The following is a 55493-nucleotide window of genomic DNA, read 5'->3' as shown; positions in this document are numbered from 1 at the left end:
GCGCGCATCATCGGCAGCGTGATGCGGGTGAAGACGCGCAGCCGCGAACAGCCCTCGACAAGTGCTGCTTCCTCGATCTCGCGCGGCATGTCGTCGAAGAAGGTCTTCATCAGCCAGAAGGCGAACGGCAGAGTGACGATGCCGTAGATCAGCGCCAGGCCCCACCAGCTGTCGGTGAAGTTCAGGAAGGCCCACATGATCATGACAGGGATCATCACCGCCATCGGCGGAAACAGCCGCAACTGGATCAGCGCCAGCGGCAGGTTCTGGCCGGAGCCGAAACGCGACAGCCCGTAGGCCGCCGCCGTGCCCGCCGACATGGCGATGGCGGTGCCGAATACCGCCGACAGCAGCGACGACAGGATCGGTTTCAGCGCCGTGCGGTCGAGCGCCACGATCAGGCTATTGGTGGATTCGCCGAACACGAAGCGGAAATTGCTGAGCGTCGGGTTCTTCGGCCACCATGTCAGCTCAGCACCCGTCGCCGACCATTCGGCGATCGGCTTGAGGGCCATCGACACCATCCACAGGATCGGCACCAGCGTCACCGCCATCGCCGCGAGGATCGCGGCATAGCGGAATATCTCGAAAGGAACGGAACGCTTCATCTGGCTGCTTTGCTGGTCGCGTTGCTGACGAAGGGGAAGAGCTTCGCCCCTCCCCTCCGGCTCTGATCCAGGGAGACGGATCAGCTGATCGGGTCGAGAACGGTCGGCCAGGCCTCCTTGTTGGTTCTGATGGCTTCGAGCAGTTTGTCCTCACCGATGCGCCGGGCGATCTTCTTCCACTCGGCCTCGGTGTCGGCCATCGCCTGTTCTGCGGTCTTGGCCTTGGTCAGCGAGGCCATGAGGTTTTCGTCGAGCGCATTGTGGAAGGCGGTGGCGCCGGGATAGTTGATGGTCGGCACCGTGCGGGCAACCGTCTCGCGCACCACATCCATGTGGTAGGCATGATAGGTCTGGCGCACCAGCGGATCGGAGAAATCCGAAAGCCGGAACGGATCGAGATAGCCGCCGGGATTGGCGCTCATCCAGGCATAGATGCGGGCCGAGCCCAGCCATTGCAGCAGGAGGTAGGCCACCTCCTGGTTTTTTGACTGCGACGAGACCATGCCGGTCAGCGAGAACCACAGCACCGAGCGGCTGATCAGCTTGCCGTCGATCTCGCGGCCAGGCGGCAGCATCGAGCCGATCTTGCCGGTGACCTGGGAATCCTTGTTGCCGGCATTGTCGAGGAATTTCGGCAGGTTGGAGAAGGCGCAGGTCATCGCCGCACCGCCCTTGGCGAAATTGCCGTACTGCTCCGGCCAACCCCACGAGATCGCGTCCGGCGAATGATGGACAAGTGAGCCGACATATTCGTTGGTGGCGGCGATGCCGTGTTCGGAATTGATCAGCGGCTTGCCGTCGTCGCCGAACAGGAACTGGTTGGGCGAGGCCATGGAGACATAGCGTTGGTACCAGTTGGTGTAGCCCCAACCCTGGTTGCGCAAATCGGTCGAGCCGAACAGGCCCTTGTCGGGACGCTGGAAGAAGGCGGCAATGTCGCCGTGCTGCTTCCAGGTCTTGGGCGGCGCCAGATCGTAGCCGTATTTGTCCTTGAAGGCCTTCTGCTCGGCTGCGTCACCGAACAAATCTGTGCGGTAGACCCAGGTCTGGAAGTCGCCGTCCAGCGACACGCCATAGTTCGAGCCGCGATATTTGTTGAGCAGCGACACGCCCTTGGCGCCGTCGACATAGCCGGTCTTGGGATCGTCCCATTCGGGCTTGTACTGGGCGACGAAGTCGTCGAGCTTGGCAATGCCGCCGGTTTCGGCGAGATCGCCAAGGCGGTTCCATTCGGTGGAATAGATGTCATAGGCCCCACCCTTGGTGGAGATGTCCTGCATCGTCTTGGTGAATTCCTGGCCGTTCGGCAGGCCGACGATCTCGATCGGAATGCCGGTCTCCTTTTCCCAGAGTTCCTTGATCGACGGCGCGCCGGCCGGGAAAGGCTGCGTTAGCTGGCCGATCGAACCGTCCGACAGGCCGAGCACGATCTTGGCCGGCGCCTTGCCGGCGCCCTTCAGCGCCTTGGCCGCCTCGATGGCGCGGCCTTCCGGCGTGTCGGCGCCATATTGATAACGCTCGGCGCCCTCGAAGCCGGTCGGGCCGCCGATCATGCCCGGTGCCAGCGCGTCGGCCGCAAAGGCGCGGCCGGGACGAATGAATTGCGGTGCGATACCGGCCGCGGCCACGAACGCCGCCGCCTTTCCTCCGGACGCCAGCAACCGGCGCCGCGATATGCGGATCAGATCAGACATTGGAATTCCTCCCTCAGGGCTCAATGTTTCCTCCACGAGCCCATGAGGGATATTGACGGCAGGATCGGAAGGCTGTCAACATCATAAATAATCAAAATACCTCACAACATCGCAATGGGGCGAGGAAATGCGTCATACCGGGGTCCATATACCGCGCCAGATGCCTCGATTTGATGGGAAATGTGTCTTCCCGTCCCGGAACAGCCGTGCCGGGCGACCTGATTTAGCCCGACGGCTTGCGCTTCGGCCAAGGCCGGATACATCATTTCCCATCAGAATCGCCGATGGCGAGGAGTCGCGGTCATCGGGCCGGCTGCCGGCATTGCGTGATCCTGATGCGTTGAGGAGATGAAAGACGGTGCGTTCCACCCTGACCGACATAGCCCGGGAAGCCGGCGTTTCCGCCGCCACCGTCGACCGCGTGCTGAACAACCGTCCTGGGGTCAGGGCGCGCACGCGCGAGATCGTGCTCGAAATGGCGCAGCGCCTCGGCTACATCGCCGAAGGCCCGAACGGAGCCCCGCCAAAACCATCGCCCGGCGAGGTCATCCGGCTCGACTTCGCGCTGCCGGCCGGCACCAATTCCTTCATCAAGATGCTGCACCGGCACATCGAGGCGCAGGCTTTGGCGCGACCGGATCTCGACGTCCACATCGCCACCATAGAAGGCTTCAATCCCGACCGGCTCGCCCGCCTGCTGCAGGATTTGCGCGGACAGACGCAAGGCGTCGGCGTCATCGCGCTCGACCATCCGACGGTGCGTGAGGCGCTCCGCTCGCTGTCGGCCAACGACGTCAAGGTGGTGACCATCGCCTCCGACATCCTGCATGTGCCGAGGGTGGCCTATATCGGCATCGACAACCGCGCCGCAGGCCGACTGGCCGGCTATCTGCTCAACCGCTTCATGGGGCCGGAACGCCCCGGCAAGGTGGCGCTGTTCGCCGGCTCGCTCTCCTATCGCGGCCATGAGGAGCGCGAGATGGGGTTCCGGCACATATTGACCGAGGAATCGCCCAATCTCGAGATCGTCGAAATGCGCGAAATGCTCGACGACCGCGAGAAGGCCTATTCGGAGGCATCAGCGCTTCTTGACCGGCACCCCGACCTCGCCGCGATCTACAATGTCGGCGCCGGCAACACCGGCATCGCCCGCGCCCTCAAGGAGCGCGGCCGCGCGCAATCCATGGTCTTCCTCGGCCATGAAGTGACGGACGGCACCAAGGATCTTCTGCTCGACGGCACGCTCGACGCGGTCATCGACCAGAACCCGCGCGTCGAGGCCCGTGAAGCGCTCAACACTCTGACCCATGCGGTCCGGGGGCTGCCCTATGAACTGCACCAGCCGAGGCTGCAGGTGATCTTCAAGGAGAACATCCCGGAGATCTGAGCGGCTAGCTTTCTGTTTTAGCTCTGACGATCGCCCGGCCGTCCGCGCCAGCGCCGATCGCTACCCTGTCGCCGGAAACAATCCCGGCAATATCGCAGACCACCAGCGGCATATGGATGTCGTAGAGAAACTCGGCCACGATGGCGCCCACCGCCAGGATCGGGTCAGGACGCTCCATCAAGATACCCGCCGGCGCTGTCCCCCTACGGATCGCTTCGGCCAGAACCGAGGACGAGGACGACGACCCTCGCCCACTCGGCATGACGAGAATCATGCCGGCGACATTCTGGCCAAGGCCCGGATGCGAATGGTCAATGATCTCGCCGGTCTCGGCATCGATGCCGCCCCAGAAGCTGAGCGGCTGCGAAAACACCAGCGCCTGGCCTTCGGCCTCGCCGACCAGTTGGAAGCTGCCGGATCGTTCTGCCGACCGCGTCATGAGGCACTCCGCACGACATGCCCGACCGCGGCGGAGCGGATGCAATCCTTCATGTCGGCGAAGGCGACGGTCACGCCGATATTGCCCGGCGCGTAATGTGCCCATTTGCCGGAATTGGTCATCACCACGCCGTCGAGCCGCTCGAGGATCGAGGTGACATAGGTGCAGGTGTCGGCGACCGGGATCAGGCCGAACGCCTCCATGCCGGCCAGCGCCCCTTCCTCCTGCAGCCGCGTCAGCGTCGCGCGTCCGGTGTTGACGTAGATTGGGATGCCCTTGCCAGGTGCTGCCTCGCGCAGCAGCGGCAACAGGCGCATCCATTCCTCGTGCGAGAAATGCGGCGTGCCCAGCGACACGGCCGCCAGCGGCGCCCCGTCAGCCACTCCGGACAATCTGGACAGCGCATGATCGATGTCTGCCTGGGTGATGCGGATCGTCTCTTCCGGTGCGTGGCCGTGGAACGCCTCGTCTGGCGTGCTGGCCTCCGGCGTGATGCCGACCGCATGGAACAGCGCCACGGCACCCGTCGTCGCCGCCGCCGCGCCCAGTGCCTTCAACTGATCCTCGTCACGCGGCTTCGGCAGGCCTGAGATCACCGGTATCCGGTCGCCACTGGCTTGCCCGATGATCAGCCCGACGCCGACGAACAGGCTGTCGCTCGGCTCCGCGTCAGGAATGGCCAGTTCGAACAGGATGCGGCCACGACGGTTTTCGCTGAGATGCAGACCCCAGGCCGGCGCGCGTCCGGTCATGGCGCAGCACAAATCGATGAAATCGCCATAGCGGTTGGTGCGCGCGCCGATCACCGAATTGGCGAAGACGATGGCGTTGGATTCGCCCCAGGCGATCTGCTGGCCGAATTCAGGCCGGAAGCGTGTCTGGTAGGGCGCGCAAGTAAAGGTCGCCTGGCAGCCCAGTTCCATATGCGCCTTCATCAGCCGCCGCGCCGGCACCTCTTCCGCTGCCGGCATCTTCACCATGCCGGGATGGATGAGGTCGAACGAGCCGACATTGAGCGTCGTCGGCACCCGCACGCGCCCACCGCCCTCGACCAGCCGCTCGACGAAATCGAGCCCGGCCTTGCCGTGATAGAGGCAGCCATCGATATGAGCGCCTGATATGTCGAGCAAGCCGCGCGCGCCGACCGCATTGGAAAAGGCGACGAGGATTTTCATGGCGGCGGCGGCCGACAGGCCTTGCTCGCCATCGAGCATGGATTGGTCGTGGGCACTTAGTTCCAAGGTCATCGCAGCTCCCAAGCCTATATCCGACAGGACTGCGGGACAGCACCCCCCTCTGCCCTGCCGGGCATCTCCCCCGCAAGGGGGGGAGATTGGCCGTGACCTCTGCCTTCGCAAATTTTCAACGTTGCAGGAAGAGCCGCGGCGCCGAAGCCGCGGATCTCCCCCCTTGCGGGGGAGATGGCCGGCAGGCCAGAGGGGGGTGTGACGGAGCGCCAGCCTCCCCAGCTAGGCCTTAACCCGCCGCAATCAACACCGTGCTCTCCGGCGACCAGCGCAGCACCACATCCTGCCCTTCGGCCAGCCTGTCGGCGCCGGTGTTCTGCACGATGACCTTCAGCGTCTGGCCGGCACGCTCGACGAAATAAGTGCTGTTGTTGCCCGCGAAGATGCGCTTGGAAACCTGCCCTTTAAGCGTGTTCACATCGCCATCCAAAGCACCGGCATCAGTGGCAATCCGAATGCGTTCCGGCCGCACGGCGCAACTTGCCTTGGCGCCGGCGGCAAGCGTCGCGCCCACGCCCGCGGCAATCGCCGTGCCATCCGGCAGCCTGATGCCATTACCCGTCGAATCCCCACGAAAAATGTTGGCGTCGCCGAGGAAGGTCGCGGCGAATTCGCTTTTCGGCCGGTCGTAGATTTCCTCCGGCGGCCCTTCCTGCACGAGCCTGCCGTCGCGCAGTATTCCGATGCGGTCGCTCATCGTCAGCGCTTCTTCCTGGTCGTGGGTGACAAAGATGGTGGTGATGCCGATCTCGCGCTGGATGCGTTTCAACTCGATCTGCATGTCGACGCGCAGCGCCTTGTCGAGCGCGCCGAGCGGCTCGTCGAGCAAAAGCACGCGCGGCTTGGTGACGATGGCGCGCGCCAATGCAACACGCTGGCGCTGGCCGCCGGAGAGTTGGTGCGGGCGGCGGCCGCCGAGCTTGCCGAGTTGGACGAGGTCGAGCGCGCGCTGCACTTCGGTGGCAATCACCGCCTTGGCCTCACCGCGCACCGACAGGCCGAAGGCAACATTGTCGGCGACGCTCATATTCGGAAACAACGCGTAGTTCTGGAACACCATGCCGATGCGCCGCTTTTCGACCGGCACGCGCTCGACGCTCTCGCCACCGATGGAAATGCTGCCGGTATCGGGAAAATCGAAACCTGCGATCTGGCGCAGCAGCGTGGTCTTGCCGCTGCCTGATGGTCCGAGCAGCGCGTAGAACCCACCATCGGCGAAATCGATGGAGACATCGTCCAGCGCCTTGTGCGCGCCAAAGCTGCGGGAGACGTTGGATACCTGCACGCCGGCCATTATTTCTCTCCGCCGAATTTGAAGAACCGCGCCGTCAGCAGCATCAGCGCCATCGACACGACAATGATGATGGTCGAGACCGCGTTGATCTCGGGCGTAAAACCCTTGCGGATCGCGGCGTAGATTTCGACCGGCAGCGTCGTCTGGCCGGGCGTCGACAGGAAGTAGGAGACGACGAACTGGTCGAACGACACGGCAAAGGCAAACAGCCCGCCGGCGATGACGCCCGGCATGATCCAGGGCAGCGTCACCCGCATTGTGACCTGCCACTGGTTGGCACCGAGCGAGCGCGCCGCCTCTTCCAGTTCCGGCGCGAAGGTCTGCAGGCGGGCCGAGACGACGACGATGACATAGGGTAGCGCCAGCGCGACATGGCCAAGCAGGATGGCGAACAGGCCGCGACCGATGCCGATTCCGAAGAAGAAGATCAGCATCGCCGTGCCGGTGATCAGCCACGGAATGGCGATTGGCGGGAACAGCAGCGCTTGCAGCACTTTCTTGCCGCGGAATTCATAGCGGTAAAGGGCCAGCGACGCCGCGGAGCCCAGCACCACGCTGATGATGGTGGTGATGACAGCGATCTCCAGGCTGTTCCAGGTCGCCGATATCAGCTGGTCGTTCTGCCACAGCGAGGCATACCACTCCGTCGTCCACTCGAACGGCAGTTGGTAGAAGGGCGAGACGTTGAACGACATCAGCGCCATGATGATGATCGGCAGATAGAGGAAGGCGAGCAGCAGGAAGATGTAGAGGCGGCCAAACCATTCGAGGATGCGGGTCGTCATCATCACCCGGCCCTCCGCAGCACTGGTGAGGCGACCGCCAGGATGACCAGCACGACGGCCAGCAGGATGAAGGACAGCGCGGCTCCCAGCGGCCAGTTGAAGACAGCGACGAACTGGTCCTCGATCACCGTGCCGTAGAAGGTGCCGGTGCGCCCGCCCAGAATGCGTGGCTCCATGAACGAACCGACGACCGGCACGAAGATCAGCGCTGCTCCCGCCACCAGTCCCGGCATCGACAGCGGGATGATCACCCGCTTCAACACCTGCAGCCGCGAGGCGCCGAGCGAGCGCCCGGCCTCGATCAGCGAGTCGTCGATCGCCTGCAAGGTGAGATAGCAGGTCAGCACCATATAGGGCACGTAGGAGTGCACCAGTCCGATGATGACGGCTGGGTAGGAATACATGAGATCGATGTTGATCTTGAACGGCAGCACGGCGTTGAGCGCCGTATCGAGGATACCGCCCTCGCGCAAAACCATCGCCCAGGAGAAGATGCGCACCAGTCCGTTCGACCAGAAGGGCAGGATGACGAGGAGAAAAATCGCCTCGCGACTGCGTCCCTTCAGCACCTTGGCGAGCACATAGGCGGCGGGATAGCCGATGACGACGCACCACAAAGTCACCTCTAGCCCAAGCCGCAGCGAGGCGAGCAGCAGCGTCAGATAAAGGCTCTGCGAGAAGAAGGCGGCGTAGTTGCCAAGCGTGAAAGCCCAGGGCTTTCCCGACAGCGGCAGATCGGTCATGAAGGAGAAGAAAACCATGGCCGAAAGCGGCAGGAAGATCGCCACTGTCAGCCAGAGATAGGCCGGCGCCAACAGCGGCAGAGCCGATCTCAGTCCGCTGCGCGATGCGGTCGCTCCCTCCACTGCCATGAGACCCTCCTCCCGAGGATTGAAGGACCAGCCGGCGCGAACCGCCGGCTGGTCCGGACGGGAACTTTACTTCACGTCGACCTTGAGCTGCTGCCACAGCGCCAGATAGGCTTCGCGCTGGGCATCGGTGATCGGCGCCTGGAACTGGATGCGCTTGGCGACCTCGGGATCGCCCATCACCTTGCGGTTGAAGGCATCCGCCGGCAGTGCATCCACCGCCTTGGTGTTGGCGGAAACCGGAGCGCCGACCTTGGTGACCCATTCGACGTAGAATTTCGGGTCGATCATCCAGTTGATGAAGGCCTGCGCGCCTTCGACGTTCTTGGAGCCGACCGGAATGGAGAAGGCATCCAGCCAGGCGACGGCGCCCTCCTGCGGGATGACAAGCGAAACCGGCAGCTTGAAATGCGTCTTGGCACGGTCGGCCGAACCGCTCCAGTAAGTGCCGATGTCGATCTGGTTGGAAGCGACCATCTGGTTCCAGTCGTTCTCCGAGCTCCAGAAGGTCTTGATCTGCGGCATCAGCGAGGTGAGCTTCGTCTTGACCGCATCCATATCCTTGATGTCGTTGATGTTCTGGCCGGTGGCGATGGCACCGAACTGCACCGCCTCGACGGCGTCGTCGCGGATGACGACACGCCCCTTATGCGCGGGATCCCACATTTCGGCGATCGATGTCGGCGGCTTGTCGAAGGACTTTTCGTTGATGGCGAGCGCCGTCAGGCCCCACACCCACGGCACGCCATAGACCTTGCCGTCATGGTCGAGCATCGGCGAGCCGGCCTTGTCCTTGCTGATGTCGGCATAGTTCGGCAGTTTCGACACATCAATCGGCTGGATCAGCTTTTCGGCCATCGCCTGGTCGTTGAAGGCGGCGTTGATCATGACCACGTCGTAGAGGCCGGGATTGGTCCGGATCTTGGTCAGCATTTCCTGTTCGGAATTGAAGAAGTCGTTGACGACCTTGTTGCCGGTCGCCTTTTCGAAAGCCGCTACGGCCCAGGGTTCGTCGGCGCCGTAGCCTTTCCAGTTGAGCACATGCACTTCGGCGGCACTGGCGGCCAGCGTGAGTGCGGTGGTGAAGACGGCGGTCGCCGTCAAGAGAGCAGTCAGTCTTGGCACGCGCATGTTGGTTCCTCTCTTTGTTTGCCCGCTTGGCGGGGCTTGTCAGGCTGTCTGATGGGCCTTCTGGTTCTGGCCCGGCGCGCCGGTCGCGGCGGCCTGGCTCAGGAAAGTCTGGATTTCGGCATGGCTGGGCGCCGATGAACCGCCATGGCGGGTGACCGAAATGGCGGCCGCCGCATTGGCGTAGCGCGCCGCTTCAAAAGGCTGCACGCTCCGCGCCAGCGCACTGACGAAAGCGCCGATATGGGTGTCGCCGGCGCCGTTGGTATCGATGGCATCGACCTTGAACCCGGCGACGGTCTGCGCCGTCCCGTCGGCCAGCCTGACATGGCATCCCTTGGCGGCGGAGCGGATGACGACACCGGCCGCTTGCGGACAATGCGCGGCAAGCAGCCGCGCCGCGAGGCTCTCGACATCGCCCTGACCGGCAATTTCGGCGGCTTCCGCCGCGTTGCAGCTCAGCCATGCGGTGCGGGCAAGCACCCGCGACAGGACGGGGCGCGGAATGTCTGAAATGACCGGCGTCGGGTCGAAGACGAAAGGAATGTTTGCTGGCAGCGCCTCGATCCAATCGGTGAGCGCGTCGCGGCTGCCCGCATAGCTCAGCGTATAGCCTGAGGTGAACACCCAATCACCCGGCGCTACCGCCACGGGTGCCATCATGTCGAGGGTGAGAATGCTCTCCGCGCCCGGCCACGACACGAAAGTGCGTTCGGCGTCGCTCGAGATCATGGCGACGCAATTGCCGCTGTCCATCGCAGGCGATGGCGGGGTCAGCGTCTCGATGCCCTCGGCAGCGAAGGCGGCGCGCAGGAAATCGCCATTCGGCCCGCTGCCGAGCTGACCGCCGAACACCACCTTCATGCCGGTGCGGCTGGCTGCCACCATCATGTTGAAGCCGCCGCCGGCGACCTGGGCAAAGCTCGATGCCGTCTTCTCGGTGCCCGGCGCCGGCAAGGCGTCGATGCGGTAGACATAGTCGACCACCGCGCTGCCGATATGGACGAGACGCCCGCTCATGCCGCCGCGTCCTTGCCCGGGCCAGTCTTGCCTAAGTCGGTCTTGTCAGGGCGGCCCTTGGAGATCCGTGTCGCCACAAGATCGGCGGCTAACGCCTGAACCTCCGCCATGTCGATGCCTTTGAGGCCGGCTACGCGATCCCCAGGCAACCGTGAAAAGCCCGTGCAGGCGCCGGCCATGCCGGCAGCGATGGCGCCGATCGTGTCGGTGTCGCCGCCGAGATTGGCGCTGATAACAGCCGCTTGCCAAGGGTCACCGCCGGCGACTTCCAGCACCGCGAAGGCCGCCGGAACCGATTCCTGGCTGGCGACGCCGGTGCCGACCAAATCGGTGATCAGCCGGATCGCATCTCTCGTCACCTTGCCGCGCACCAGGTCCTGCGCCCAGACGATCCGCGCGGCGATGTCGCCGCCGGTCACCCAATGGCCAAGCGTCGCCCCTTGCCGCGCCGCAGCAATGGCACTGCCGGAGGCGGCGCGCCAGTCACCCCCGGCAACGCCGCGGCTGACGGCGGCCGCAACCGCTGCGGCCGAGGCTATGGCGATCGAGGTGTTGTGCGTGGCCCGGCAGGTCTCCGCCACCTTGGCGACGAATGTATCGAGCGGCTCCAGCGGCATCATGATGCCGACCGGCGCGATGCGCATCGCCGCCCCATTGGTGTCGCCGCTGCGCCCCGCTTCCTCGGCCGGCACACCATTGTTGATGGCGTCGATGGCGCGCTTGGTCGAAGGTCCCAGAAGATCGTAGCTGCCGCGCGCCTTGACCTCGCGTTCCCAGTCGAGCAGCGCGTTGACCCAGCGCGCATGGTCGAAGCGCTCGCCTGAAACAACCAGAATGCGGCCAAGCAGCAGCGCCTGTTCGGTATCGTCGGTGATGGTGCCGGCCACAAGGCCCTTCGACACCGGATGGTCGGCGAAGGGCGCGATGAAATCCTCGACATGGCCGTAGAGTTCGGCAATTCGGGCCGGCGACAGAAGCTGCGTCGGCATGCCGAGCGCATCTCCCAGCGCTCCGCCGACAAGCGCACCCATTGCGCGGTCAAGAGTGAGATTGTCCGGCATCGCTCAGAACCTCATATGCAGCGCGAAATGCGCGGGATTGAGCAGGCTGGTGACATATTCGATCGGCCGGTCGTCGGCCGCACGCGTCAGCCGGCGGCCGCGCAGGAACGGCGTGCCTTGCGGGCAACCGAGGATCGCCGCATCCTCAGCGTTGAGCATCTCGATGCCGACCCATTCCTCGCCATGGTCGGGGATGAGGCCGGCGCCACGCAGCGTCTGGTGCAGCGAGCCTTCGCGCAGGCCGCGCAGCGGCACATCCTCCAGCTCCGGCGACAACGGCAGGCGGCTGCGCTCTATGGAGATCGCATGGCCGTCGCTGGCATTGGTGCGCACCCGGTCGACGGCGATGAAGAACGGGCTTTCGATCTCCAGCAAGGCAGCGAGATCGGCGTCTTCGATGACCTCCAGCCGCAACGTCCTGGTCTCGGCATTGGCGCCGGCATTGGCGAGCGCCCGTGACCAGCCGATCGAATCGTCAACCGGCTTGCCATCGAAGGTGACGAAGGAGCCGATGCCGACCTTGGTGGTGATCAGCCCGCGGCTGGACAGTTCCTCGAGGCCCTTGCGGACCGTGTTTCGGCTGACGGAGAAACGCTGGACGAGCTCGTTCTCGCTTTGCAGGCGGTCGCCGAAGCCGAGCACGCCGGAGCGGATTTCATGCTCCAGAACGGTCGCGATCTGCTCGGGCTTGCCCGTGCCGGGAGACAGTTGAACCGCGCGCCGCTTCATATTCATACCTGTTCAGTGAACCTGTATAGTCCTGTTCAATATATGGCCATAAACCTCATGTCAATGCGATACCAAGACAGGTTAGAAAGCCCGCAGTGGGTCCCGACAGTGTGATAGGCTCCCGTCGAAGGAGCACCATGTCCCATTCAACAGAGCATAAAAATCCGAAGCTGATCGTCGTGGTCGCGTTCGATCGCGGCGAGGACGGTGAATTGTTTCCGGCCTTCGGCCCAGCCGACCAGCAGAGCGAGGACCGCGCCATACGCACCGCAAGGGCTCTGGCGGCAAAACATGTCGGCGTCATCGCCTGGAGCCGGGATGCCGACCCGACACTTGGCGACTACGGACCGCCGACCACGCTTTTTGTCAGTGGTGACGTGCCGGACATGGAGTAGCCGGCCGCCTTGGCTGGGTCGAGAAAATAAAAAATGATTTTAATTTATATTCACATATAGGAACGGATTTCTCTCGAACCCGTTTATCTGCAGGTCGTTTATTCCAATGACCTCTACGAAAGGAATTCCCCATGAACTTCAAGATGCTCACGATGGGCGCGATGGCGCTTGCAATGATGACCGGTTCGGCGCTGGCCGCTGCCAGTGGCACCTCCGCGCTCGACAATCCTGAAAAGATGGCGCCCTTCTATACGGACTCCGGCATGAAGACCATGAAGTCCGAAAAGGAATTCAAGACCGCCTGGATGGCCATGAAGGAAGAAGACCGCGCAGGCATGACGAAGGAATGCGGCGACAAGGCCATCGCCAAGTCGCATGACGATTTCTGCAAGATGACCAAGCAGCTCGGCGGCGCGAACTGACGCACCGCGATTTGGGCTAAGGCCTGGATGAACAGCTGGACGAAGGCGGGCCGAGTGCCCGCCTTTTCAGTGACCATACGGGACATCACGTCATCGTGGCCGGCGATTCACTTCGCGACAACGGCGCGGCAAAGGTGTAACGTCAATCCTCAGAGCGGCAGAACGCCGCTCGTCTGGCTTTTGCCCATGTTTCAACCCATCGCGAATATCGAGGATGCGCAGACGCTGGCGCAGGCGATCGTCAACACGATCACCGAGCCGTTCCTGGTCCTCGATGAGAAATTTCGCGTGCTGGCCGCCAGCCGCTCCTTCTACAAGACATTCGAAGTCGACCCCGCGCAAACCCAGGGCTCGCTGCTCTACGCGCTGGGCGACGGCCAGTGGGATATTCCGGCCCTTCGCCTGCTGCTGGAGACCATTATTCCCGAGAAGACCGCCATGGACGGCTTCGAGGTCGAGCATGATTTCCCGCGGATCGGCCGCCGCACCATGCTGCTCAATGCCCGCAAGGTGCTTTACGACCACAGTTCAGCGATCACCATCCTTCTCGCCTTCAACGATATCACCGCCCGTCGGGTGATCGAGAGAGAGAAAGAGGAACTGCTCAAGCGCACGGAAGATTTGCTCCACCAAAAGGACGTGCTGCTGCGCGAGATGGAGCACCGGGTTGCCAACAGCCTGCAGATCATCGCCAGCATCCTGCTGCTGAAGGCGCGCTCGGTCACTTCTGAAGAGACGCGCCAGCATCTCAAGGACGCCCATCAACGCGTCCTGTCCGTGGCCGAAGTGCAGCGCCATCTCCACACCTCGGTCGGCATCGACGAGATCGATGTCGGCTCCTACCTTTCGAAACTGTGCGGCAGCCTCGCCACTTCGATGGTTGGCGAGGCCCAGCCGATCGAAGTCACCGTTACGACCGAAGGCGGCAGGATGGATTCGCAAAAGGCAGTCAGCCTCGGACTGATCGTCACCGAATTGGTGCTCAACGCCATCAAATATGCCTTCCCCAAGGAAAAGGACGGCGCTCGGATCCAGGTGAGCTACGAGACCGCGGGCAGCGACTGGAAACTGACGGTTTCGGACAATGGCGTCGGGCAAGATCGCCAACGACGTACCGGCCACCGGCCTTGGAACAGCCATCGTGGAGGCGCTGGTGAAACAGCTCGAAGCCAAGGTGGAAGTCATCAGCGACAACGACGGCACCAGCGTCTCGGTCACCCGGGCAACGTTCACCTCACGGGTGCCGCGCGCGGCGTAAGAGCCGCTACCAGGAGGCCTGCCTTCCCGCCAGCGCCTCGATCCTGATCCAATTCCGTTCAGGCGCGATCGATGCGGCGGATGGCCTTGATCGCCTCTGCTTCGGCGATGCCGATCAACGCATCTATGCCCTGGATGGTCTCGATATGGCCACGAGCCGCCACCATCCGCCGCAGAATGTAAAGATCATCGCGAATTTCGCAGGGTGTCGTTCTGAGTGTTGCGGGCATTGGGCAGCCTTCCGCAAACTCAACTGTCTCGACGCAAGCCGGCTCCCTCGGCTTCAACGCAAAAGCCCGCTCCGGATACCGGAGCGGGCCTTGGAGGAGGATGAAGGGGTGGGACCCTCTCCTCTTGTTTCCACGGGGGGTGTGGACCGAAATTAATATACGAGATTCGCGCCGGATTTCGGATCACAAGCCGGCTTGCTTCCATCACGATCCGGTGCGCTACCTTTGTTTGGCGGTCACGAGATCGCGATTATACGAAGCCTTGAGAGCCTCTAAATCCGCCCTAGCACCACAAGGATGATGAGGATCAGCAGCACAAGCCCGAGCCCGCCGCCGCCATAGTAGCCCGTTCCGTAGAACGGGCCGCCACCGAGCCCGCTGAAGCCGCCCAGCAGCGCAATGACAAGGATGATGATGAGTATTGTGCCTAAGCTCATGGTTGCCGCTCCCGTAGGCGCTGATGCGCCGGTTTGAGCACCGTCACATGCGGTGTTTCGAAGACGAGAACGTTCGAGCGGGCGTACCGTTCCGCCGCATCATAATGAGATGGGCGCACGGAGAATATTCGCCGGCAAAATGAAAAAAGGCCCGCCACCTCGCGGCAGCGGGCCTCATGACGTTTACCGCCTCAGCGGCGCGAGATCATCAGGCACAGTTGCCGCAGGTCGCGGTCGTAGCCGCCTGAGCTGGCCAGCACATCGACGCAGCGCTTCTTCATCCGCGCCACCTGGCTGTCTGACATATCGGCGACGACGCCTGACAGGCTGGGATTTGACAGACTGCTGGGCTTTGCCCCACCAATGCCCGCGACGCCGGTGCCAACACCGACACCCGCACCGACACCATTTTGACCGCCAACCGTAGCACCGAGTCCTGTGCCGCCGCCGCTGCCGCCAATGCTTGCTCCAACGCCCGCATCGGCACCAGTGCCGCCGCCGATCGATGCCCCGGCGCCACCATTGACGCCATTGCCCCCGCCGACTGAAGCACCGGCGCCGGCATTGACACCGCCACTGCCGCCGACCGAAGCGCCGGCGCCAACGCCGATTCCGGCAGCGAGGGCCGGCATGCATAGAGCGGCCACGACTGCGCCGCCCGCGAGGATTGTGGAAAGTCTTTTCGTGATGCCAAACATGGCTCTCTCCCTTGGGTTGTCTCGAACAAAACCGGACTTCAAAACCGGCTGTCTCACCAACCCGAGCCTCTATCATTGGTTGCTAAAATTCGGAGAGCAACCCGTGGTATAGTTACCCGCGTACCGGCCAATTCAAGACAACAGGACCCATTGGGGAGATGTTGCCTTGGCGGAGACGTTCTTCGCCTGGAAGCCTGAGAACCGCCCCCCTCAAAGTTATGAACACGCTCCACAGCAGAAAGCCCGCCGAAATGGCGGGCTTTCCGACCGGTCGGAGGCCAGGAGAGTGCTGTCAAAGCCTCACGGCTGGTTCTGCACTTCCATTCCTGGCACTCTGGCGTCAGCGACGGGCGATCAGCAGGCAGAGCTGACGCAGATCGCGATCATAGGTACCTTCGTTGCCGAGCACATCGGCACAGCGCTTCTTCATGCGCGCCACCTGGCTGTTCGACATGTCGGCAACGATGCCCTGCAGCTTGGGATTGTTCGGATTGCTGGGGTTTGAGAGATTGCTCGGATTGGCACTCACGCCCACGCCGCTCGTGTCGCCAACATTGGCGTTGAGCCCGGCGGCGACGCCGGTCGAATCGCCAATATTTGCGCCCACCCCGGCATTGATGCCGTTGCTGTCGCCAACGGATGCACCGAGCCCGGCGGTAACGCCGCCCGTACCGCCGACATTGGCGCCGGCGCCGGCGTTGATGCCGTCGCTGCCGCCAGCGGATGCGCCGAGTCCGGCGCTGACGCCGTTCGAGCCGCCGATATTGGCCCCGGCTCCGGCGTTGATCCCACCGCTGCCGCCAATGGAGGCACCGACGCCGGCATTGACACCGCCGCTACCGCCAACCGAGGCACCGACACCGAGCCCGGCTGAGCTTGCCGGCATGGAAAGAACGACGATCATTGCACTACCCGCCAACACACTGGCGACTGTTCTGATGGTAAAAGCCATAACACTCTCCTGTTGTCGTTGCGCTAAGGCAGTCGGCGTACAGCCGATTGCTGTCGCAACTACGCAACAGACGAGCTTCAGTTTCAGATCGACGGATGCCTGTGCAGCTAATGGTATCTATGTAAAAAATACAGAAACTATAAGCGTAATAAAATTATACTACATATGTAGAAAATATTTTTCCTGAAACATATACATCATCGACATACGTGCAAATGCATGAATAAAAACGATTTTTGAGGGCCGCCGACTCCCCGTTGCTGGCAGGCCTCACTGCTTGGTGCATAGCGCGAAGATCGGCCGTCAATCACCGATCAAAGGCATCGGATTCCAAAGGCCGTCAGACACTGATGGCCGTACCTGCCGGCAACCTGGGGGGTGACCAGCCCAGCGGCGACCTATGTCAAAGCAAACGATCCAGTTGGCGCTTTGGGAAGCGCTGTTAGCCAATCCCAAGCCAGATGCCCTCAGAATATCCGGTAGAACAGCCTGTAGCGCACACGTTCCATGTAAGCGCGATACTCCGGCGCGGCGGCCAGCAGGGCCTCCTCGCGCAGGATACGATACAGCTGCATATAGGTGATGACCGCATACACCGCGAGGTTGTGGAAGGAAAAGGCCGACAACAGATAGAGCACATGGCCGGCAAGGTAGCCGGCATAGATCGGATGCCGCACAATCCGGTAGGCGCCACCCGTCATCACGCCGCGATTGCCAGGCAGGATCGCAAAGGAACGGCCAAGCGATATCTTGCCCCAGATGACAAACAACAGCGCAACAAACTGCAGCGGCGCGGCGACATAGACCGGAACAAGCGCTATGCCAGGCTGAAGGCTGACCAACGCGACACCGAAACTAGCGGTCACGGAGACGATGACCGTAAGCAGGTTCCAGTCACGCGTCACCGGACGCCGCGACAGGAGCAGCCAGGTGAAAGTGAGTATCTCGGAAATCGCCACCAGCGCGGCGTTGAGCCGAGTCGGGTCGTCCACGAGCTGAGACACGCCGCGATAGACGAACAGCCCCGCGCAGGCCAGGGCACAAAGGCGAAAGAAGCCCTCGCGCAGGTCGACCAGTATGTCATGCCTTCGCGCGGCGGAGAAAAATCCGCCCTCATTACTATGCGAAAACGCTTCACTTTTTGACGTGAGCAACGCAAGCACCCCGATGATCCCTCGGAAGGACCATTGCACGCAACCATTGCCGGGGGGTTAACCGGCAAGATCGGATCGGCGCGAAATCGGGCCTACGTCAGGCACAGACTCAGGTTTGGACACTGTTCGAAGCGGGTCTGCAATTTATGCTTGCATTTTTGGAACAAATAGGGAACAATACAAGCATTACCGCTGAGGCGGACCAAGGTTTTTCGGGGGGAGGACCAGCAATATGGCGAGCTGGAATGGTGCGCGGCTGCCAGCCGCCGCGATCCGATTGCCTGTGCCGAGGAAGGTTTCGCCCAGTTGGCTGTTGGCTGGGCTCGCGGTCATTCTCGCCTTCAACGTATCGGCGCTCGCGGCAGAGAAGGATTATGCCACCTGCATCGGCAAGGACATCGAGCCGGACAAGCGCATCGCCGCCTGCACGCCGATTGCCGAGGACACCAGGGAGATGACGCGCATCCGCGTCATGGCCTACTTCTATCGAGGGGTCGCCTGGGACGACAGGCAGGATCAGGATCGGGCGATCGCGGACTACAGTGAGGCGATTGCGCTCGATCCAAAACAGGCCTCGCCATACTTCAACCGCGGAGCCGATTGGTACGACAAGGGAGACAACGACCGGGCTATCGCGGATTTCAACGTCGCCATCAGCCTGGAACCATCGTCCAGCGATGCTTATTCCAGCCGCGGCGCCGCCTTCCTGCGCAAAGGCAAGACCGATGCGGCCATTCTCGATTTTCAGCAGGCGATCGAGGCCGATCCAGGCAACGGCAAGGCGCATGCCGGCCTCGGGATCGCCTGGGACAGGAAGAACGACCTGGTGCGCGCCGTCGCCGAATATGACGAGGCGATCCGCATCGATCCGCAGGACGCGATCGCCCATATCAACCGCGGCATTGCCCGCGCCGCCACGGGCGAATTCGATCCCGCCATCGCCGATTATGACGTTGCGCTGGGCCTCGATCCCAATAACGCCGACGCCTATGCCAGCCGCGGTGCCGCCTGGCTTGGCAAGAACGATTGGATTCGCGCGATTTCCGACACCAGCAAGGCAATCGAACTGGATGCCGCTGGTATCGACGGTTACTATTACCGGGCCGTAGCGTGGGCAAGCAAAGGCAACGACGATCGCGCCATAGCCGATTTCGACAGAGCGATCGCTCTTGATGCGAACTATGCCAGGGCCTATTTCGGTCGCTCCCTGGTGCGCACCCGCAGCGGCGACGCCACCGGCGCGGCCGCCGATTGCCGAAAGGCCGTCGAGCTCGATCCGAAAAAGGCAGGTGGCTGCGACACAGGGCCGGTGGGCGCGAAGGCGCCGGCCGTGCCGCAGACGCCCAAGCCTGTCGCGTCCCCGGTGTACGAACCGCTGCAACTATACCCCAAAGAGGACCACTCCGAACTCGTTGCCTGGAATCTCAAACGGGGACTGGAACAGCAGGTGCAAGGCGACGTCGCAGGCGCGATAGATTCATTCAGCTTTGCGATCCAGCTGGATCCGTACAACGCCGAGGCCTTCTACGACCGGGCGCTTGCCGAGGCATCCCAGGGAAATTACGCCACTGCCGCCACCGACTGCCGGCGCGCCATCGAACTCGATCCGAAGCGTGCAGGCTCTTGCAGCGAACACGCTCCGGGCGAAACAGCTCCGCCGGTTGCCACAGGGAAGGACCCGGCAGCCGCAAAAATCCTGCTCGAGCGCGCCGAGGCGCGGCTCGCAAAATATGGCGTCGACGGCGCACTTCTCGATCTCGACAAGGCGATCAGCCTGGATCCCGAGAGCGCCGAAGCCTATTTCAGCCGGGCCGGCGCCAGGACGCTGAAGGGCGATACGGTCGGTGCAGCGGCGGATTGCCGCCGTGCCGCCGAACTCGATCCAAAATGGGCGGGAGGCTGTAGTGAACAGGTTGCGGGTAACCACGGCAAACCGCCATCATTGCCGGACACGCAACAGCCGGCGCCGCCAGCCATCGTTCCCGATCTGACGGCCACGCAGGACACGCTGGCCGCGCGAACCTTGGAGGCGACCGACCCGCAGGCCCTGGAAGCGATCCTCGGCGGCGATGCCTTCCTGGACATGGGCAAGTACGATCAGGCGATCGGCGCCTACAACCACGCGATCGCGCTCGATCCGAACAACCGGTTCGCCTATTTCGGCCGCGGCAAGGCCTGGGCCGCCAAACGTGCCTACCAGCAGGCGATCGCCGACTACGGCAAGGTCATCGAACGCGCCCCCAATTTTGCCCCGGCGCATTTTCGCCGGGGCCTCGCCAAGATCACCCTTGGCGACATCGATGGCGCTCTCGCCGACTGCGACCGAGCCGCCGCACTCGATCCAAAGGCGCGCGACGCATTTTACTGCAAAGGTATGGCTCAGCATGCCAAGGGCGACGCAGCAAGCGCAATCGCTGCCTATTCGGTGGCGATCGGGATCGATCCGAAGGATGATGCCAGCTATTACGGGCGCGGCATGGCGTGGGCCGACGGCAAGGACTATTCGAAGGCGATTGACGACTTCGATCGAGCCATAAAGCTCAGCCCCAGCAATCCAGACTATATGGTTGCACGCAAAGCGACGGTAGCTGCCCTGGCAGAAGGTGGTGCCGCGCAGGACGCCGTCGGCTCGGACCCGAAGAACCTCAAGGCTTTCGTCGACCGCGGCAACGCCTTCTACGACAAGGGCAATTTCGATCGCGCCATCGCCGAATACAGCAAGGCGATTGCGCTCGATCCAAGAAAAGCCTCGGCCTATGTCGGCCGCGGTTTGTCGCTTGTCGAGAAGGGTATGTACGACGCAGCCATCGCCGACTTCGGCGAGGTGATCAGACTCTATCCCGGCTATTCAGACGCCTACATCGGCCGCGCCGTCGCGTGGACAAACAAGAACGAACTGGATCGTGCCATCGCCGACTACAGCCGCGTGATCGAACTCAACCCGCAATATGCGCCGGCTTATTTTGCGCGTGGCACTGTCTGGTTCACCAAGGGCGACTACGATCCGGCGGTCGCCGACATGGACCAGGCGCTGAAGCTCAATCCAAAGATGGCCCTCGCCCGCAAGGGTCGCAAGTTGGCCATGATTGCAAGAGACGAAGCCAATGCATCGAAGATGTCAGGCCAAGCCGCTGGCCGGGCCAGCGAGCAAGCGACCCAGCCGAGTTGGACTTCGCTGGCTGCGCAAACCTTCAACAAGGGTCGAGCGCTGTATGGAAAGAACGACTATGACGGCGCCATAGCCCAGTTTGGCAAGGCGATTTCATTCTTTCCCGCATTCCACGACGCCTATCTCGCCCGTGCCACGGCCTGGGAGGCCAAGGGCGATTACGCTCATGCGGTCGCCGATTACAGCCAGGCGATCGCGCTCAATCCGGATCTTGCCGAGACCTACTACGACCGCGGCCAGAACCGCGGCTTCCAGGGGGACGACAATGGGGCTCTCGCGGACTACGAGAGGGCCATCAGTCTCAATCCCACCGATGCGAGGGTCTACGCCAATCGGGGTCTCATATGGATGGGCAGACATGAGGACGTCGCGGCGTTGCGCGATTTCGAAAAGGCACTCAGCCTCGATCGCAAGAATCCCTTTGCCTATTTGGGCCGAGGCATGATCAGGACCAGCAGGGCGGACTATGACGGCGCCATCGCCGATTTGAGCCAGGCGATAAAGCTCGAACCGGATTTCGCCACCGCCTACAACGCGCGAAGCAAGGCATGGGAAGCCACGGGCAACCACAAGCGCGCCGAGGCTGACCGCAAGAAAGCGCTGAGCCTTGGGGCGAAATAGAGACAGGATTCGGGAGCGCTGCCAGATGACGTGTTGGAGAGCCTTGGGCGATGGGAAGCCTTCACGCCAGGCGAGCCCCTTTGGCTGGCCGGCCATTCCCCCAAGGCTCGAAAGGCAGACCGGCGCGCCCTACCCCAACGTTGAATTGCTGAAATACCTCGCAAAATCAGGACGCTGCGTCAGAACCTTGCCATCAGCGTCGCGCAGAATGCCGGCGGTGAAGAGATAGTCGCCGATCGCGTCCATCTTGGCCGGATCCATCGTGCCGATGGCGCCGTTTGCCGCGCGCAGATAGTGGCCGTCGATCAGCGCCTTCAGCGAGGCCTCGATCAACGCCGGATTGGTCAAGGCATCCTTGTTGGCGGCGATCAGCAGCGCGGCGGCTTCCCCGGGATGATCGACGCAGAACTGATAGCCGCGCCGTGTTGCCTGGATAAAGGCTGAAGCCAATGCCGGGTTTGCCTGCAGATAGGCTTCGCTCGACGAGATCAGCGTCGTGTGCTCGTCGGGCACGCCGTAATCGGCATAAATAAAGCTGCGCTGCTTGACGCCTTTGAGTTCGGCTTCGACGCCCTCCCAGGTCGAGACCTCGAGCGTAAAGTCGACCGAACCATTGGCCAGCGCTTCATAGGCGGAGGTGCCGAGCGTCACCGTCTCGAATTTGCCCTTGCCGCCATCATGGCGGATGATGGTCGAGATCAGCGCGTTTTCCCAGGCGCTGCCGAAACCGCCATAGGTCAGGCCGTCAAGGTCCTTCGGGCTTTTGATCTCGCTGCGCGCCGCATTGAAAACCACGCGGCCGGTTTCGGACTGCACCACGGCATAGGCGGCCTTCAGATCGGCCCCGGCGGTCTTTTGGGTGAACAGGCTGATGGTGCCGTTGATGCCGAAATCGGCGACGCGGTTGGCGACCAGCGTGCCGGCGCCGGTGTCGCTGTAGGGCAGGATGTCGACCTCGAGGCCGGCCTCGCGGTAAAAACCCTTGTCGCGGGCGACGAACAGCCCGATGTGGTTGGTGTTGACCGTCCAGTCCAGCGCGACGGTGACTTTTTGTGTTGCCGCGAAGGAGCGGTTCGATCCGGCGATCAGTGGAAATCCGCTGGCGAGGGTGAGCAGCAAGGCCTGCCGGCGCGTCAAGTCAGTCATGGTCATGTCCTTTGGATGGTTGCGGGTTGAGCAAAATGTCGAGGATCTCGGCCTCAAGTGCGCTGGCCTGTTGCCCGGCGGCGCCGGTCGGATCGCGCGGGCGCGGCAACGGCACTCTGATTTCACGCAACACACGGGCCGGACGCGCCGACAGCACGTAGATACGGTCGGACAGGAACACGGCCTCGCGCACATCGTGGGTGATCAGCAGCGCCGTCCAGCGATGGTGCCGCCACATCTGCTCGAGCCAGCGCTGCATGGCCGCGCGGGTCAGCGCGTCGAGCGCGCCGAACGGCTCGTCGAGCAAAAGCATGTCGCGCTCCTGCACCACCGTGCGCAAAAGCGCCGCGCGCTGGCGCATGCCGCCCGAAAGCTGTGCCGGAAAATGCCGCTCGAAACCAGCAAGCCCGAACTCGGCAAACAGCGGGGCGACGCGCGCCCGCGCCGCCTTTCGCCTGATGCCTTGCACTTCGAGCCCAAGCGTCGCGTTGTCGAGGATGCGCCGCCACGGCATCAGCGCGTCGCGCTGCGGCATGAAGGCAAAATGCCTGCCATGATCGTCGAGCGACGCGCCGTCGAACAACATCTCGCCCTCGCCATGCTCGGCACCCGTCAGGAGCTGGAACAGCGTCGACTTGCCGGCGCCTGAAGGCCCAAGGATCGAGACGAATTCGCCGGCACCGACGCTGAGCGAAATGTCGGCGAGCACGTCGAGCCCGCCAAACGCTTTGCGTACACACCGCAATTCGAGCCGGCTCATCCCTGCGCCCCCTTCCCTGCCGGCTGCCGGCCGGCCCGTTCCCAGGGCATGGCGAGGCGCTGCAGCAACGCCGTCAGCCCGAACAGGATCAGCGTCAGCGCGGCACTGACGCCGACAGCGGCGAGCACCAGATCGGGGCGGAAATTGTTCTTGGCGTTGAGCATGTAGATGCCCAGCCCCTTCGCCGCGCCGGCATATTCGGCGAAGATGGCGCCGACCACGGCATAGGTGATGGAGATCCGCAGGCCGGCGAAGAAATAGGGCAGCGCCGAAGGCAGCCGCGCCAGCACGAAGACACGCCAGCGCCCTGCCCCCATGGCGCGCAGCATCTGGCCGATCTCGATCTCGGTCGCCTCATAGCCCTGCACCAGGGCCACCAGCATCGGGAAGAAGGTGACCAGCGCCACCAGCATGATCTTCGGCCCCAGCCCGAAGCCGAACCACAGCACCACCAGCGGCGCGATCGCCACCAGCGGCAAGGTCTGGCTGACGATGAAGACGGGAAACAGCGCACGCCGCAGCGGCTGGAAGAAGTCGACCAGCATCGACAGCGCGAAGGCGGCGCCGAGCGAGCAGGCAAAGCCGATCAGCGTGGCGCGGATGGTGGGAATGGCGTTGTCGATCAGCGCCTCGCGATTGAGCATCGCCTGCTCGAAGACACGTGAGGGCGCCGGCAAAATCGTCGGCTTGATACCGGAATAGGTGGCGTAGAGCTCCCACCCCACAAGCAGCAACCCGACCGAGATGACGGCTGGTACGGCCTTGGCAAGGGAACCCGCGAGCGGGCGCGACACGACTGATGATGAGACCACGGGCATAACCTTTGACGGCGCGCGGAAGCGCACCTGGTTTTAGACAGCCGACGGGCTGTTGGCCGAAACCGTGACGTCGAGGGTTACGTGGCCGGCGCCCGGCCCGAAGCGGCAGAAAGCCTCGTTCAGCGCAGAAAAGACCGCACCGGTATCGCCGCGCAACTTGGTGCAGAAGTTCTTGGAGCGATCGTAGACGCCGGACTGCTTCAGGAAATCGATGCAGCCATAGATCTCGTCCATATGGTCGCCGGTGCCCATCACATAGAGCGAGAATTGCGCCGCCGCCGGCTGGCCGGTGGCGGCAGCATTGCGCACCGCGCTGATGGCGGCTTCCTTGCGCGGGCCGAGCGGCCCGACAGGTCCGCCAAACGCATCGGAGCGGCAGATCGGATCGTCCGGCTCGCCCGGGCAGCCGCGCGAAATGGCGGCCGACAGCACGCAATGCTTGCCGCTCCGCGCCGCCGCCACGAACAGGTCGCGCAGCGCCGGGAACAACACTTCGGGCGGCCCCACCAGCAAGGTCGAGATGTCGTCGGTCTCTATCCTGAGCCTGTCCCGGTAGGGATCGAGCGCGCCGAGCGCGCCCAGGATGACGCCGACGAAATCGTCAGCCATGGGGTATAAGGAAATCTGTGCGCCTGAAAACATAGCCCGCCTCGCTCCGCTGGTATTACCCAGATCAGCTTCTAGGGTCTGTGGGCTTGCCGCCCCCGTCTCAGCCCCGACCGTACGGAGCACCCCTGTGGATGGGCGCGTTAAAGCACCATTCGAACCGAAGGGGAAGCCGTTTTTTTCAACGCACTGCGCCAACTCTCACGCGTGCCCGTCTTCCACCTTGCCGAAAAGCCGGATTTCAGGGGGCGACTTTCTGACTGGAGCGCGCGCGAACGTGGCGTGCAGTTTCACGAGCCGTTTGAGCAGGCGGCTATAGGTGAGATACCGGACCCTGCCGTCGGCAAGATCGAACTCCACGCTCCCCCATCGTCTGACTGGCACATGTCCGGTCGGCGGACCGAGCCGCCTGATCTGGAACCCCAGCCTGACCTTGTGCCCGGCGACATCCAGATAGATGCCTGGAACAGTGCCCAGCACATGCCACATCAGGGCAACATGCTCGATCGACATCTCAGGCGATATCATCGTGTGGGCCGCCTTCAGCCGCGCCCAGACGAAATCACCGGCCGGCTGCCGCATTCCCGAAAGGCTGCCTTTACAGTAGGCGGGAGCCACCTCACTCACCAGCGCGCGCATCGCCCTCGCCACGCTGTCGGTCAGGGTCTGCAGCGACACCCAGTCTGCTTCGGAAAACGACACCTGCCCGAGAATGTCGCCATCATCGAAATCGGCGGACATCTTGTGCAGCGTCACACCGCCATGAACGGCGTGCTGGCCGTCCACAGCCAGGCGGTGGAGAGGATGCGGACCCCGGTAGTTGGGCAACAGTGCCGGGTGAAGATTGAGGCCGCCCTTGGCAAAGGTGCCGAGCAAATCCTGTGGTATCAGTGCTGGAAACGCGAAGCAGATCAACACATCGGCCTTGGTCTCCGACAACTGGCTGGCGAGTGTGCCCCAATCATAGGGCCGGCCAAATTCGATCAGCCTTGCCGGCGTGTTGCCGATATAGCGTTTGAGCAGCAATCTTCGTCTCAGCCCTCGGCGAAAATTGCTGACGCTGAAATGTTTTTGGCGTTGGCGGATTCCCGGCACCACAATCGCGTCAATCAGATGGCCTGCTTCAAGCCATCCTGACAACAGCGGCCCGGTGTAAGGGGTTATGTCGAGCACGAACACCGCGGAAAGCCGGCCCGACCTGGTCTGCGGGCTCAAAAGCACCGGCCGTTCAAGGCGCAAACCATGCCGACCCCCGTCGAGGGACATTCGAACGGCAAGCCAGCCTCATCAGGCAGGCCTGGCCGGGTTTGCAAAATAAGTCCGTCGGTCAGGGAGCCTTGACAATCGAAGACGGCACCGTGGCGGTGACGTCGGAAAGCCGCCCGCCTCTCACCAGAAGTGGCTTCTCATAGATTTTCTTCATGCGTATCTCCTGAAGCAAATCAGCATACGCAGTTGGCCAGCAACGCCACCAACTGTCAATCGCCAAGCGGCGACTGACAGTTGGCATTCACGCGGTCACAGGAGTTATGCCGCCTTGCTTCTGGAAAGCGATCCGCAAACCTTACGAGACGGCCTTCTCGCGCACCGGCAGCTTCCAGCCCGGCCTGACGAAATGGCAGGTATAGCCGTTGGGATATTTCTCCAGATAATCCTGGTGCTCTGGTTCGGCCTCCCAGAAGGCACCCGCCGGCGCGACTTCCGTGACGACCTTGCCGGGCCACAGGCCGGAAGCATCGACATCGGCGATGGTGTCTTCGGCGACGCGCTTTTGCTCGTCGCTCGTATAGTAGATCGCCGACCGGTAGCTCATCCCAACGTCGTTGCCCTGACGGTTGCGCGTCGTCGGATCGTGGATTTGGAAAAAGCGCTCCAGCAGCGTGCGATAGCTGATCACGGCCGGATCGAAATTGATCTCGATGGCTTCGGCATGGGTGCCGTGGTTGCGATAGGTGGCGTTGGGTACATCGCCGCCGCTATAGCCGACACGGGTGGAGATGACACCGGGGTAGCGCCGTATCAGATCCTGCATGCCCCAGAAACAACCACCGGCAAGCACTGCGCGTTCGATTGAAGTCGCCATGTCACGTCTCCTCAAAAGGCAATTCCATTTGTGTAGCGGTTTCCCGTCCGGAATTGCGCAGACAAAATTGGATTTCCCAATAAATGGGCATTGTCGCCTGCTTCGTCCAGTCGCATGGAGACGAACGCCATGCGCGAACGATGTTTCGACGCGGCTAAGGGATCGAACCGCTTCAGCTGCGCGGATGCCGGGTCCGGCTGTCGGCGTCAAGCGGCAGATACCGCGTGCCGGGCGGAATGGCGGCAAAGCTGATTGGCACGGGCGGCGCCGTGCGCGACCAGTTGAAAAGAATGGTCTTGACCGGGAGGTTGCCCAGCCATGCCCGCAGTTGCGGCGGCACGCCACGACCCGGCCAAACCATCAGCATGCCGTGGTCGCGCAACCGCTGCCTGGTGATCCAGGGCGCGAACCGCATGTCAAGGTCGGTGAAGATCGACGGCTTGTCATAGGCATTGAGGCCCGCGAGCATGGCCAATTGGGTATCGCCGCCGACAATGTCGAGCCGGCCAGGCGCGGCCGCATGCCAGACCGCCTCGGCCTCGTCCGAGATCGGCTGCGCCGGCCAGCAGACGGCGTCCAGGCGTCCCCGCACATTGCAGCCCGTCCAGCGGAGGGTCGCATAGGCGCCCGACATGGTAACGATGCAAAGGAAGGCACAGATCGCCAGCCTTCGCATCTCGATGGCGCCGAGCCGGTGGCCGAGAAAGGCAAGCACCGTGACACTAACAAGATTGTACATCGGCGCCCCCCAGGACTCGCCGGTGCCGGTGAACAACGAGGCCACCATGATCAGGGTCGCCGGCCCAAGCCCCATCCACACGAGATAGACCAGAATGCCGCGTTCGACGGGAGCTTCGGGAGCGGGCGAGCGCCGCAGCAGCCTCGATATCGCCAGCACCAGGAGAAAGCCGGAGAGCCCGGCCAGCTGGACGCCGATATAGTAGAGGCGCGCCCGGTGTTCGGTTACCCACGCGTCACGGTCGGCAAAATAGGTCAATGGCAAGAAGTCGATGCGGTAGAGCGCGATGGCCAACGGCGCAGCCACCGCTAGAAAAACGGCAAAGCCGAGCCACGGCCAAGGCGTCGCCAGCCGGCTGCGCGCGCGCGCGTTGCACAGCAGCCAGAGCGCGCCGAAGGCGAGCAGCAGGCCGGTGGAGAACTTGGCATAGAGCCCGACGCCCGACACCAGTCCGAGCGCCAGCCACCAGCCAGGCCCGCCACCACGGCCGGCGCGCCAAAGCAGCCAGCATATGGCCGCCCAGAACGGCATCTGCGCATAGTCGTGATTGAATTGCGGGGTCGGCCAGCCGAAGAAATAGACCGACGGCATCAAAAGCACGGCAGCCAGCGCGCGGCGTTGCCCGAGCATGTCTCTGGCCAGCAGATAGACCAGGACGAAGGTCGACGAAATCGTCAGCTGAGCGAGCAAATATTGCGGCCAGTGGAATGATCCGGTCAGAAGATGACTGGTTTCGAGCAGCCAGCCGGGAAGCTGCGGGTGCTTGTAGGTCAACAGCACCCATTCGCGGCCCCACATGAAACCTTCCACCACATCGCCGGGCGGCGCGGGGTCGATCAATGCCGGCACCACCGTCCAGCACACGATCTGCACCAGGCACAGAAGCGCGAGCAAATACCAGGGATGGCGAAGCAGGCCGGGCCAGACCGATGACGAGTCGAGACCGGTGGCAGTCAGCCCCGCCGGCGCCCAACCATCCATGGAGTCGTCTATTCCCACCATGCGGCGCTTAAACCACATCGTCCGGTTTGCCGAACAGCCCCAACCTCAAAGCTTACGAAAAAGTATACTTGCAGGCCATTGCAAGACCAAGATTGAGCGGGAGTTTCGGCGCTCCGTTGCCCCTCCCCGGCAGAACAGCCGGCCCATCTGATCCTATCTGAACATCCCGGATATTCGATGCGTCACCAGCATGCCGTCATCCACCACCGCGCGCTCGACTTCTGGTTGGCGCGTGCCGCCGTCCTCGTCATCATCTGTTTGCAGCTCCTGGTGATCAACGATCTCTCGTTTGGGCCCCGCTGGCTGGCGCCGGCGCTGGAGGCCGCCCTGCTCGTGCCTCTGTCGGTCGCCACCGCCTGGACACAGGTCGCCACCCAGAAGGCGGTCGAGGAAGAGCACTGGTATCTGGTCGGCCGGTTTCGCGTCATGATCCGCAGGACGGCGCTGGTGATGACCGGCGTCGTCAGCATCATGAATTGCGGTTCGCTGGTGTTCCTGGTGCGCGCCTTGCTGGCGGGCCATGCCGGCTCCAGCGGCCAGACGCTGCTGATCGACGCGCTCAACATCTGGGTCACCAATGTCATCGTCTTTGCCTTGTGGTTCTGGAGCACCGACCGCGGCGGGCCGCCGACCTGCGGCCTCGTCAAACGCGCCCAATCCGATTTCCTGTTCCCGCAAATGACCTTGAACGATCGTGAGATCCGCGACTGGCTGCCAGGCTTCGTCGACTACTTCTTCCTCGCTTTCACCAATGCGACGGCGTTTTCGCCGACCGACACCTTGCCGCTTTCCCAGCGCGCCAAGCTTTTGATGATGGCTGAGGCGATGATCTCGCTGCTGACGATCGCACTGGTCGCGGCCCGCGCCGTCAACATCCTCGCCTAAGGTGTGTTGAGATTCAGGTCAGGCCGAGCCGAAAACGATGGCTTTCGAGAACCGGAGCGGAGCGTACTTGAAGTACGTGAGCACCGGAAGCGCAGAAAGCCGTCGTTTGCAGGCCGGCATCACCTGAACATCAACACACCTTAATGCATGTCGCCCAAAGGTGGCCCCGACTTTGGGAGAACGACATGCATGAAAACAAAAACCCAAAGCGCGTCGTCCGAATCCGTTCAAAACGCGATGCGCTTCAGGCCCAGAAACGCAAAATAGCCCGCCCGGCGAACCGGAGCGGGCTGTTGGATGGTCTGTGACGGTCTCAAAGCTGGAGCGGGCGGACGATCCCCTCAATCCGCGCCGAGGTCGCGTTCGAACACCACCTGGTCGCGCAGCGGAATGCCGTTCACAGCCAAGCCTTCAGGATAACCGGTCGATGGTCCGAACGCATCCTGCACGATGCGATACATCCGAAAGCCCTGTCTCTGGTAAAATCGCAAATTGCCGATATCGGCCGCCGCGGTCGAAACGATCAGGCGCCGGCCGTTGCGCTCGCGGCAGCGGGTGATTGCCGCCGCGACGAGGGCACGCCCCAACCCCTCGCTCTGCCTTGCCGGGCGGACTGCCAGGCTCTTGAGTTCGAAGACACCGCCCTCGCCTGTCTCGATGAGCTGCACATGGCCGACGATCCTGTTGCCATCCCGCGCAACCAGCACCTCGCCCCTGTCGATATAGCTGGAAACCTGCGTGGGAGAATCGTCGGCAAGGGTAAACAGCGGCAGCAATATTTCGCGGTCCCCGTCATATCGTTCAATCTGCATCCGTAAGCCCAGGCTGGATCAATGCCGCCGCGAGTTCGGCAGCCTTGCTCCGGGATATAGCAGCGGCCGGTCAGGAGCCACAAACGCAAAAAAAGCCCGCCCCGGCGTCAGCCGAGGCGGGCTTTGGGTCGATCGAGCTATCCGGTACGGATTTCGACGCCGGGCAAAGCCTGGAGCTATTGCTCCGGGGGCTGGCCTGAACTTCCGCACGATCACCTCGAACAAAATATCCGAAATCCACATGGCAGACACGCCGATCAGGAAGGCGGCGGCGAGCGTCCGAAGGGCAAGTGCCTTCACCTCGATCGAAAGTCGGTTGCTCCTCGCCTGGATGCCCTCGCAGTCAGGAATGCATGTGAAGGGCCGTCGATCGCGCCCCGCCGCGTGCGGTCTGTCATCCAAACCAGTCAAACGTAACGCTAACCACCAAGACCGCGATCAGGATTGAGAGCGGCACCGCCATGAACAGCCCAGCTTCTAAAAATCGGGTTTCCTTGTCACTGAACATTAGGCCTGCCTCATTAAGCTTCGCTCAGACAGAAGCTGCGAAGCCCGTTTCAGTTCCGAATGCCGGCGACGCGCGATCCACGAGCGATTGGCTTAACGTGGTTGCCTGGCGACCGAAATCAGTTCGGTTTCCCCAATGATGCCGGCCATCTATTTTGCAATGATACGGGAGGCCAGCGCATCATTCGATTGGCGCTCCATTCCGCCCCAACAAAGGCGTGGGGGGCTTCCGAAGCAAATTAGCCCGCCCCAATGCTGGTGTTCCCGGAGACGCGACAAGGCAGACTGCGGGCGAAAGTGCCCCAATACGAAAAGCCCGCTGGCCGGAGCCAGCGCGCCTTGCCCTCTTCCTTCGTTCGCATGTTTCGCTGATATGAGCAGGGGTGCATACATCTTCGCCAGTCGGCGCTGCCATTCTCAAGGCCCTGCCGGTCAGGCCCAGTGGCCTTCCGCTGCCAGTCCCCTCTAGCAACCAAGCCGCTGGGCCGCAGGTGACGTGATTTGCGCCACATATGCGGCATGAAGGCGCTGAACAGAAGGTGTTGCTCGATGCTCCGGACAGACAATGGCGCGGCGCTGAGGCTTTCAGATTTTGCCGATCCTAACGATGCAGTGATTGCCGCAATCGAACTTTATGGGCCGGAAGCGCAGACCGCGGCGGCCTACTGTGCCATGGAAGCACACTTCGCCGGGCGACTGGCCGATTTCCGCCTCTGGTGCGAAGTCTTTCGTGTCTTCAAAACCAGATTCCATTGAGAGGCACATATATCGGGACCAAAGGCCGCCACGGCCATCAGCGCGTTCGCGCCGCGTAGCATGCCGGGAAGATAACGAAGCAACCATCAGCAATACGGAAGCCCGCTTCTGCGGCCTTTCAGTCTTCCGTCGCCGGCCTGAATTTCCGCACGATCACCTCGAACAGAATATCCGAAATCCACATCGCGCAGACGCCGATGAGAAACGCCGCCGCCAGCGTCGTCGTGTCGTCACTAGCCAGCGGCAGGCCCGTGGCGCGGGCATACTGGACCACGGGCAGCGTCAGATAGGCGGCGGCAAGCGCGCCGCAGATCGGTGACGCCACCATTTCGCGCAGCTTGTAGCGGTGCCGCGACAAAGCGCGCAGGACACCGCCGGCCAGACCGGCGACGACAACGGGTCCCTTGATGCCGAGCAGGTCGAAGACATCGTGCATCATTTCATTGCCCTCACCATGAGGAAGCCGAAGGCCGAGCCGGTGCCGAAAATGACCAGCCCGCCAAGCGGCATGGCCGTGTCCAGAGGTAATGCGACGACGGTCATGGCTTCCACCCGCACAGTTTCTCGCCCTTGCGGTTGTGCGCCAGCAGCGCCTTGACCTCGGCGTCCGACAGCGCATCGACCGCGGCCGCCGACAGACCCAGCGGGCTGGATACCGCGCAGAACCCGCCCTTGACGGTCGTGCAGCCGACCATCGCGGCCATGACGGACACAAACATCAATCCCTTGCCCATGATTTGAGCTCCTTTCGCGCCGTGGCGGCCGGCAGCGCGCCGATATCGTTCTGGACCTGGTCGGCGATGTCGTGCGCCGCGGCCTCGGCGGCGGCCTGCCGGGCACGTTCGCTGCGTTCGCCGGCAAGCCGCTGGCGAACACCCCAGCCGAATGCCGCCAGGGCGGCCGCGCCGATGCCGAGAAGGGTCGGATTGCCAAGCAGGAAGGACAGCAGCGCGCTCATCGGTTTGGCTCATCCTTGACCAGATAGCCGATGGCGAAGACGGCGATCGGCAGAAGCGTCGCCCATGTCTCGGCGTCGTACCAGGACGGCCAGAGATTGCGCACGAAGACGCCGGAGACCGAAACGGCCGCGGCGGCGATGGTCGCGGCCGTCAGCTTGTTGGTCGGGCGGATGGTCGGCTGGGTGATGTTGGCCATGATCAGAAGATCCCTTGCAGAACGACGGCAATGTGGTGCCAGGCGGCGTAGACGAGGAGCAGGCAGGCGGCGATGACACCCCCTGCCCTGGCGGCAACCGGAATTGCGGAGCCGCTCGGTGCCGGCGACGCCGGCTCGGCCGCCGACGCGTTGCCGCCGGGCGTCTCAACCTCGGGCGGTCGCGGAGCCGGTTCGGGCATCGCAGGCTTTACAGGCGCTGAAACTGTCGCCGGGTCCGACATCAGCAAGGCCTCAGCCCGCACCGACCTGACCCGGTCGGACCAGCCGCGCCCGAATGTTGCCCATGTCGGCAACCGCTTGAGAAACGCCAGCCGTGCATCGCAAAGCTGGTCGATGACGACGCCGGCCGGTTTTGCCCTGGCCGCCGCGAGCGTCGCCGGACCGATGCGGCCGTCCTGGGAGACTCCGACGCTTGCCTGCAGGTATTTTGCCGCCCTGCCCGGTCCGCTGTTCACCGCGAAATCGAACACGGCAAAGTCGACGCCATCCGGCAGTTCGGCCCCGAGCACAGCGTCCCAATAGAAGCGCCGGTAGACGGTCGCGACCTGGTCATCCCCAATCTTGCGCAGATCGGCTTTGCTGGCATCGGCCTTCACATAGCGGCGAAAGTTCGCCAGCGTCACACCCTTCATCGTGGCGCCGCCCGGATCGGCCGGATTGTCCGACCAGCCGCCCTCGGATTTCAAGACGAGCGAAAGCGCCCGCGCAAAGTTGCGGTCCATGGGAGTTCCTTCTGTTGTCAAGGAATGGGGAATTTCGCAGTCGAATTGATGCGCGACGGCAAAGCCGTCGGCGCGCCGAGGTTCAGACCGCCTATGCCGCTGAAGCAGCTGCTTCGTGGGGCCCGCACTTTGCCAGTGGCAGGACGAGTTGGCTTCGAATAGCGGCGTGATCTATTTACTCGGCCTGGTTGCCGGTACTGTCATTCTGCTCTAAACGCTGGTCAGCACCCCGGAAGGACTGACCATGCTCCGAGAAATCGCACGCAACGCTTTGCCTCTTCGGCTGCGCGTTGCTATGCGCAACGTCTTCCCAGTCGATCCGAATCGGTTGGCCTTGGCTGAAGTGGCCGCGCGGATTGCTTCGGCGGACCAAACTCAAGCTCCGCCTCCGCCCAGAGAGGAACCCCCGAAGATGGCTGACTCCGCCGCCGATCTATTCCGCCTCGCCTATGGACGCGATCCCGACTCCAGCGCCGGGGAGAAGCTTGATTTCGTGAAGCCAGCGGCAACCGCATCTGGCCTCCGTTCGCTAATCTCCGTCTTCGATCGGCAGACCTATCCCAGCCCTGTTTCAGTGCGCTTCGACAAGAGCGAACTCGCCTGCGCCGAACTCGAAGGTGTCAAGCTTTGGCTCGACCGATCAGACTATGCCGTCTCGGCCAGCGTCATCAACCACGGGGCTTATGAGCAGCACATGGTAGCGTTCCTGAAGGAGCATGTTCGCAGAGGCATGACAGTTGTCGACATCGGCGCCAATGTCGGCATCTTTTCCATGCTTGCCGCTTCACAGGGCGCCAAGGTTTTCGCCTTCGAACCCAACACCGAAAACTGCCGCCTTATCCTGATGAGCGCGGCCGAAAACGGGTTCGATGTGAAGCTTTTCCCGCTCGCTTTGTCGGATGAACCGGGCGCACTGTTCTTCACGCCGCACATCGGCAGCAATGGTGGCCTGCTGCCGAGCCGGGTCGAGACGCTTTCCAATCCGAACTGCATCGTGGTGCCGGCTATGCCGCTCGACGATCTCGTCTTCGAGAAGGTCGACTTCATCAAGGCCGATGTTGAAGGTGCCGAATATCTGGCCCTCAAGGGTGGCGAAAAGACCATTCGCGAGTACAAGCCGATCATCACGATTGAGCTTTCAATGGAGATGATCAAGCGCGTTTCCGGCATAGACGGCATCGACTTCATCCGCTGGATACAGGCGTTCGGCTATCGTGGTCTCCTCATTGGCCGCAATGGGCAGAAAACCGAGATCGACGATCTCGATATGTTCGCGCGCGAGTGGGGCGAACCGACCCGCATCGAAGATATCGCCTTTTTGCCTATCTGACCCGCCGTGCCCGGATCGTCCCAAATGCGCTTGCGCCCGCCACAGTGAAGGTGGCGAGCGCCACTAGGTAGTAGGTCGTTGCCGCGTTGATGCTGATGCGCTGGGTAGGCACCGGCAAATGAACTGCCTTCGCGCCGTTATAAACGAAACCGCCGCTCGGGAACGGGGGCTCGACGTAGCGACCGGCCGTTACATCGACATTGTTGGTGCTGCCGGAGATCGAGCCGGCGAGTTGCGTGACGTTCGTCGTGTTGGCCGGAAAGATGGCCACGGTACCGTCGACGTCCCAGTCGCCCGGCTGAAGCGTGAGGCTGGTGATGGTCTTACCGGCCGCAGTCGTGAGTGCCACGGCTGAGCCGGACGTTACGATGCTCTCGACATACTCCCCGATGTTGCCGACGATTGCGTTGTCGTTCGTGGCGGTGCCGACATCCTGACCGTTGTCGTTCGCGCTGCTCGGAAGGTTGAGCTTGAGCTTCTTATTGACGCCCGGCGAGTGTCCGGTGATGGCGCCAGCCGTGTTGGTGCGCAGGTCGACGCCGAGGATTTGATAGAAGTCCTGGCCGCCGGCCGACAGGTCGATGCCGTAACCGGTATTGCCAGAAGCGAATCCGCCAGTCTTGCCGATCTTGCCGCCTTCGATGCTGAACGTCGTAACGTTCGCGCCTACCTTGACGCCAGCACCGCCATTCTGGCCCACTTCCGGGTTGGTGATGCGCCAGTTGGTCACGCCGCTATCCATGATGTAGATGCCGTGGGCAGCACTCAGGAGCGCGTGAGGGCTGTCGATCTGCAGACCGTCTATGGTGCCACTAGCCGCCGTCTCGGCGCGGAAACCTTCCGTGATCGCCGACGAGAACCAGCAATCGGTGAAGCGGCTGCGCTGGATCTTGCCTCCGTTGGCGTGCAGGTAGGCGCCCCGGCCGCAGTTGTCGAATAGCGAGTTCTGCACCCATAGGCTGTCGACTTCCTGGCCGGCTCCGACCTCACAGTAGATGCCCTGACCGGCGTGGATCATCTGACAGTCGACCACACGCAAGTCGCCGACATTGGTGATGTAGATGCCGGCGAAAATCTGCGCGCTGGCATCCATCATGATGTCTTCGATCATCATGTCGAGGCCAGCATCGAAGCGTATGCCGACGCCGGTATTGGCGAGAAAATTCAACATGCGCCCATGTCGGATACGAACCGAAACGGTGTTGCCGACATAGATGCCGTTGATGAAGCCTTCGACGTGGAAGCCTTCTAGTTGGGCGCGGCCACCGCCAGGCAGATAGCGCACGGCGTAGCTGTTACCGGAACGGGTGACAGAAGAACCGAAATAGACATCGCGAATGGTCGACCACGCTGCCGCGACGTCGATGATGTTCGAGGTGGCGTTGTTGACGATCAGGCGCGAGCCGTCGCCCTGACCTTCCAACATCGCGCCAGCCGCCATGTTGATGGTGGTGCCATCAACCGGCAGGTCGCCCTTTGCCGGCAGCATCACAAGGCCGCCGTTAGCGCTGACACCGCTGATAGCACGCTGAATGCCCAGACGATTGTTGGCGGCGGTGTTGCCCGGATCGACGCTGAAGTCCGTGACGCGGATGCGCTCCTTCAGGATATCAAACATCTTCACGTCTAAGGAGCCGGTGACGCCGCGGTTGAAGAACGCGCCATTCTGGATCGCCTGTTTGGTCTGTAGGGGCGACATGATTTTGTTGGAGATGGCGCCAGCTTCCGCCTCCGCCTGGCTGGCGTATGTGATCGTAGCCGCCGACGCGGCCGCGACCGAAGCCGAGCCGGCGGCGGCGGTCGCTGAATTCCCCGCATTGGTTGCCGATGTCGCCGCGCTCGATGCCGAGCCGGCCGCGGCCGTGGCCGCATTGCCGGCGTTGGTCGCGCTGGTGGCGGCTGCGGAGGCCGAGCCCGACGCGGCGGTGGCCGAGTTGCCGGCATTCGTTGCGGAGGTCGCGGCATTGGTCGCGCTGGTCGATGCGGCAGTGGCCGATCCGGCGGCGGCGGAAGCGCTGCCGGCCGCAGCCGTCGCCGCCACCTGCGCATCGCCCAACGCGTTGTCGGACAGATAAAACCCCAATGCGATGGCATCGATGCCGATCACCGGCTCATCGGTCTGGAATGAAAAGACCTTGGCGGCATTGGTCGATCCGGCCTGAGTGTGGACCGTGGTGCCCTTCTGCATCGTGCGCGAGGTCCGCGCGTCAGCGGCGCGGAACCACTGGCCCTCGCTTGCCGTGTAGATGCCGTTCTGGGTGGCGTTCGTCTGGTTCTTGACCAGCACGCGGTCACCGGCTTCCGTCAGCACGCCGTCAATCGTCTGGAGGCCAGATAAAGAAATATTGGCCGTGGTCGCCAAGCGCACGGGTTCGCGCTCACCGGTCAACAGGCGAACGGCGGCAGTTGCAGGTCGGGCCATAAGGCTTGCTCCATGAAAAAAGCCCCGCGAAAGCGAGGCTTGAGGATTTCGGGTTGGTTGATGGCTGGCGATGGGTGGATGGAACGGGCGAGCCAGCCAACTTAGCCGGCGGCTATCGTTTATTTTCGCTTTTCTCGTCGCGCGAGCGTTCGCGCCTTGAATGGCGCGATACCAGAACCAATAGTTGATATTGGCGTCTTAGCCGCTGTGCGGCTGGCAGCGATTATTCGTCTTCTCGGTAATTGCGCACCCAGGCTCTTGCTTCGGGGCTGCCGAAGTCGTCGCACGAATCGTGTGTATTATCTTGTGAGTTCCGGCAAGATCTTCTCGTCGAGAAATTTGAGGCGACCGGCCAGCATTTCGGCGTTGGCGGGAGTCGCGTCGACATTGACTGGTATCAATTTCGCCACGGACTTCCCGTGGCGTGCAGCTTCGACCCAATCTTCAAGGGCGCCGATATAGCCATCCAGCGCCTCAAACGTGGTCCTGGTATCGTCGGCCGGGATATATGTCGGCGGCACATCGCCCACGATCACCCAAATCCATTCCGGCACGTCTGGCCTTCCCGGCTCAATCTCAAACAGAAAAATATAGATAATGCCTTCCGCGCCGTAGCCAAAATATTCGCCTTTGATGGCCGATACCCAAGTGTAGAATTCGAGATATTGGCGCGCCTCGATCCGAGCAGAATCAAGCTCGTCGTCGCCGGTGCTGATATTGGCCGAAGGCAGACGTGTGACGGTGCTTAAGTCGGGTTTTGCATTGTTCTCCATGACTAACTGCCCGCTATCGTCAATACGTTGATCGATGGTTCGTCGACAATCGAGCCATAGCAATCTCGGTTCCGATCGTGGCTCGTTGCGGCGGCTTCAGTCCTCCGTCTTGGTTCCCCGAATGGACGATTTGGTGGATTGCACAGATGGTCATGCACCTGGTCATCCAAGATCAAGGTGAGATTCGCACTGGTGTCCCCGGCGGCAATCCTCGCACCTTCGCGATAATTTGACCCATGATGTGCCAATAGACATCCAAATCCGATAATTCGAGATTCTCAATTGCGTCCTCGCCACCGAGAAACAGCGGTTTCTTACTACCTATGCATTGCGCATAGGTAGGCTCGGCGCCGCCGGCTTGCCGCCACATTGCGTACCCATCGGACGCCAGCGCAGCGTCCTCGTCTTCGATAAGTTCAATATCGTGGAAGGTTCGGACGTTGCACGGTATCTGCAGAGCCTCGCCCGTGTCGGGTTCAAACATCAACACCCCGGGCTCGCCTTCCTCCAACCGTCCGGTATCGACAGCAAACACCGTCCCTTGCCAATCGTAGCCAAAGCAAGTGATCCGCCCAGCGAACTCAGGAAAGCCCAGGCTGACTCTGGCGTTCCAACGCGCCACATCCTGTGCGCGGGCGATCCGGTACAGACCGTGCTTGAACGATCCGCCTCCGAGGTTCATGAACAGCTCTTTCAACCCGGGCACCTTGGTATCCAGCGAAGAATCGCCCGCATCCGTTGGCACCCTGCTATCCACCGGAAAGTTTCTTTGGAATGTCTCGAACACCGCGATCTCCAATCGTTACCTTGTTGATTTTAGTTCCATGAGGCAGAAGCTTGATTTTGTTTTTTATCTGCGAGCCAAGACTGGTGTTAACACTGGCATCCAATGGGCCCATGTTCTCCAGTATGTCCCCCCCTCCTAGCTGCAGATCAACTCTGTGATCAACGTGGCTGCCGGCGGGCACGTGGTTGCCAGCGGCTATGTATCTTTTGCGAGCTTTCTTAAATAAACGCTCAGCACGGCTAACCACGGTGTCGGCCTCGGTCAATATCTTAACTTTGAGATCGGCCGCAGCGCGTTGTGCAGCGTCCCACTCAGGCATGTAGTATAGGTGTAGATCGTGGCCAACAGTGGCTTCGCTGGTGCCGGCGCTGTTAGCTCCGCCCTCTATTGTAGGAGGGTCTGGGACCCCGTTGGAGACCGGAGGGGCGGAAGCTTCTGGGTTCGCTGCAGACTGGGCGTTGACAGAACGCCCAGCGAGCCTCGCCACCACCAGGCGGCCAACTGCACTGAGACCCTCGGCTAGGACATTGCCGGCCGCGCCGCCAAGCGCGCCACTGACTCCTCCCCAGGGAACGCTCCTGCCTGTATTGTAGGCGTATGCCCCACCATAAGCGCCACCCGCCACGCCCCCTACGCCGGTTCGGGCGGCAAGGCCGGTGCCGCCGCTCTCTGCCACACCGATGCCTGCCCGGCCCAGCAAGCCGAACAAGCCCTTCGTCAGGCCATACCCTGACAAACCGGCCCCGAGGCCCTCCGCCACCCAACCGGCGAGCCCGGCCCGGTCCTCGGCATCCTCTGTCTCGGCCTGCTCACGGCCAAGACGTTCGTCATAGCTCTCCCCGGACTCCGATGGCGCCATCCCGGCGACGAGCGCGTCCGCCCCGCCAGCGGTCGCGCCCTTGGCCATGGTCCGACCGATATCCCCGAATGCCATGCCGAACTGCTGCAACGACGACATGGTGCTGTACTGAGCCTGAGCCGGGTGTTCTCCAATCCAAGCCAGCCCTTCCCTGAGCGCCGTAAGCTGAGCTTCCAACAACTCTGGCGTCATGTTTGGATCTTGGGCGGCCCTGGCTCGCCATTGGGCTTCCGCCGCCAGAGAAAACTGTTCGGCCGTCGCTTTGCGCACACCCGGGTCGCGGATCGCCAGGACAATCGAACTCGCCCTCGCAAAACGCTTACTGAACGGTGCGCTTGGGTCGATGTATTGCTTGGCTTCTTGGTCTGCGACAGCCCATGGCAATGGCAGTTTTCTGTCGAAACCCATCTGCTGTTGGGCAGCCCTGGTCCAGGTGACAGCGGCCTGGAAATCCTGGGGCGTTGAAACCTTGCTCCAGTCCGGAGCCTGCCCCGGGAACAATTGGCCGACAGAGCTAGCGGGATCGGCGTCGCGGGCGCCCAGGATCAACTGGGCAGCGCCGGCTCTTACTTCGTACCGTTCACGCTCTTCCGGCGAGCCATCGGGGCCTGGCTCGAAATCCCGAAGCTCGGCATGTATTGCCTGGTTCGGCGCCCGATACATGTCGAAGAAAGACTTGGCGACGCCGGCCGTTGTCCTGAACAGGTCGAAATGCTGCGGGCCATCCTCGGCTCCGTAGATATTGACGAAATCCTGAGCGGTCGGCTCCTCCTCGGGATATTTGCCAGTGGCAGCGATGACGGCCGGTGCGTTCTGCTCCGCAAGCAGGACCCTTGCACGCGCACCGATCAGTTGGGCTGCGGTGGCGCTGTTGGCCTGGTCCTTCAGCGCCGCAACATCGTCTGGCTTCAGATAGGTGATGGCGTCGAGTGGGATGGCTGTCTTGTTTTCCGGCGTCGTCGAGTCGCTTCCGTCGAACGCCTGCGCCACGGCTTCATCTGGCGTGTGCGTTCCAACGCGATCGCCTTTCGCGGCCGCCGCGTTTGCACTGTCCGAGGCACTGGAGCCACCAACGACGGCATCGTCCTTCGTCCGGCCCTGCGCCGCGCCCAGCATCTCGGCGGCCCGCTTCGGGTCCTGGGCGATCATCGCCTGGACCAGCGCCTTGGCCGTGTTGGTGCGCCAGGCGGCTTCCGCCGCTTGCCGGGCAAGCGGGTTGCCGATCTTGGCGATCAGGTCGGACCCGCTCTGCCGGATCGCCTCGAAGTTCGCGGTGTCGTTCGGGTCGCTTTGGGCGATGGCGCTCGTCGACATGGTGTCGACCTTGGTCCACTCGGCCAACTCATAGTCGTCGCGCCGCTGAAGCTGCCGTGCCGCCATGCGCAGCGCGCCGGTTTGACGCAGCGCTTCCTTCTGCCCGGCGAAAGCGGCGCGCTGGCTCTCGGGCATACCGGGCAAGGCAGCGGCAAACAGCTTGTCGAACAGACCGGTCTTGACGACCCGGCCGTTGTACGGATCGACCTGGCCGTACATGGCGTCATGCAAGCCGGCACCGTCGGCCGGCGCATTCGCCGTCACCTCGTCTTCGGCCTGCGCGATCTGGGCGTCGAACCGGCGGCGCGCCAACTCGGCGTCGAACGCCTCCTGCTGGTCCTTCATCTGCTGATAGCGCTCGGCGACAGCGGAAAGGTGATCGCCAAAACCCTGCATGGCGCCGCCGATCGGCGAGCCCTGGGGGTATTGCGGCGCGTTGCCGGTATCGAGCCGGCGCTGGGCGATGGAAAGGGGGATGACGTGGACCATTTAGTAGAGTCCCGAATAGCCGCCGGCTATGGCGGCGCTTGCCCGAGGCGAAAATGCCGAACCGCCGAGGGTCACAGCCTTCGTCGGGTCGTAGATTTTGGAGAGGCCGCCAACGAGTGCGCTGCCGGCGTTGAAGATCGACGCCGTCACCGCCTGCTTGCCCGAGAAGCGCGAAATGGCGGCCTGGCTGTTGAGGTTGTTCTGCCGCAGCTTCGAGCCGTACTGGATCGCGTCGAGGTCCATCTGGCCCTGCCTGGCATTGGCCGCCAGCACCTCGGTCGGCGAGCCTGATATGCCGACACCGGAGGCGCCGACCTGGGCACGCGCCTGGGCCTGCAGCAGATCCTGCTTGTGGCGCTCCTGGCTCTGCTCGAAGGCGGCACTTTGCGCCTCGGCCTGCGCCTGCTGCTCGTAGGCCTTGGCCTGATAGTCGGCCATCTGCTTCGATTGCTGGCCTTCGACCAGCGCGCCGCCGACCGACAGGGCGGTCCCGATAAGGGCGAGTGTGCACATCGTCAGCCTCGTTCGCTAAAGCTTGCGGGAATGAATTTGCTTTTGACGCCGTCCACCGGCGCGCCGAGCGGCGGGCGTGGGTCGAGCGCGCCGCCGGGGGTCAGGAAGGACAAAAGCAGCCTGTCGGCCTGCAGCGCCGGCCGGCTGAGCCGGGCGGGCGGGGTGGCCCGAGCGCCGGCCATGGCGGCGCGGCGGATGGTGGTCAGGTTCACCTTCAGCTCGCGGACGCCGGCGGCATCGAACAGGCCATTGGCGGTGGCGATGCCGCGGGCGAGCGCATCGGCCTCGAACAGTTCCTGGCGCAGCTGCTCGACCAGCCGATGCACGCCGCGCCAGCGCTCGCCAAGCAGGGCTGCCCTGGCCTTGATCTCCTCGCCAAGTGCTGCGATGTCGGCGCGGGCTTCGCTTAGCGCCGCCTCTGCGCGGCGCTTGCCGGCGGCGTCGATGGCTTTTTCGAGAAGCGCAATCTGGTCTTTGCAGTCGTGGAGCGCCACACGCGCGGCGGCCAAGTCGCCATCGCCGAAGACCGCGCGGTCCTCGGCCTCAGCCAGTGCGCTTTTGCGGGCGAGCGCGTCGCTGAGATCGGTGTCGAGCAGAGCGATGACGGCCGCGAATTCGGCAGCCGTCCGCACCCTGCCGAGGGTTTCGGCATGGGGGAATGTCATTGGATGTCCTTTTTGGAGAGTGGCCCGGCGAAGTGGATCTCCCCCCTTGAGGGGGAGATCATCAGCGTCAGCGCCGCGCCCTACGGCTCGGCATCAAACACCGGCGTGAACGCCCGGATCGTGCAGGGCGTCGGGTTGACGTGGCGGATACGCACCCGGCCCTGCCCTTCCCAGCTGTCGTCGATCGGCACCTCGACATTGCCAGTGAACAGCGTCGCCCCGCCGTCGGGTGCGACGATCGAGGGCATGCGCACCGGCTCCCAGCGGCCGCGCATGAAGGACTGCACCTCGAGCCCCGTAGTGTCGGTCTCGAGCAGCGACAGGATTGCTTTCGCTACCTTCTTGCGGCGGCCGATGATGGAGCCGTCCTTGCCGCCGACATCGAGCTCCAGCGTGTCGGCGCCCGCCGCATAGGGCAGGCCAAGCTGCCATTTGGCGGCAGTCGAGCCGCCCGGCAGCGTCACCGTGCCACCGCCGCTCACGGTGAGGCCATGGTAGACCTTGCCGTCGGCCAGCAGGTCGACGGACTGGCCGGCAAGATGCGCCGCCCCGCCCACCGTGGCCACCGCGGCGCCCGTATAGGTCAGGCCGCAATCGACCTCGAAGGCATCGGCGACGGCACCATATTCGAACGGCGCGGTCTTGACCTCGATATAGCGCCTGGTCACGCCACCGATGGTGCGCTTGACGACCAGCCAGAGGTCGTCATTGCCGTCCTGACCGGGAGTCACAGCGGCACTTTCGACAATTGCCCAGTTTACCCCGGTGAAGCTGCCGCCCAGGCGATGCCGGTGCATGCCTCTGACTTCCTGGGATGGCTGGTGGGTGTAACCGCCCAACTCGCCATTATCGAGCGGGAACCACAGCAAAGGATCGGGGTCGGTCTGGAAGGCGAGCTCGACCACGCCTTGCTTGGGGATGTGCTCGGAAATCTGTCCGACATCGTCCGAGGTGAAACGGCTCTGCGCCGTCTGCGTCAGCTCGGCGATCGATTTGCGCGAGCGCGTGACATAGAGAAACGACTGGCCGGCATCGACCGGGCGGATGCGGGCACAGCCGAAGGTGCGCGAGCGCCGGTTCTTGAACGAAGACGGCGTCAGCGCCTCGTCGATGCCCGAGCCCGAAAGCGCGCGCACACCGCCTGAGGTGCCGATCATCAAGGCGCCGTCCGATTCCGCGATCCACTGGATGTCGTTGGCCTGGCCGCCGCCGGCCTGGACGAATTCCAGCGCATCATCGTCCTTCTCGCCCAGCGCGAAATTGTCGAAGTCGCCGGTGGCCGAGGCATAGACCGAGAATTTCCGGCTGAAGGCCAGCCTCTCTTCGTAAAGCGATCCGCTCTCGACATACTTGCCAGGCACGAATGTACCCAGCCGCCAGCGTGTGATTGGCGAGAGGTCGGGCAAGGCGTGGCCATAGAGCCTGACCTTGACCACTGTCGTGCTGGTACGGCTTGTGATCTTGGCCCAGCGCCAAACATTGTCGCCACCGAGCAATCGGATTGATCGGCCGACATCGGTTGTCTGAAAGCCGGCACCATCATTGATGCCGGCGGTGCTGGACGCGGTAAGGTCGAAGGGCGTCATCAGGTCGCCGTTCTCGGCCAGCGCAACTTCTGAGATCGAGGTATTGGCGGCGTCGTCGCCTCCGCCACCGGAGAAATCGAATTTGTAGTATTCGTAGGTCGTCTGGTTCTGGAAATCATAAAAGCGCACTTCCGAGCCGGACCAGCCCCGTTCCGACGCCCTGCTGTCCAGCGTGACGTAATCCACGCCATTGTTTGAACCTGACAGTTTCCATTGTGTCGGCGTGTCGCCCCACTTGGCGGCATCTTCCGGCGCGCCGATCCAGTAAGCGTTCACTGCCTTTCCTTGGCCTGCAGGGAATTGGTACTGAAGAAACCCGCTGCTGCCCGACGACACAGCGACAGTGCTGGTGATTGCCCGATCAAACGCCCTCCAGCTCGTTGTACCCGTGCCATTGTCGGTGACAGTCCCACTCGGGGCGGTGGCGGAGGTCATCTTCGGCGTGGCGTGACCAGTGTTCGCCGGCGTCAGCGTCGTCGGCGTGGTGTTGATTTCGTCATAGGGGCCATCAAGAAAGTTGAAGTCCGCCAGCGACCAGGTGGTGTGCGCGGTGCGCGTCAGCACCTTCGGCGGATAGTTCTTGTGGCAGATCCACATCTGGTCAGCGGACTGCACATATTGGAGGTCGAACAGGTCCGCTTCCAGATAGGGCGAGGCGACCTCCACCGTGCCGACGCGCGCACCATAGGCGTAGACACGGATATAGAGGTCGCCGAATTCGAGCGCGTAGGCCTGGTCGGCCGAGAAGATGAACGGGATCAGTCGTGTCTTCTTGGCCGAAATCTTCACCTCGCCGACGAAGTAGGTTCCACCGCGCTTGCGGATGCCGCCATGCGGCAGCGTAAGGAAGTTCTCGCATCGGGCGAGTGCCGCCCGATAGAAATCGAGCGACGCGCGGGCATGCAAGCGCGGACTGATTTCGCCACGCGTGAAAACGTCCTGGACGGGATAGAGCGTCGTCATCAGCGGACCATCCTGCTGTCGCCGCGCTGGCTGGACCAGGAGGCGGAGTAGAAGCGGCCGCCGCGCTGGATGGCGTTGGCGTTGAGCGCCGCATCCAGCGCGCGGTCATAGGCCGAGCGGGCAATGTCGATCATGCCCGATTTGTGGGTCAGCGGATGCGCGACCTTGATGGCGAGTGCCGCCACCAGCACTTCGGTGAACAGCGCGTCCCAGTCGTTGGGATCGGTGAGGTTGGCGACATAGCGGATGGTCAATGGACCCGGCTGGTCCGAATAGATCAGACCCGCCTCCTGGCGCCACGAGATCGGCACGCCATCCGGTTCGCCATTGTGGGTCAAGGGCAGCGGCCGCAGGCAGTCGGCGGGAAGCTCATAGGCCCAGTTCAACGTACAATCGCCGGAACCGGTATCGCTACCGATCACCGACGCGCGCAGGATGGCGAACACCCAGGCATATTTGGTCAGTTCGGCTTCGCATGTCAGGTCGAAATGCAGATTCAAGAGGCGCGCTGCCTTGACGTCCTGATCGAGACTGTCGATCGGCGCCTCGTCGAGCACGGCCAGCGCCATGTTGGCGATATCGAGCGGGGTGATGGCCATGGCTCAGCGCCTCGTCCATACGGGTCGAGCAAGGGTCATGATTATCTCCAGGCATGAAAAAAGCCGCTTGCGAAGCGGCTTGGGGAATTTTCGAGTGAATGATTTGGTCCGCCAATGGAGCGGCCAACCCCCCCGATCCCGGGGGAAGATCGGCAGTTTCAACGCCTCTGCGTTCCTTCATTGCGAAGTGAGATTAGAGCCACCGACAATGCCCTTCACCAGATCCAACCACGTCTTTCTGGCGATCTCGTATTCATCCTCGCTGCTATTGCAGGTTAGCGTGACCACCCCGAACGATGCCTCTTCGACCATCATCCACTGCCGCGCGTGCGAGCCCAAAAGCTTGAGACGGACAGAAGAGATAGAGACTTCCTTTCCGGCTACCGTGACGTTGGCCGGTTTGTCGACGACAACGGGATCCAGACCGGACTGGGACGCCTTGACGATAGTATTCTTGTTTATCTCGTTTCGGAATCGATCGAAGAATTCGTGCGAGGTCAGACCTGTGGGGGTCATTGTCAGGACCACATCGCAATCGTCGCCACAAGTCTCACCCATGCAGGACAGGACGATGTCCTTGTCGTCGAGCGTCGCCGACCACAAACTGCTGTTGTAGGACAGCGTTACACCCTTGCCAGGTTCGGAAATCTTGCCGGCAATGGCAGGCGCCACGATGGAAAGCAGGAACAGAATTGTGGCCAACAGGCGCATGGGACAGATCGCTGCTTTTGATATCGGAACGGCTGAGTGGCTCTCCGGTCAGTCTGCCCCAAACCAGCCAATCACGCCAAGCAGAATCAACATTCGGAGAGACAAAGCTCTAGCCTGCGAGCGAGTTCGACCTATCCGACCAGCCACTTCCGCCAGATCGGGCTGGAGAACATCGCCAAAACGACGAGGGCACACCATACCAGCTGCAAGCCGAACGAAAGCAAGCACCACCATGCGAAACAATCGCCGCGGTCAGCCTGACGTTTGAGGGCGCCATACTTTGCCCAGGTCGAAATTGAATAGAGCATCGAATACACCGAATTGCCCTTTGGAGGGTCAGCCTCGATTTCCTCTCCGAGAAGATGGCCTCCGTACAATTGGAACGGCGCCGAGAGGACAAGGCCTATCGTGATGGCAAGGAGGAACCAGTTCATTACAAGATCCGCGCCGCAGTAGATCGGCAATCTAGCCGCCCGCGAGAAGCAAACAGTTAAGCCTAGGACGACAAATCGATATAGTTACGAGGGGAGAGGCTTCGCTTTGCCCCTCTCTTGATCAGGCCCCGGCGGTCTCTAGCACGATGAACGTCATGGTCTTGACACTCGACGAGCGTGCGATCCCGGTTGCCGCCAGCGCAAATGCTGCATCTGGGGCGAATTCGCCTGAGGAGGCGGTGTCGGGGAAGCCGATGCCGGCCATGGGGCGTTGCCCGCCCGGCGAATATCCATATTGGAACGCGCCGAAGAAGACCTGACGCGCCGAAAACTGCCGAGCTTGGTGGAAGCCTAGAACTTCAGGGCGACACCGACCCTGAAATCATGCGTCTGCACCGTATGGTCCAGCTGGCACCCAGGGCCGCAATATTCCAGGTTCTTCTTGCCGAAGAACGAGAAATCATACTCGCCGCGCAGGAAGACGTTGTGGGTCAGCGCAACATCGACACCGGCGCCGACGATGCCGCCGACAAGAGTTGCATCTGCTTCGGCCGAGAAAGGGGGATAGAACGTCTTCAACTGCGCCGCAGTCACGCCAGCGGTGACGAATGGCAGATAGGTCCCCATATCCATGCCAACTCGCCCCTTCAACGACCCAAACAGGCCGGTCGATACATCCAGTATCCCTGCGCCGGGAACGTCGTGGAAGGTCGACTTCTTGAAGCGGTAGCCAAGTTCGCCTTCAACACCATAGACGATGTTGCTGGACTGGAAATTATAGCCGGTAAAGCCGCCGATGGTTGCCGAGCCGACACTGTGAGTAGAAGTGCCGGCGAAGCCTGGCTCCGTGATTTTGTAATGATCGAGCGTTCCAGCGCCAAAGACACCGGCATAGGCGCCCTGCCAGGTCCAATCCGGCGTTACCACCGGCGCAGCCAGATCGGCTGCGAGCGCAGGGGCGCACAGCCCGAAGCCAAAGACGGAAGCCAGCAAGAGCGATTTCATGGAATTTTCCCACGAGCCAAATCTGCCACAACCTATCCGGGATTTCATCGCCCCGCTGTAGCAAGGAGATCACAGTGCGCCGGATTCTGTTGGTCGTTTCTGGTAAGTATCAATCTCGCGGCTTCTCGGAGCGAGTATTGGATCGGTTCGTTTCCTCGCCGGGCAGACGGCTTTCTTGCCTCAAGAGCCGGCGGGAGCTCATCGCCCCCGCCCTCTCGCCCCTCGGCCTGGTCAGGCCTCGGTGGTCTTCAGCGCGATGAACGTCATGTTCTTGACGCTCGACGCGGTGCGGTCCCAGTTCGCCGCCAGCGCGAGCTCGGCGTCGGTGGCGAATTCGCCGGCCGAGGAGGCGTCAAGGAAGCGGGTGCCGGGAACGTGCGGCACGAAATGCCGGCGGCCGACCATTTCGGTAACGCCGCCGCCATGGCCCTGGCGCGGCTTGCGGTCGAACTCAAGGGGCCCGCCTTCGGTGTTGACCGGCAGCTCGTTCCACAGGATCGCCTTGTCCTTGAACATGAAGGCGGTATAGACGCCCGCCGTCACCGGAATGTCGTCGTCGACGACGGCGCGCAGCCCCATGTAATAGGGGATCAGCGGCCCGCCCTGTTCGGAAGACGGCACATAGTCGATGAGGTCGGCGAGCTTCAGCGCCTTCATCTGCTTGGAGTGCATCCAGATCGTCTTGAACTTGTCGGCGCGGTCGCCCATCAGATAGGCGGCCTCGATGATGTCGGTGTCGACGATGGAGGCGCCCGTGGTGCGCACCAGATCGCCGCCGTCATTGGCGATGTTGTCGGCGACGACGCCTTTCAGGATGCCGAGCAGGGTGAGCTTGTTGGCGCGCTGCCAGTACTCGGTCTGTCGCTTGACGATCAGCTTCTGCGGATCGTCGCCCGCCAGGATCGAGGTCAGGTCCGGAACGCCCCACGCCTGGGCGCGGACGTTGCGGGCGGCAACCTCGCGGCGCGAGCCGACCTTCTTCATCTCGATGGAATCGGCCGGATCGTCGTTGACCGGCTCGGACGGGTCGTTGCCGAGGTCCTTCCAGCCGGGCATGTCGACGGAGCGGCCGCCCATCGACAGTTTCGACGAGATCGCCGGGTCGGAAAACAGGATTCCGGCCTGGTAGATTTCGAGCGACTGCACATGTTCTTCGAAAGCATATTGCGCATAGACGGACGGAACGATCGCGTCCGCGATGCGGGTGTAGGCATCTGCCATTTTTGTCTTCCTTCAGGTTTGGGTTTGGTGGTGAAGGTGTGTTGAGATTCAGGTCAGGCCGAGCCGAAAATGATGGCTTTCGAGAACCGGAGCGGAGCGGACATTTGGGTCCGTGAGCACCGGAAGCACAGAAAGCCATCGTTTGCAGGCCGGGATCACCTGAATATCGACACAGCTCAGAGCGGATTGTTGGGCATCCAGCGGTCCGGGTTCTCCCCGGCCTCCCGAGCCAGCCGCCTTGCGCGGGCGGGGTCGCTTTTGACGAGGGCTGAAATGGCCGTCAGGTTGCGTTCGCCGGCGGCGTTGCGCTTGAACGGATTGCCTCCGCTGCGCCCGGCGCCGCCGTCGATCGTGTCTTCCCGGAACATCGCCTCGCCAATGGCGTGGAAGGCCTTGGCGATCTGCGGATCGGTCAGCGCCCCGTCAGGCAGAAGGATGCCCTTCGCCTTGTAGGCGTCGACGAGGCCGAGCTTCTTCATCGCCCGGTTGGCGACCTCGAGCTTCTGGCGAAAGCCGTCGCTGTCGGTCGGCCCCCAGTCCCGGACAAGGTCGTCATGGGTAGCTTCCACCGAGCGGGCGAGCGCGATCTCTTGGCGCGCGGCCTGCTCGGCCATGTAGCCGACGAACTTGTCGTGGTAGGCCTGTGCGATCTTCGGGCTTGCACCCGCTTCGACCGCCCAACCCTTGGACGCATTGGCGAGCTCGTCCGAATAGGCGAAGTTTTCAGGCAGCCCTTCCGGCCGGCGGTATTCGACCTTCTCGGACGAGGTGACCGGACGCATGGTCTCGGGCAGCCGGGCGTGAAAACGCTCCCAGTCTTCCCGCGATGCATCCGGCCCGGGAACGCGCAGGCTCTCACCCTGCTGACGCTCCAGCTCCGCATAGGATGTGAAAACCCTGTCGAGGCTTTCAGGCTTGGTCCAGCCCTTGGTTTCAGCGAGCTTGCGGTTGCCTTCGGAAAGACCGTCAAACCAACTTTTGCCGGCCGCCGGGGCGGACCCGTTGTCCCCGTTGGCCGGTGGCCGTACTGGGTTGCCCGCCGGCTGCGCACGCGCCGCCACGGACCCGGCGTCTGCCAGATCTGTCATGTGATGTGTTCCTTCTTTTCTCCTTCTCCCCTTGTGGGAGAAGGTGGATCGGCGCGCAGCGCCGAGACGGATGAGGGGTGCTGGAAGAAATGAGACGTCAGCGATCGTGTCGCCGATTTGGATGAGGCTGCGCCAAGCTGGAACACCGCTCATCCGACCGAGCTTCGCTCGGCCACCTTCTCCCACAAGGGGAGAAGGGAAAACCTCAGACGTTATCCCCCCAGTTCTCCCAGAGCAGCGTGATCGTGCCGGTCACGGCGATCGTCCCGTCGGCGTCGATATCCGTGCCGGCGGCAAAGGCCAGGTTGAGATAGAGATCGACCGGCGTCGCCGTGCCATCCAGCGTCGCCGCGGCGGCGATGTCGGCGGTCGAGGCCGTCGAGAGCGCCGCGCCGGCGCCGTCCAGCGTGCGCGCCGTCGAGGCCAGCACGTTGACCATGGTTCCGGCCAGCGTCGCACTCGACGCCGCCGCCGAGCCCAGCGACCATGTCAGCGCCGCATTGTCGTTGATGGTCGAGGCGCGGGTGGTCGGCACGGCGAACTGCAGCCGCGCCGTCCCGCCCTTGATGCGCACCTTGCCGTCGGCGAAATCGAAGATTTTCTGGGCGGCATAGGCCAGCGCGTCGGTCACCGGCACCTGCATGCCGGCAAAGGTGAAGACGGTACGGAAAGCACCGCCCTGCCCCGTGGTCACGGCCTTCAGGCCGAGCTTGGGCGGGGCAAGGCCGGCCTCGCGGGCGGCGGCGCGGACAAGCGTCCGGGGAAGACCTCGGGTCATTACATTTCTCCATTTTTCGATGAGACGAGAAGGGGTGCGCACGGCGCGCGGGGGCGGCCAGGCTCGGCTTCGGCCGAGCCGCCACAGGCTGAATCATTTTGATAGGGACGAGAGCTAGCCCCTTGTTCGAAAGAGATGTTTTGGCCTCCCGGTCCATCAACCCCCGAGAAACCATGTCTTATATCGTGAGCGCTCGTGCCCCCGTTCCGCCGCAATGCGACCGCACGGGACGATCGATAGGGATTTCAGACCTTTAAGGGAGACCTCGCATGACCTTTCACAAAGCCATGGCCGCCGTGCTGATGACCGCGGCACTTGCCGGCTGCCAGTCGCAGACCGAGGGCCAGCAGCGGGCCACCACCGGCGCGCTCATCGGCGGCGCCGGCGGCGCCCTCGTCGGCCAGGCGATCGGCGGCAACACCAAGAGCACGGTCATCGGCGCGGCGAGCGGCGCCCTGCTCGGCGCCGTCGTCGGCTCGGCCACCACCCCGCAGCGCCGCGGCGACGAGATGTGCCGCTACCAGGACCGCTACGGCCGCATCTACACCGCGCCCTGCGACGACCGCTACTACAACGGCAATTATTGACCGTTAGCCGCCTTCTCCCCGTCACGGGGAGAAGGTCCCGGCAGGGGGTTGAGGGCAGCACCAAGGTCTGAAAAGCTGGTGCTACCCTTACCCTCAAAGCATTTCGACGCTATCGTCTCCTCTCCAAGGGGATGACGATGCGACTTCTAATAGCCTCACTGCTGGTGGCTTGTTCAGTCTCCGCACACGCCAAAGACGCCATCAACATTGAGAAGATCAGCGATTGCCTGGTCCTGCCGGGTGACGCCGTCGAAAATCACATCAAAGCCACGTTCGAAGTGACCCTGGACAAAGTCGGCAAGGTCAAGTCGGTCGCCGTCGTGTCTTATGAACCGCAGTCCGAAGCGGCGGCAGCAGCGGCCCGGCAACTTTCAAGATCAGTCCAGCGATGTTGGCCGCCGGACGTCAAAACCAGCCCGATGCGCATCACTGTGGATCTGAGCAAATTCTAGGAATTACTGTAACTGTGCACCATGCGTTCGGCTCCGCTATGCCAACATCCGACAAGCGGGGTGGTCTACCGGATTTCGACGCCTTCTATCGGGATGTACCATCCGCAGGTGTTCAGCAAGGTTTTCTCTTGAGCACCAGTAAATTTGTCAGCTCGCGGAGCGGCGCCCCAAACTTCGCAGTGAAAGGCATTACCTTCGATAGGGTCATAGCCGACCCTTAGCGCTGCTGCCCGAGCAGCTTGCGCTTGGAATTGTACAGCAGCGACATAGACCGGCGTTCGGACAAAGGCGACAGGATCCTTACCTTCTTCCAAGATCGACCGCTCGTGGTCGACAGACATGCCACCGCCCTGCGGTTTCATGAGTTTTGATGACAGACGCCGACAATTCCGGTTGTCATCCGAAACGACATGGTGAATCGGATTAACCCGGCGAATGAGAGTGTCCCCGGGGAGAATCTCCGCATGATCGTGCGGGATCACATCGCCGTCGTCATCACGCGGCGGCGGGGACAGCATCAGCAGCTCGCTTTGCCATTTCGTCGATCCATACCCTCACGATCTTGAAATCAACGGTGAGCTTCGCTTCTTCCTCGTCGCCCGTATTAATGTCGGCCATCACGCATTCGACTTTGTTGGCGCCTAAGATGTCCAGTTCGATATCAAGGCCGGCGCTATGCCATTCAATCTGCAAGGTGCCGTCCGAACCAGGCACCAAACTCGGGCAAGGAGCCCCAGGCACATAGATCGCCTGCAACAGATTTGCTGCAAAATAAGCGATACTGAAGTCAACGGACCTGCCGGAGTAACCATCCCAGCCCTTCGGCAGTCGCATCAGTTCCTCGAGCTTACCTATCACCGCGTCGGACCAAGCGTAGTCGGGGTTTTGAACGATAAGGCGGTGAACAGCCCAGTCGCTCTCTCTGCCGCGCCGATGAGGTTGGATCGAGTAAACTGAGGCTGACGAATTTGTCATTGCTTTCGTTGCCATACCTTATGCGCCTGTTCGGTAGTTAGATCGCAGAACCGATTGATAATTTTTACACGACCGTCCGCAAAGAAATTTTTGACCCCTGAGACATCTTTCTGACTTGGCGCCCCTCGGTAAGTGATCCCAAGACGAATCGCCCGTTTGACCTCTCGCGTACTATGAAGACTAACCTCGTAGTGCATTCTAGCAACTGGGTCCTTTCCATCAGGTGAAAAGACCACTTCCGAGAAATTGGCGTTGAGCTGTTCGATATTCAAGCCCGTCGGCTGAACGATGCTAAGCCAGTCAGACATCCGAGTGCCGTCGGTCAAGGGTATGGCGTTTATGTAGGATATCTCTGCCTGGTTGATCACAAGGGGTGACCGGTCACTGTCGAACTTGGCCGCAAGCCTTGTAAGAAAGCCGTCGAACATCGCTGAAATAGCTTCAAAACGCGGATAGGCCCGGCTGGCGCGCCTTCTCCAATTGAGGAGAAAACGGTCGTCCTGGAACTGCAGTAGATGGCTGTCGTCATCGGCGATGAACCAATACCGTTTACTCGGTTCGGTGCTTTGGAACGATATCTGGAAGTTCGCCATGGTTTCCGCGCCGCCGAAGACCTCGAAGCGAGGATCGAGCCGCGGCACCTCAGCGTAGTTTGGAAATTCCGATTTGAATTCTTCACGGACGCGCCACGCGAAAAGGTCGCTGTAGCCAGGATGCCGGGCGAACTGGACCCCCAGCACCACTTCGTCCAGTGGCGGATTGCCGAAATCGGGAAGGCCCTCAGGTCTGGTCATGGATGTGCGCCAAACGTAAATGCCAAAGCGAAGCACCCCTCCCCAACTGGCCGGACACTGCCTCAGAGCAACCCGCAATACAAGTGCTGTAGTACGACCATGCTGTGCAGTAATTATGATGCGGCAGGATGAGGGGTTGGCCTTCCCGACGGAAGGTCGTGGACAGGCGAGCCGATGTCACTTCGAGAACGAAGCCGGATTCGCTGTACGAATTTTGTACACAAAATGTCTGCAAGTTGCCGCTCCGTTCCATATTACGCTGCACAAACCCGCAAGCGAGATCAAATTTGAATGCGCTAAACATTTATTTTTATTGGGAAATTTGGAGAACCCGACTTCGCGGGGGGAGATTGGCGGCTTCACCGCCTCGCGTCACTCACCTAGCCCTCAGCCCGCGCCGCTTTCTCCAGCGCCGCCAGCTGCGTTTCGTCCAGGGTCAGGAACCCCATAATGTGCTGCACCACTTCGGCTCGGGCATTGCTGAGCGCGCTGTGCAGTTCGAAGCCTTCGGGCGTCCGGGTCCGCGCCATCCACTCGCCATAGGACGGCCGGCGGTAGTAGCCGACGGTCGCCGCGAGGTCGGCCAGCACCATCTCGCCGTCCTCGCCGGAGAAGACGCGCAGATAGGCCTTGGTCAGCGCGTCGCGCGCCTTGGCCGGACCGCCGGCCTGGCTGGCGCGGGCGAAGCGTTTGCCGCTCATGCGCCGCCCCCCGCCGGCGCCTGGCCGCCCGGTGTGGCTTGCCCGGCCTGGGCGCCCTGCCCGCCACCCGCGCCCTGCAGCATGTTCTGCAGGCCGTCGAGCAGGCCGCTGTCGCGCGCCTGCACCGCCGCCGGCACCGCATCCTTGGCCGCCTTGCCCGCGCTGGCGATCGCCGCCATGCCGGCCTGCGCCTGCTGCGCTTTGGCGCGGGCATCGCGCAGACCGTCGACCTCTTCCTTGCGGCGAAAGATGCGCTGCGGGCTGCGGCCGGCGCTCTGCACGATCTTGATCGCCTCGTCGCTGTCGATATTGTCCATGACGCCCGGATCGAACTGCGCCATCTGCATGGCCGTCGTCACCACCTGGATGGTGTCGCGCGCCTCGGCCGAGCGCCGCAGCACGTCGAGCGGACCGGTGAAGGTCGGCCGCACCGTCTTGCCGGCCAGGCTCTCCGGCGGCACGAAGCGGCTGTCCTCGTCATAGAGCCCCTTGTCCACCAGAATGCCGAGCTCGCGCTCGAGATTGGTGGCGAAGCCCGCCTGGATGATCGAGCCGGAGGGCCCGAGCAGCGCGCCCTTCTCTTCCTGGCGGATCAGCGCTTCCGTCGCCGTCATCTGCGGGTTCTGCACCAGCGTCTGGAACAGGTTGACGAACATCATGTCGCGGATCTCGTCGGCGCGGCTCTGCGCGTAGTTGAAGGCATAGGTCGGGTTCTGCCCGGTGGTGATGGGCGCGATCAGCGGCCGGCCATTGTCGTCGATCAGCCCGGGATAATTCTCGCCGGGATTGAGCACCGGCACATAGTCGAGCCTGGCCTTCGAGGCGGTCGCCGGATCGGT

General features: G+C 62.6%; 60 protein-coding genes and 1 riboswitch (2 of these 61 only partly in view). Of the genes, 11 read left to right on the top strand and 49 right to left on the bottom strand.

Annotation, left to right across the window (positions count from 1 at the left end; genetic code table 11):
- Together JN279_RS17750 and JN279_RS17745 are read right to left on the bottom strand one after the other, a co-directional pair.
- Positions 1–608 carry the 5' portion of a carbohydrate ABC transporter permease gene (locus JN279_RS17750; protein ID WP_096447709.1) on the bottom strand. The gene continues 253 nt to the left of window position 1, outside the view, so the window shows 608 of its 861 coding nt (coding positions 1–608); the start codon lies at positions 606–608; its stop codon lies beyond the left edge, outside the window.
- Positions 609–688: 80 nt separating this feature from the next.
- Positions 689–2302: an extracellular solute-binding protein gene (locus tag JN279_RS17745; RefSeq protein WP_096447711.1), complete on the bottom strand. Its 1614-nt coding sequence runs from the start codon at positions 2300–2302 to the stop codon at positions 689–691.
- A gap of 358 nt (positions 2303–2660) precedes the next feature.
- Here JN279_RS17745 and JN279_RS17740 point away from each other — a divergent pair, with 358 nt between their 5' ends.
- Positions 2661–3689 (top strand): LacI family DNA-binding transcriptional regulator, encoded by a 1029-nt coding sequence (locus tag JN279_RS17740; protein ID WP_202353503.1) that lies wholly within the window; start codon positions 2661–2663, stop codon positions 3687–3689.
- Positions 3690–3693: 4 nt separating this feature from the next.
- Here the strand turns inward: JN279_RS17740 and JN279_RS17735 are convergent, their stop codons facing one another.
- The 9 genes from JN279_RS17735 to JN279_RS17695 form a co-directional block, all read right to left on the bottom strand.
- Complete coding sequence (locus tag JN279_RS17735; protein WP_202353502.1) at positions 3694–4128, bottom strand: aconitase X swivel domain-containing protein; 435 nt, start codon at positions 4126–4128, stop codon at positions 3694–3696.
- Positions 4125–5375, bottom strand: a complete 1251-nt coding sequence (locus JN279_RS17730; RefSeq protein ID WP_202353501.1) for an aconitase X — start codon at positions 5373–5375, stop codon at positions 4125–4127. Before JN279_RS17730 ends, JN279_RS17735 begins: the two co-directional genes overlap by 4 nt.
- Before the next feature lie 229 nt (positions 5376–5604).
- Entirely contained in the window at positions 5605–6669 is a 1065-nt protein-coding gene (locus JN279_RS17725; protein WP_202353500.1) for an ABC transporter ATP-binding protein, read from the bottom strand.
- The gene (locus JN279_RS17720) at positions 6669–7457 is read right to left on the bottom strand and encodes an ABC transporter permease (RefSeq protein WP_202353499.1); all 789 of its coding nucleotides are present in this window, start codon (positions 7455–7457) and stop codon (positions 6669–6671) included. Before JN279_RS17720 ends, JN279_RS17725 begins: the two co-directional genes overlap by 1 nt.
- Positions 7457–8326, bottom strand: a complete 870-nt coding sequence (locus JN279_RS17715; RefSeq protein ID WP_202353498.1) for an ABC transporter permease — start codon at positions 8324–8326, stop codon at positions 7457–7459. Before JN279_RS17715 ends, JN279_RS17720 begins: the two co-directional genes overlap by 1 nt.
- Positions 8327–8392: 66 nt before the next feature.
- Entirely contained in the window at positions 8393–9454 is a 1062-nt protein-coding gene (locus JN279_RS17710) for an ABC transporter substrate-binding protein (RefSeq protein WP_202353497.1), read from the bottom strand.
- A gap of 39 nt (positions 9455–9493) precedes the next feature.
- Positions 9494–10471, bottom strand: a complete 978-nt coding sequence (locus tag JN279_RS17705) for a PfkB family carbohydrate kinase (RefSeq protein ID WP_202353496.1) — start codon at positions 10469–10471, stop codon at positions 9494–9496.
- Positions 10468–11532, bottom strand: coding sequence for an ADP-ribosylglycohydrolase family protein (locus tag JN279_RS17700; protein WP_202353495.1), 1065 nt, complete (start codon positions 11530–11532; stop codon positions 10468–10470). Before JN279_RS17700 ends, JN279_RS17705 begins: the two co-directional genes overlap by 4 nt.
- Positions 11533–11535: 3 nt before the next feature.
- Complete coding sequence (locus JN279_RS17695) at positions 11536–12261, bottom strand: GntR family transcriptional regulator (RefSeq protein WP_095203906.1); 726 nt, start codon at positions 12259–12261, stop codon at positions 11536–11538.
- A gap of 137 nt (positions 12262–12398) precedes the next feature.
- Between JN279_RS17695 and JN279_RS17690 the strand changes: the two genes are divergently transcribed.
- The 3 genes from JN279_RS17690 (at position 12399) to JN279_RS17680 (ending at position 14383) form a co-directional block, all read left to right on the top strand.
- The gene (locus JN279_RS17690; RefSeq protein WP_096447729.1) at positions 12399–12656 is read left to right on the top strand and encodes a hypothetical protein; all 258 of its coding nucleotides are present in this window, start codon (positions 12399–12401) and stop codon (positions 12654–12656) included.
- Positions 12657–12787: 131 nt separating this feature from the next.
- Positions 12788–13078 carry a hypothetical protein gene (locus tag JN279_RS17685; RefSeq protein ID WP_096447731.1) on the top strand — a complete coding sequence of 97 codons (291 nt, stop codon included), beginning with the start codon at positions 12788–12790 and terminating at the stop codon, positions 13076–13078.
- A gap of 186 nt (positions 13079–13264) precedes the next feature.
- Positions 13265–14383, top strand: coding sequence for a histidine kinase dimerization/phosphoacceptor domain -containing protein (locus JN279_RS17680; RefSeq protein WP_342216381.1), 1119 nt, complete (start codon positions 13265–13267; stop codon positions 14381–14383).
- An 11-nt stretch (positions 14384–14394) separates the two neighbouring features.
- Here the strand turns inward: JN279_RS17680 and JN279_RS17675 are convergent, their stop codons facing one another.
- The 5 genes from JN279_RS17675 to JN279_RS17655 form a co-directional block, all read right to left on the bottom strand.
- A complete protein-coding gene (locus JN279_RS17675; RefSeq protein WP_202353494.1) occupies positions 14395–14565 on the bottom strand; it encodes a hypothetical protein in 171 nt (56 codons plus the stop codon).
- A 272-nt stretch (positions 14566–14837) separates the two neighbouring features.
- The gene (locus tag JN279_RS17670) at positions 14838–15002 is read right to left on the bottom strand and encodes a DUF3309 family protein (RefSeq protein WP_202353493.1); all 165 of its coding nucleotides are present in this window, start codon (positions 15000–15002) and stop codon (positions 14838–14840) included.
- 191 nt (positions 15003–15193) lie between these two features.
- On the bottom strand, positions 15194–15700 hold the full coding sequence (locus tag JN279_RS17665; RefSeq protein ID WP_202353492.1) for a hypothetical protein: 507 nt from the start codon (positions 15698–15700) through the stop codon (positions 15194–15196).
- A 340-nt stretch (positions 15701–16040) separates the two neighbouring features.
- Positions 16041–16652: a hypothetical protein gene (locus tag JN279_RS17660; RefSeq protein ID WP_202353491.1), complete on the bottom strand. Its 612-nt coding sequence runs from the start codon at positions 16650–16652 to the stop codon at positions 16041–16043.
- Positions 16653–17119: 467 nt separating this feature from the next.
- Positions 17120–17644 (bottom strand): methyltransferase family protein, encoded by a 525-nt coding sequence (locus JN279_RS17655; protein WP_244734650.1) that lies wholly within the window; start codon positions 17642–17644, stop codon positions 17120–17122.
- 394 nt (positions 17645–18038) lie between these two features.
- On the opposite strand from JN279_RS17655, the gene JN279_RS17650 reads away from it, so the two are divergent.
- Positions 18039–21596, top strand: coding sequence for a tetratricopeptide repeat protein (locus tag JN279_RS17650; RefSeq protein ID WP_202353490.1), 3558 nt, complete (start codon positions 18039–18041; stop codon positions 21594–21596).
- 129 nt (positions 21597–21725) lie between these two features.
- Here JN279_RS17650 and JN279_RS17645 read toward each other — a convergent pair whose 3' ends face one another.
- The 7 genes from JN279_RS17645 to JN279_RS17615 form a co-directional block, all read right to left on the bottom strand.
- The gene (locus tag JN279_RS17645) at positions 21726–22742 is read right to left on the bottom strand and encodes an ABC transporter substrate-binding protein (protein WP_096457517.1); all 1017 of its coding nucleotides are present in this window, start codon (positions 22740–22742) and stop codon (positions 21726–21728) included.
- Positions 22735–23502, bottom strand: a complete 768-nt coding sequence (locus tag JN279_RS17640) for an ABC transporter ATP-binding protein (RefSeq protein ID WP_202353489.1) — start codon at positions 23500–23502, stop codon at positions 22735–22737. Before JN279_RS17640 ends, JN279_RS17645 begins: the two co-directional genes overlap by 8 nt.
- Positions 23499–24320, bottom strand: a complete 822-nt coding sequence (locus JN279_RS17635) for an ABC transporter permease (RefSeq protein ID WP_202353488.1) — start codon at positions 24318–24320, stop codon at positions 23499–23501. Before JN279_RS17635 ends, JN279_RS17640 begins: the two co-directional genes overlap by 4 nt.
- Positions 24321–24353: 33 nt before the next feature.
- The gene (locus tag JN279_RS17630) at positions 24354–24962 is read right to left on the bottom strand and encodes a YkoF family thiamine/hydroxymethylpyrimidine-binding protein (protein WP_096447745.1); all 609 of its coding nucleotides are present in this window, start codon (positions 24960–24962) and stop codon (positions 24354–24356) included.
- A riboswitch (TPP riboswitch) is annotated at positions 24953–25066 on the bottom strand. Its footprint overlaps the gene before it by 10 nt.
- 61 nt (positions 25067–25127) lie before the next feature.
- Positions 25128–25952: a formyltransferase family protein gene (locus JN279_RS17625; protein ID WP_202353487.1), complete on the bottom strand. Its 825-nt coding sequence runs from the start codon at positions 25950–25952 to the stop codon at positions 25128–25130.
- Between the two features lie 538 nt (positions 25953–26490).
- On the bottom strand, positions 26491–27009 hold the full coding sequence (msrA, locus tag JN279_RS17620) for a peptide-methionine (S)-S-oxide reductase MsrA (protein ID WP_096447748.1): 519 nt from the start codon (positions 27007–27009) through the stop codon (positions 26491–26493).
- A gap of 172 nt (positions 27010–27181) precedes the next feature.
- The gene (locus tag JN279_RS17615; RefSeq protein WP_244734648.1) at positions 27182–28729 is read right to left on the bottom strand and encodes a glycosyltransferase family 39 protein; all 1548 of its coding nucleotides are present in this window, start codon (positions 28727–28729) and stop codon (positions 27182–27184) included.
- 198 nt (positions 28730–28927) lie between these two features.
- Between JN279_RS17615 and JN279_RS17610 the strand changes: the two genes are divergently transcribed.
- Entirely contained in the window at positions 28928–29635 is a 708-nt protein-coding gene (locus JN279_RS17610) for a hypothetical protein (protein WP_202353485.1), read from the top strand.
- A gap of 185 nt (positions 29636–29820) precedes the next feature.
- Positions 29821–29943 carry a hypothetical protein gene (locus JN279_RS38700; RefSeq protein WP_274608702.1) on the top strand — a complete coding sequence of 41 codons (123 nt, stop codon included), beginning with the start codon at positions 29821–29823 and terminating at the stop codon, positions 29941–29943.
- A gap of 33 nt (positions 29944–29976) precedes the next feature.
- On the opposite strand, the gene JN279_RS17605 is transcribed toward JN279_RS38700, so the two are convergent.
- The gene (locus tag JN279_RS17605) at positions 29977–30447 is read right to left on the bottom strand and encodes a GNAT family N-acetyltransferase (RefSeq protein ID WP_202353484.1); all 471 of its coding nucleotides are present in this window, start codon (positions 30445–30447) and stop codon (positions 29977–29979) included.
- Positions 30448–31503: 1056 nt separating this feature from the next.
- Between JN279_RS17605 and JN279_RS17600 the strand changes: the two genes are divergently transcribed.
- A complete protein-coding gene (locus JN279_RS17600; protein WP_019859288.1) occupies positions 31504–31710 on the top strand; it encodes a hypothetical protein in 207 nt (68 codons plus the stop codon).
- A gap of 118 nt (positions 31711–31828) precedes the next feature.
- Here the strand turns inward: JN279_RS17600 and JN279_RS17595 are convergent, their stop codons facing one another.
- The 5 genes from JN279_RS17595 to JN279_RS17575 all read right to left on the bottom strand — a co-directional run bounded on the left by JN279_RS17595 (position 31829) and on the right by JN279_RS17575 (position 33608).
- Positions 31829–32146 (bottom strand): hypothetical protein, encoded by a 318-nt coding sequence (locus JN279_RS17595; protein ID WP_202353755.1) that lies wholly within the window; start codon positions 32144–32146, stop codon positions 31829–31831.
- A 103-nt stretch (positions 32147–32249) separates the two neighbouring features.
- Complete coding sequence (locus tag JN279_RS17590) at positions 32250–32444, bottom strand: hypothetical protein (RefSeq protein ID WP_202353483.1); 195 nt, start codon at positions 32442–32444, stop codon at positions 32250–32252.
- The gene (locus JN279_RS17585) at positions 32429–32668 is read right to left on the bottom strand and encodes an ABC transporter permease (RefSeq protein ID WP_202353482.1); all 240 of its coding nucleotides are present in this window, start codon (positions 32666–32668) and stop codon (positions 32429–32431) included. The genes JN279_RS17590 and JN279_RS17585 overlap by 16 nt, the downstream gene beginning before the upstream one ends.
- Positions 32665–32865, bottom strand: a complete 201-nt coding sequence (locus JN279_RS17580) for a hypothetical protein (RefSeq protein WP_202353481.1) — start codon at positions 32863–32865, stop codon at positions 32665–32667. Before JN279_RS17580 ends, JN279_RS17585 begins: the two co-directional genes overlap by 4 nt.
- Positions 32866–32867: 2 nt before the next feature.
- Positions 32868–33608, bottom strand: coding sequence for a glycoside hydrolase family 108 protein (locus JN279_RS17575; protein ID WP_202353480.1), 741 nt, complete (start codon positions 33606–33608; stop codon positions 32868–32870).
- A 412-nt stretch (positions 33609–34020) separates the two neighbouring features.
- Here JN279_RS17575 and JN279_RS17570 point away from each other — a divergent pair, with 412 nt between their 5' ends.
- The gene (locus JN279_RS17570) at positions 34021–34938 is read left to right on the top strand and encodes an FkbM family methyltransferase (protein WP_202353479.1); all 918 of its coding nucleotides are present in this window, start codon (positions 34021–34023) and stop codon (positions 34936–34938) included.
- Here the strand turns inward: JN279_RS17570 and JN279_RS17565 are convergent.
- From JN279_RS17565 to JN279_RS17495, 15 genes are all read right to left on the bottom strand, one after another.
- Entirely contained in the window at positions 34931–37300 is a 2370-nt protein-coding gene (locus JN279_RS17565) for a hypothetical protein (RefSeq protein ID WP_202353478.1), read from the bottom strand. The two genes, JN279_RS17570 and JN279_RS17565, sit on opposite strands and share 8 nt — an antisense overlap.
- Positions 37301–37659: 359 nt before the next feature.
- Complete coding sequence (locus JN279_RS17560) at positions 37660–38133, bottom strand: hypothetical protein (protein WP_202353477.1); 474 nt, start codon at positions 38131–38133, stop codon at positions 37660–37662.
- 172 nt (positions 38134–38305) lie between these two features.
- Entirely contained in the window at positions 38306–38920 is a 615-nt protein-coding gene (locus JN279_RS17555; protein WP_202353476.1) for a T6SS immunity protein Tdi1 domain-containing protein, read from the bottom strand.
- On the bottom strand, positions 38883–41582 hold the full coding sequence (locus JN279_RS17550; RefSeq protein ID WP_202353475.1) for a hypothetical protein: 2700 nt from the start codon (positions 41580–41582) through the stop codon (positions 38883–38885). Before JN279_RS17550 ends, JN279_RS17555 begins: the two co-directional genes overlap by 38 nt.
- Positions 41583–42095: a hypothetical protein gene (locus JN279_RS17545; protein ID WP_096447769.1), complete on the bottom strand. Its 513-nt coding sequence runs from the start codon at positions 42093–42095 to the stop codon at positions 41583–41585.
- Positions 42096–42097: 2 nt separating this feature from the next.
- On the bottom strand, positions 42098–42760 hold the full coding sequence (locus tag JN279_RS17540) for a hypothetical protein (RefSeq protein WP_096447771.1): 663 nt from the start codon (positions 42758–42760) through the stop codon (positions 42098–42100).
- A gap of 80 nt (positions 42761–42840) precedes the next feature.
- Positions 42841–45309: a hypothetical protein gene (locus tag JN279_RS17535; RefSeq protein ID WP_096447773.1), complete on the bottom strand. Its 2469-nt coding sequence runs from the start codon at positions 45307–45309 to the stop codon at positions 42841–42843.
- The gene (locus tag JN279_RS17530) at positions 45309–45908 is read right to left on the bottom strand and encodes a hypothetical protein (protein ID WP_096447775.1); all 600 of its coding nucleotides are present in this window, start codon (positions 45906–45908) and stop codon (positions 45309–45311) included. The genes JN279_RS17535 and JN279_RS17530 overlap by 1 nt, the downstream gene beginning before the upstream one ends.
- Before the next feature lie 177 nt (positions 45909–46085).
- Positions 46086–46619: a hypothetical protein gene (locus JN279_RS17525; protein WP_096447777.1), complete on the bottom strand. Its 534-nt coding sequence runs from the start codon at positions 46617–46619 to the stop codon at positions 46086–46088.
- Between the two features lie 131 nt (positions 46620–46750).
- Positions 46751–47053 (bottom strand): hypothetical protein, encoded by a 303-nt coding sequence (locus JN279_RS17520; protein ID WP_096447779.1) that lies wholly within the window; start codon positions 47051–47053, stop codon positions 46751–46753.
- Between the two features lie 121 nt (positions 47054–47174).
- A complete protein-coding gene (locus JN279_RS17515; RefSeq protein ID WP_202353474.1) occupies positions 47175–47318 on the bottom strand; it encodes a hypothetical protein in 144 nt (47 codons plus the stop codon).
- 86 nt (positions 47319–47404) lie between these two features.
- Positions 47405–48058: an outer membrane protein gene (locus tag JN279_RS17510; RefSeq protein WP_096447781.1), complete on the bottom strand. Its 654-nt coding sequence runs from the start codon at positions 48056–48058 to the stop codon at positions 47405–47407.
- Between the two features lie 231 nt (positions 48059–48289).
- Positions 48290–49279 carry a Coat protein gene (locus tag JN279_RS17505; protein WP_096447783.1) on the bottom strand — a complete coding sequence of 330 codons (990 nt, stop codon included), beginning with the start codon at positions 49277–49279 and terminating at the stop codon, positions 48290–48292.
- Positions 49280–49455: 176 nt separating this feature from the next.
- Entirely contained in the window at positions 49456–50367 is a 912-nt protein-coding gene (locus tag JN279_RS17500) for a hypothetical protein (protein ID WP_096447785.1), read from the bottom strand.
- Positions 50368–50572: 205 nt separating this feature from the next.
- Positions 50573–51145, bottom strand: a complete 573-nt coding sequence (locus tag JN279_RS17495) for a hypothetical protein (RefSeq protein WP_096447787.1) — start codon at positions 51143–51145, stop codon at positions 50573–50575.
- A 269-nt stretch (positions 51146–51414) separates the two neighbouring features.
- On the opposite strand from JN279_RS17495, the gene JN279_RS17490 reads away from it, so the two are divergent.
- Positions 51415–51732, top strand: a complete 318-nt coding sequence (locus tag JN279_RS17490; RefSeq protein ID WP_096447789.1) for a YMGG-like glycine zipper-containing protein — start codon at positions 51415–51417, stop codon at positions 51730–51732.
- Positions 51733–51869: 137 nt separating this feature from the next.
- The gene (locus JN279_RS17485) at positions 51870–52184 is read left to right on the top strand and encodes a hypothetical protein (protein ID WP_202353473.1); all 315 of its coding nucleotides are present in this window, start codon (positions 51870–51872) and stop codon (positions 52182–52184) included.
- 65 nt (positions 52185–52249) lie between these two features.
- On the opposite strand, the gene JN279_RS17480 is transcribed toward JN279_RS17485, so the two are convergent.
- The 5 genes from JN279_RS17480 to JN279_RS17460 form a co-directional block, all read right to left on the bottom strand.
- A complete protein-coding gene (locus JN279_RS17480; RefSeq protein WP_096447793.1) occupies positions 52250–52702 on the bottom strand; it encodes a hypothetical protein in 453 nt (150 codons plus the stop codon).
- A complete protein-coding gene (locus JN279_RS17475; RefSeq protein ID WP_202353472.1) occupies positions 52680–53174 on the bottom strand; it encodes a hypothetical protein in 495 nt (164 codons plus the stop codon). The genes JN279_RS17480 and JN279_RS17475 overlap by 23 nt, the downstream gene beginning before the upstream one ends.
- Complete coding sequence (locus tag JN279_RS17470) at positions 53156–53953, bottom strand: TIGR04255 family protein (RefSeq protein ID WP_096447797.1); 798 nt, start codon at positions 53951–53953, stop codon at positions 53156–53158. Before JN279_RS17470 ends, JN279_RS17475 begins: the two co-directional genes overlap by 19 nt.
- Positions 53954–54333: 380 nt before the next feature.
- The gene (locus JN279_RS17465) at positions 54334–54654 is read right to left on the bottom strand and encodes a Bbp19 family protein (protein ID WP_096447799.1); all 321 of its coding nucleotides are present in this window, start codon (positions 54652–54654) and stop codon (positions 54334–54336) included.
- Positions 54651–55493 carry the 3' portion of a portal protein gene (locus JN279_RS17460; RefSeq protein WP_096447801.1) on the bottom strand. 939 nt of this gene lie beyond the right edge of the window, so 843 of the gene's 1782 nt are visible here — the last part of the coding sequence; its start codon lies off the right edge, out of view; it ends in the stop codon at positions 54651–54653. The genes JN279_RS17465 and JN279_RS17460 overlap by 4 nt, the downstream gene beginning before the upstream one ends.

The organism is Mesorhizobium sp. 113-1-2, assembly GCF_016756475.1.
In the GTDB taxonomy this organism is placed as follows: domain Bacteria; phylum Pseudomonadota; class Alphaproteobacteria; order Rhizobiales; family Rhizobiaceae; genus Mesorhizobium; species Mesorhizobium loti_C.
Note: the sequence above shows the minus strand (reverse complement) of the source record. Positions and strands in the feature narration are given on the sequence as shown.

Coding starts and splice junctions, on each gene's coding strand:
- JN279_RS17745 (WP_096447711.1), bottom strand. CDS start 2,302: ATGTCTGATCTGATCCGCATATCGCGGCGCCGGTTGCTGGCGTCCGGA.
- JN279_RS17735 (WP_202353502.1), bottom strand. CDS start 4,128: ATGACGCGGTCGGCAGAACGATCCGGCAGCTTCCAACTGGTCGGCGAG.
- JN279_RS17730 (WP_202353501.1), bottom strand. CDS start 5,375: ATGACCTTGGAACTAAGTGCCCACGACCAATCCATGCTCGATGGCGAG.
- JN279_RS17725 (WP_202353500.1), bottom strand. CDS start 6,669: ATGGCCGGCGTGCAGGTATCCAACGTCTCCCGCAGCTTTGGCGCGCAC.
- JN279_RS17720 (WP_202353499.1), bottom strand. CDS start 7,457: ATGATGACGACCCGCATCCTCGAATGGTTTGGCCGCCTCTACATCTTC.
- JN279_RS17715 (WP_202353498.1), bottom strand. CDS start 8,326: ATGGCAGTGGAGGGAGCGACCGCATCGCGCAGCGGACTGAGATCGGCT.
- JN279_RS17710 (WP_202353497.1), bottom strand. CDS start 9,454: ATGCGCGTGCCAAGACTGACTGCTCTCTTGACGGCGACCGCCGTCTTC.
- JN279_RS17705 (WP_202353496.1), bottom strand. CDS start 10,471: ATGAGCGGGCGTCTCGTCCATATCGGCAGCGCGGTGGTCGACTATGTC.
- JN279_RS17700 (WP_202353495.1), bottom strand. CDS start 11,532: ATGCCGGACAATCTCACTCTTGACCGCGCAATGGGTGCGCTTGTCGGC.
- JN279_RS17695 (WP_095203906.1), bottom strand. CDS start 12,261: ATGAAGCGGCGCGCGGTTCAACTGTCTCCCGGCACGGGCAAGCCCGAG.
- JN279_RS17690 (WP_096447729.1), top strand. CDS start 12,399: ATGTCCCATTCAACAGAGCATAAAAATCCGAAGCTGATCGTCGTGGTC.
- JN279_RS17685 (WP_096447731.1), top strand. CDS start 12,788: ATGAACTTCAAGATGCTCACGATGGGCGCGATGGCGCTTGCAATGATG.
- JN279_RS17680 (WP_342216381.1), top strand. CDS start 13,265: ATGTTTCAACCCATCGCGAATATCGAGGATGCGCAGACGCTGGCGCAG.
- JN279_RS17675 (WP_202353494.1), bottom strand. CDS start 14,565: ATGCCCGCAACACTCAGAACGACACCCTGCGAAATTCGCGATGATCTT.
- JN279_RS17670 (WP_202353493.1), bottom strand. CDS start 15,002: ATGAGCTTAGGCACAATACTCATCATCATCCTTGTCATTGCGCTGCTG.
- JN279_RS17665 (WP_202353492.1), bottom strand. CDS start 15,700: ATGTTTGGCATCACGAAAAGACTTTCCACAATCCTCGCGGGCGGCGCA.
- JN279_RS17660 (WP_202353491.1), bottom strand. CDS start 16,652: ATGGCTTTTACCATCAGAACAGTCGCCAGTGTGTTGGCGGGTAGTGCA.
- JN279_RS17650 (WP_202353490.1), top strand. CDS start 18,039: ATGGCGAGCTGGAATGGTGCGCGGCTGCCAGCCGCCGCGATCCGATTG.
- JN279_RS17645 (WP_096457517.1), bottom strand. CDS start 22,742: ATGACTGACTTGACGCGCCGGCAGGCCTTGCTGCTCACCCTCGCCAGC.
- JN279_RS17640 (WP_202353489.1), bottom strand. CDS start 23,502: ATGAGCCGGCTCGAATTGCGGTGTGTACGCAAAGCGTTTGGCGGGCTC.
- JN279_RS17635 (WP_202353488.1), bottom strand. CDS start 24,320: ATGCCCGTGGTCTCATCATCAGTCGTGTCGCGCCCGCTCGCGGGTTCC.
- JN279_RS17630 (WP_096447745.1), bottom strand. CDS start 24,962: ATGTTTTCAGGCGCACAGATTTCCTTATACCCCATGGCTGACGATTTC.
- msrA (WP_096447748.1), bottom strand. CDS start 27,009: ATGGCGACTTCAATCGAACGCGCAGTGCTTGCCGGTGGTTGTTTCTGG.
- JN279_RS17615 (WP_244734648.1), bottom strand. CDS start 28,729: ATGGATGGTTGGGCGCCGGCGGGGCTGACTGCCACCGGTCTCGACTCG.
- JN279_RS17610 (WP_202353485.1), top strand. CDS start 28,928: ATGCGTCACCAGCATGCCGTCATCCACCACCGCGCGCTCGACTTCTGG.
- JN279_RS38700 (WP_274608702.1), top strand. CDS start 29,821: ATGCATGAAAACAAAAACCCAAAGCGCGTCGTCCGAATCCGTTCAAAA.
- JN279_RS17605 (WP_202353484.1), bottom strand. CDS start 30,447: ATGCAGATTGAACGATATGACGGGGACCGCGAAATATTGCTGCCGCTG.
- JN279_RS17600 (WP_019859288.1), top strand. CDS start 31,504: ATGCTCCGGACAGACAATGGCGCGGCGCTGAGGCTTTCAGATTTTGCC.
- JN279_RS17595 (WP_202353755.1), bottom strand. CDS start 32,146: ATGCACGATGTCTTCGACCTGCTCGGCATCAAGGGACCCGTTGTCGTC.
- JN279_RS17590 (WP_202353483.1), bottom strand. CDS start 32,444: ATGGGCAAGGGATTGATGTTTGTGTCCGTCATGGCCGCGATGGTCGGC.
- JN279_RS17585 (WP_202353482.1), bottom strand. CDS start 32,668: ATGAGCGCGCTGCTGTCCTTCCTGCTTGGCAATCCGACCCTTCTCGGC.
- JN279_RS17580 (WP_202353481.1), bottom strand. CDS start 32,865: ATGGCCAACATCACCCAGCCGACCATCCGCCCGACCAACAAGCTGACG.
- JN279_RS17575 (WP_202353480.1), bottom strand. CDS start 33,608: ATGGACCGCAACTTTGCGCGGGCGCTTTCGCTCGTCTTGAAATCCGAG.
- JN279_RS17570 (WP_202353479.1), top strand. CDS start 34,021: ATGGCTGACTCCGCCGCCGATCTATTCCGCCTCGCCTATGGACGCGAT.
- JN279_RS17560 (WP_202353477.1), bottom strand. CDS start 38,133: ATGGAGAACAATGCAAAACCCGACTTAAGCACCGTCACACGTCTGCCT.
- JN279_RS17550 (WP_202353475.1), bottom strand. CDS start 41,582: ATGGTCCACGTCATCCCCCTTTCCATCGCCCAGCGCCGGCTCGATACC.
- JN279_RS17545 (WP_096447769.1), bottom strand. CDS start 42,095: ATGTGCACACTCGCCCTTATCGGGACCGCCCTGTCGGTCGGCGGCGCG.
- JN279_RS17540 (WP_096447771.1), bottom strand. CDS start 42,760: ATGACATTCCCCCATGCCGAAACCCTCGGCAGGGTGCGGACGGCTGCC.
- JN279_RS17535 (WP_096447773.1), bottom strand. CDS start 45,309: ATGACGACGCTCTATCCCGTCCAGGACGTTTTCACGCGTGGCGAAATC.
- JN279_RS17530 (WP_096447775.1), bottom strand. CDS start 45,908: ATGGCCATCACCCCGCTCGATATCGCCAACATGGCGCTGGCCGTGCTC.
- JN279_RS17525 (WP_096447777.1), bottom strand. CDS start 46,619: ATGCGCCTGTTGGCCACAATTCTGTTCCTGCTTTCCATCGTGGCGCCT.
- JN279_RS17520 (WP_096447779.1), bottom strand. CDS start 47,053: ATGAACTGGTTCCTCCTTGCCATCACGATAGGCCTTGTCCTCTCGGCG.
- JN279_RS17515 (WP_202353474.1), bottom strand. CDS start 47,318: ATGGCCGGCATCGGCTTCCCCGACACCGCCTCCTCAGGCGAATTCGCC.
- JN279_RS17510 (WP_096447781.1), bottom strand. CDS start 48,058: ATGAAATCGCTCTTGCTGGCTTCCGTCTTTGGCTTCGGGCTGTGCGCC.
- JN279_RS17505 (WP_096447783.1), bottom strand. CDS start 49,279: ATGGCAGATGCCTACACCCGCATCGCGGACGCGATCGTTCCGTCCGTC.
- JN279_RS17500 (WP_096447785.1), bottom strand. CDS start 50,367: ATGACAGATCTGGCAGACGCCGGGTCCGTGGCGGCGCGTGCGCAGCCG.
- JN279_RS17495 (WP_096447787.1), bottom strand. CDS start 51,145: ATGACCCGAGGTCTTCCCCGGACGCTTGTCCGCGCCGCCGCCCGCGAG.
- JN279_RS17490 (WP_096447789.1), top strand. CDS start 51,415: ATGACCTTTCACAAAGCCATGGCCGCCGTGCTGATGACCGCGGCACTT.
- JN279_RS17485 (WP_202353473.1), top strand. CDS start 51,870: ATGCGACTTCTAATAGCCTCACTGCTGGTGGCTTGTTCAGTCTCCGCA.
- JN279_RS17480 (WP_096447793.1), bottom strand. CDS start 52,702: ATGCTGTCCCCGCCGCCGCGTGATGACGACGGCGATGTGATCCCGCAC.
- JN279_RS17475 (WP_202353472.1), bottom strand. CDS start 53,174: ATGGCAACGAAAGCAATGACAAATTCGTCAGCCTCAGTTTACTCGATC.
- JN279_RS17470 (WP_096447797.1), bottom strand. CDS start 53,953: ATGACCAGACCTGAGGGCCTTCCCGATTTCGGCAATCCGCCACTGGAC.
- JN279_RS17465 (WP_096447799.1), bottom strand. CDS start 54,654: ATGAGCGGCAAACGCTTCGCCCGCGCCAGCCAGGCCGGCGGTCCGGCC.